This is a genomic window from Enterobacter sp. JMULE2, from assembly GCF_013337145.1.
In the GTDB taxonomy this organism is placed as follows: Bacteria; Pseudomonadota; Gammaproteobacteria; order Enterobacterales; family Enterobacteriaceae; genus Enterobacter; species Enterobacter mori.
The window spans coordinates 973781-1031451 of the sequence record NZ_SGWD01000010.1; the positions used below are offsets into that span (position 1 = coordinate 973781).

The window sequence follows — 57671 nt, forward strand, 5'->3', positions numbered from 1 at the left end:
ATGTACGGGTTTAAAGAGGTCATTGGGTCCTGGAAAATCATCGAAATCTGCTCGGCGCGAAGCTTATTCAGCTCGTGTTCCGGCAGGTTGAGGATTTCACGACCGTTGAATTTCGCAGAACCACCAATCACGCCGTTAGACGCCAGCAGACCCATCAGCGCAAATGCGGTTTGAGATTTACCGGAGCCAGACTCCCCCACGATCCCCAGCGTTTCACCGGCGCGCAGGTTAAAATTAAGGTCGTTTACCGCGGTGACATCACCATCCGGCGTTTTAAAGGTGACACGGAGATCGTTTACATCCAGCAGCATATTGCTCTGCTGTTGCGCCATTGGCGCAGTGGCCGTTTCAATAATCGTCATGACGGCGCTCCTTAACGGTCTTTCGGGTCGAGGGCATCACGCAGGCCATCGCCGATAAAGTTGAAACAAAACAGGGTGACAACCAGGAAGCCCGCCGGATACAGCAGCAACCACGGTGAAACTTCCATCGAGTTTGCACCGTCACTCAACAACGCGCCCCAGCTGCTTAGCGGCTCTTGCGTGCCCAGCCCCAGGAAGCTCAGGAAGGATTCAAACAGGATCATGCTCGGCACCAGCAGTGAGGCATACACCACCACCACGCCAAGAACGTTCGGCACAATGTGGCGAACCACGATATTTCTGGTCGATACCCCACCCACCTGTGCCGCTTCGATAAACTCTTTGCGCTTAAGGCTCAGCGTTTGACCGCGCACGATACGCGCCATATCGAGCCAGGACACCATCCCGATGGCCACGAAAATCAACAGGATGTTCTGACCAAAGAAGGTCACCAGCAGGATCACGAAGAACATGAACGGGAAGGAGTTGAGGATTTCCAGCAGACGCATCATGACGGAGTCCACTTTCCCGCCGAGATAACCGGAAAGCGATCCGTAGAGCGTGCCGAGGATCACCGCCACCAGCGCGGCAGCAATACCGACCATCAACGAAATGCGGCCACCGATGGCCACGCGCACCAGCAGGTCACGACCGGATGAATCGGTACCGAAATAGTGCCCGGACTCCATATCTGGCGCGCTGGACATCATGCCCCAGTCCGTATCGAAATAGGTGAATTGCGACAGCATCGGTGCCAGCGTCACAAACAGGGCAATGATCACCAGTACGACCAGGCTCGCGACGGCAGCACGGTTGTGCATAAAGCGGCGACGCGCATCCTGCCAGAGGCTGCGACCTTCGACTTCCAGTTTTTCACTGAAGTTTTCCAGCGCCTCGCTGTTTTTCTTACTCAACATCATGGCGTGCTCCAGTTAGTAACGGATTTTAGGGTCGATAACGGCATACAGCACATCGACAATGGCGTTAAACAGAATGGTCAGCGCGCCAACCAAAATCGTCAGGCTCAGCACCAGCGAGTAGTCACGGTTAAGGGCACCGTTAACAAACAGCTGACCAATGCCCGGCAGTCCGTAAATGGTTTCGATAACCATTGACCCCGTAATGATGCCGACAAAAGCTGGCCCCAGGTAAGACAGGACGGGTAACAGCGCAGGCTTCAGCGCATGCCGTAAGATAATCCGGCGCATCGGTAAGCCTTTCGCGCGCGCGGTACGGATAAAGTTGGAGTGCAGAACCTCAATCATCGACCCGCGCGTGATACGCGCGATACTGGCGATGTATGCCAACGATAATGCCACCATTGGCAGTATCATGAACTGCAGCGCCCCACCGTTCCACCCGCCGCCCGGCAGCCATTTCAGCGTGATGGCAAATATCATGACCAGCAACGGTGCGACAACGAAGCTTGGGATAACCACCCCGGTCATTGCGACCCCCATGACGGCATAATCCCATTTGGTATTTTGTTTTAAGGCGGCGATAACGCCCGCAGCAACCCCGAGAACGACGGCGAGCAGGAATGCTGCAGCACCCAATTTAGCCGATACCGGGAAGCTTGACGCCACCAGGTCGTTAACGGAGTAGTCTTTATATTTGAATGACGGCCCAAAATCCCCGTGTGCCAGCTGCTTCAGATAGTTGAAGTACTGGGTAGAGATAGGATCGTTCAGATGGTATTTCGCTTCAATGTTGGCCATGACTTCTGGCGGCAGCGTACGTTCACCGGTAAAAGGACTTCCCGGTGCAAGACGCATCATGAAGAAGGAAATCGTGATGAGAATAAATAGCGTTGGAATCGCTTCAAGACAGCGACGTAGGATAAATTTCAACATTGCCCGTACCTTCTGGCGTGTGCCTATATTATGTGACGTTGGTTAGACACCGTGGGGCGAGTACCCTCGCCCCACTCATTGCCATTAATGCTTGATAATATAAAGATTCTTAACGGAGATATTATCCAACGGGTCTTTACCGGTATAACCCCCTACCCACGGTTTCACCAGACGGGCGTTCACGTAGTAGTAAACCGGTACAATTGCAGAGTCTTTATCGAGTTGTTCTTCTGATTTCGCGTACAGCTCTGCGCGTTGCGCATCGTCAGTCACTTTCAGCGTATCACCGATAATCTTATCGAAAGCCGGGCTCTTATAGTGTGCAGTGTTATTCGAACTGTCACTGAGCATCGTGTTCAGGAAGGATGTCGGTTCGTTGTAGTCCGCACACCAGCCAGCACGTGCCACGTCGAACGTCCCCTGATGACGGGTATCGAGGAAGGTTTTCCACTCCTGGTTTTCCAGTTTGACGTTCGCACCCAGGTTTTTCTTCCAGATAGACGCGACGGCAATAGCCAGTTTTTTATGCAGATCTGACGTGTTGTACAGCAGGTTAAACGTCAGAGGCTTATCAGCGGTATATCCTGCTTCAGCCAACAGTTTTTTGGCTTCTTCGTTACGTTTTTCCTGGGACCATTTGAACCACTCAGGTTCAACCAGTTTCATGCCGTCGGTGTAAGGCGGGGTGTAGCTGTAAGCGGGCAGATCGCCCTGGTTTTTCACCTTGTTAACAATGATATCGCGATCCAGCGCCAGCTTCAGTGCGGTACGAACGCGCACGTCGGTGAACGGTGCTTTCTGGTTGTTAATTTCGTAGTAGTACGTGCACAGGTACGGATCGACGTGAACTTCTTTCGGGATCTCTTTTTTCAGTTTCTGGAACAGTTCAATCGGCATGTTGTTATAGGTCATGTCGATCTCGCCGCTGCGGTAGCGGTTAACGTCTGTCACTTCAGAAGAAATTGGCAGGTAAGTCACCTGATTGATCACGGTTTTCGCGTTGTCCCAATACTGCGGGTTACGCTCCAGAACCATACGTTCGTTGACCACCCAGTCTTTCAGCTTATAAGCACCGTTGGTCACGATATTGGCTGGCTGCGTCCATTTTTCACCAAATTTCTCCACGGCGGATTTTGGTACCGGGGAGACGGACGGGTGAACAAGCAGCTTATAGAAGTACGGAACAGGTTCGCTCAACGTCACTTCAAAGGTATTCGCATCAATGGCTTTTACGCCCAGATCGGTAACAGGTTTTTTGCCTGCGATAATGTCATCAATATTGGCGATGTGACCATACTGCAGATAGCTCGCATACGGGGAGGCGGTATTTGGATTCGCCAGGCGCTGCCAGCTATACACGAAATCTTCGGCGGTGACCGGAGTGCCGTCGGACCATTTAGCATCTTTACGCAGATGGAAGGTCCAGACTTTGAAATCTTTGTTTTCCCATTTCTCAGCCACACCCGGAGCCGGGTGGCCGTCTACGTCAGTGACCAGCAGGCCTTCGAACAGATCGCGGTTAACGTTCGACTCAGGAACCCCTTCAATTTTGTGCGGGTCCAGAGACTGAACTTCCGCACCGTTGTTACGCACCAGCGTCTGTTTTTCCGCCAGTTGAACCCCTGCAGGCACATCCGCAGCCATTGCGTTGCCCGCGATTAGCGCAGTTAAAATCCCCGCCGCTACCAGATTTTTTTTGTGATGATGGTCATTGTGTTGGTACTCCACTCATTATAATTACTGGCCTTCGCCAGCTGTGTAATCCCCTGTTGGGGCCTGTACAGCGCAGGAGTTTTTTTATGCTGCTGCCAGGTTCTTTTTTCTACTTCTGCTATCACCGACTTTTTTATTACTGACCGCTCGTATGGGCGTCTTGCGTCGATTCTCAACACGCCGCCCCGTCTGCGACGTGTTATGGATTTCTGAGACGAAAACTATATGAAAATAATTCTCATCTACTTGTTTAATTCTGCAAAATATAAGGCCGGAAAGTATCAAATGGCGCAAACGCCCGCCAATACATTTTGCAAATTTGTTAAGCAATTCTCTTTTACGAAGGATGCTGTTTCTCTGACAATCGTCTCACTGGACAGTATTTATCAAAAAATCAGTGAATATTCAATAAGATGCAAGAAACCTTCTCTGCAAGCACTTCAATGCGTCGCCCCAGGCAGATTTCGCACAAAAATTTAACAACTGGTTATTATTTAGCACATTCCTCTAGGGGAACATTGAAATTACTAATATCATTTCGGATATCACTCAGCAAGCCCCAGACTATCATGTGAGTAAAATAACAGAGCATTCGAAGGATTTATGTGCAGGCAGGTGGGTAAGAAAGAATTAACTTGTTGAAATACAAGAAAAGAGGATTATTAGTAGAATTTATTATGTCATGTTCACATTTCAACTTTATTTATATGATTTGCTGATAATGACGTAAAAAAAACGGAGCCCCTGGCTCCGTCCTTTCATATGAAGTTTTAATGTAATAACCCAGGGAAAATGCTTTTAATGCCGGTAACGATAAACTCAATACCCAGCGCCATCAGCAGCAGCCCCATGATACGGGTAATAACGTTGATGCCTGTTTGCCCTAACAGCCGCACCAGCCAAGGGGCCATGCGGAATACGCCCCAACAGCAGAGCGCGAAAAGCGCAATCGCCACGGAAAAACCGATCAGGTGCATCAGACTGTGATAGCGCGTCCCCCACACTATCGTCGAGCTAATGGCCCCCGGACCCGCCATCAGCGGCAAGGCCAACGGAACGACACCGATACTTTCACGGACTGCTGTTTCTGATTTCTCCTGTTTGTTCTGTTTATCCTCACCCAGCTTACCGCTGATCATCGACATGGCGATGGTGACAACCAGGATCCCGCCCGCAATACGGAAGGAATCAATAGAGATTCCGAATAACTGCAGAATGGCATCGCCCAGGTAAAGCGACGTCAGCAGAATAATCGCTACCGATAAGTTTGCCGTCAGGTTGGTTTTGTTTCTGGCAACGGCTGTCTGGTAGCTGGTCATACTGATGAAGACAGGGATAATCCCCACGGGGTTCACCAGTGCAAACAAACCAATAAAAAACTTAAAATATGTTGGGAAATCAAAGAGCGTTTGAATCACATTTAGCTCCGCTAATGAGCATGTTCAGGGACAAAAAATATGTCATGATAAAACCGCGCTGAAGATACGCTTTTTTGCAGCATTCTTCACCAGAAATCTGTGCCAAATCGTTATCATTTCATGATGTTAAACATTTGTAGAATCAATGATAGCGTCACTTCTAATAGTTACGTAATTATTTAACAGTGGAAAATTCTTGCCGAAATAGGCTGCTGAAAGGTATCAGCTTAGGGAAAAATTGATGCAGATCATGATTTCCGTACTCAGAAGTGAGTAATCTGATTACGCCGCCAGGGAGATCACCTATCAAAAAGGTATGATGCTAAGGTAAGGCTCTTTTAGTAAATTAGTGAGCTGGAACGAGAAGTAACCCCTTGTTTTACTGTGTGTTACGCAAGTGGTATCGGCTCTGACTATACTGTGTGACGTATCGAGCGCTGGTTTACTAAAAGAGTTTAAACATTATCAGGAGAGCATTATGGCTGTTACTAATATCGCTGAACTGAACGCACTCGTCGAGCGCGTTAAAAAAGCCCAGCGTGAATATGCCAATTTCACCCAAGAACAGGTTGATAAAATCTTCCGCGCGGCCGCACTGGCTGCTGCAGATGCTCGAATCCCTCTCGCTAAAATGGCCGTTGCCGAATCCGGTATGGGTATCGTTGAAGATAAAGTGATCAAAAACCACTTTGCTTCAGAGTATATCTACAACGCCTATAAAGATGAGAAAACCTGTGGCGTGCTGTCTGAAGACGACACCTTCGGTACCATCACTATTGCAGAACCTATCGGCATCATTTGCGGTATCGTTCCAACCACTAACCCAACGTCTACTGCTATCTTCAAATCACTGATCAGCCTGAAGACCCGTAACGCAATCATCTTCTCCCCGCACCCACGTGCAAAAGACGCGACCAACAAAGCAGCAGATATCGTTCTGCAGGCTGCAATTGCCGCTGGCGCACCAAAAGATTTGATTGGCTGGATTGATCAGCCGTCTGTTGAACTGTCCAATGCACTGATGCATCACCCGGACATTAACCTGATTTTGGCGACCGGTGGTCCTGGTATGGTTAAAGCTGCATACAGCTCCGGTAAACCAGCCATCGGCGTAGGCGCAGGTAACACCCCTGTTGTTATCGACGAAACGGCGGATATCAAACGTGCCGTAGCGTCTGTACTGATGTCAAAAACCTTCGACAACGGCGTTATTTGTGCGTCCGAGCAGTCTGTTGTGGTTGTTGATTCCGTGTACGATGCCGTTCGTGAACGTTTCGCAAGCCACGGCGGCTACCTGCTGCAGGGTAAAGAGCTGAAAGCCGTTCAGGACATCATCCTGAAAAATGGCGCACTGAATGCTGCTATCGTAGGTCAACCAGCATACAAAATTGCTGAGCTGGCAGGCTTCACCGTTCCGGCAACAACCAAGATCCTGATTGGTGAAGTGAAAGTTGTCGATGAAAGCGAACCGTTCGCTCACGAAAAACTGTCCCCTACTCTGGCAATGTACCGCGCGAAAGATTTCGATGACGCGGTAGAGAAAGCAGAGAAACTGGTTGCCATGGGCGGTATCGGCCACACCTCTTGCCTGTACACCGACCAGGATAACCAGCCAGAACGTGTTGCTCACTTCGGTCAGAAGATGAAAACTGCACGTATCCTGATCAACACCCCTGCTTCTCAGGGTGGTATCGGTGACCTGTACAACTTTAAACTCGCACCTTCCCTGACTCTGGGTTGTGGTTCCTGGGGTGGTAACTCCATCTCTGAAAACGTTGGTCCAAAACACCTGATCAACAAGAAAACCGTTGCTAAGCGAGCTGAAAACATGTTGTGGCACAAACTTCCGAAATCTATCTACTTCCGCCGTGGCTCTCTGCCAATCGCGCTGGATGAAGTGATTACTGATGGCCACAAACGTGCGCTCATCGTGACTGACCGTTTCCTGTTCAACAACGGCTACGCAGATCAGATCACCTCAGTACTGAAAGCTTCTGGCGTTGAAACTGAAGTCTTCTTTGAAGTTGAAGCTGACCCAACACTGAGCGTTGTTCGTAAAGGTGCTGAACTGGCAAACTCCTTCAAACCAGATGTGATTATCGCACTGGGTGGCGGTTCCCCAATGGACGCCGCGAAAATCATGTGGGTCATGTACGAGCATCCGGAAACTCACTTCGAAGAACTGGCGCTGCGCTTTATGGATATCCGTAAACGTATCTACAAGTTCCCGAAAATGGGCGTGAAAGCGAAAATGATCGCTGTCACCACCACTTCCGGTACCGGTTCAGAAGTGACGCCGTTTGCGGTTGTAACTGATGATGCAACAGGTCAGAAATACCCACTGGCTGACTACGCGCTGACCCCAGATATGGCTATCGTTGATGCCAACCTGGTGATGGATATGCCGAAATCGCTGTGTGCCTTCGGTGGTCTGGATGCCGTGACTCACGCCCTGGAAGCCTATGTGTCTGTACTGGCGTCCGAATTCTCTGACGGTCAGGCTCTGCAAGCTCTGAAACTGCTGAAAGAGAACCTGCCAGCGTCTTACAACGAAGGGTCTAAAAACCCGGTAGCGCGTGAGCGTGTACACAGTGCTGCAACCATCGCTGGTATCGCGTTTGCGAACGCCTTCCTGGGTGTTTGTCACTCAATGGCACACAAACTGGGTTCTCAGTTCCACATTCCTCACGGTCTGGCGAACGCCCTGTTGATCAGCAACGTTATCCGTTATAACGCGAACGATAACCCAACCAAGCAGACTGCATTCAGCCAGTACGACCGTCCACAAGCACGTCGTCGTTACGCTGAAATCGCTGACCACCTGGGTCTGAGCGCACCGGGCGACCGCACTGCTGCTAAGATTGAGAAACTGCTGGCATGGCTGGACAGCATTAAAGCTGAGCTGGGTATTCCTAAATCTATCCGTGAAGCAGGCGTTCAGGAAGCTGACTTCCTCGCTCACGTAGATAAGCTGTCTGAAGACGCATTTGATGACCAGTGTACTGGTGCTAACCCGCGCTACCCGCTGATCTCCGAGCTGAAACAGATTCTGCTGGATACCTACTACGGTCGCGAGTTCAAAGAAAATGACACTGTCGCGGCAAAAGTTGAAGCGCCTGTTGTTAAAGCTGACAAAAAAGCGAAGAAAAGCGCTTAATTGACAGCCTAATAAAAAACCCGCCAATGGCGGGTTTTTTTATGCCTGCTGAACGGCAAAGAAATTTGCGCTGCCCTATTTCCGGTTATCGCTCTGGATAGCCGTCAGTGAACCGACAACAAGTGCTTCTTTATAGTGCTTGCGACAGACCGATACATAGCGCTCGTTGCCCCCTATAACGACCTGCTCGCCATCCGCGTAGGGTTTACCCGATTGATCGAGACGAAGCACCATACTGGCTTTACGGCCGCAGAAACAGATAGTCTTCAGCTCAACGAGCTTATCCGACCATGCGAGCAAATACTGGCTGCCAGCAAATAACTCGCCGCGAAAATCGGTGCGTAGACCATAACAGAGTACGGGAATATCCAGTTCGTCAACGACTTCAGAAAGTGCATGAACCTGTTCACGCGTCAGGAACTGGCTTTCATCTACCAGAACACAATGGATAGGCTTAGCGGCGTGTTCAGTGCGGATATCATCCAGTAAATCTGTTTGCGGGTTATACAGCCTTGCTGGCGACGAAAGTCCTATTCTTGAACTTACCTTCCCTGTACCAAAGCGATCGTCGATTTCAGCGGTGTACACAACGGTGCGCATCCCCCGCTCCTGATAATTGTATGAGGATTGCAGTAACGCCGTCGATTTCCCTGCATTCATTGCCGAATAGTAGAAATAAAGTTGTGCCATTGGCCGAAGAACCCTAATCAATGTGTAATATTCCCGATGAATCATTGTACCATATTTTGTCCCGTCATCAGCGATACACCGCACAGACTATGCCGCTGAACCCGCGATTAACCCTCGGTGCTTTTAGAAAATAATGCGTTAAAACATACATTAAACGCTTATCGGACTGCCAATAAGCAACATATGCCGCCAAACATAACACTTCTTTTTATACTGGAATTTACGTTCATTAAAATTCACTATTTATTAACTATTTTTGTCTTACCCGCGCGTCCCTGAAGTAATACAAAAGGCTGATATTTATCCGCCGCAACTATAATTCCTGGGGGAAATGTCACAAAACCAAACATGCATACCGCTGGTTTTTGCCGTTTGACGTGAAATCATCAGACCAGACACACGGTGAAATTTAAGTTAGCGTAATTAATAATAGCGCCGACGATTTCGTATTTTTTGAATTCCTTACATTCCCACCTATTGCACAACTCAATTTATCGCTCTATTATTAGGACAACAAACCACCCCCCATTATAAGTTTGAGATTACTACAATGAGCGAAGCACTTAAAATTCTGAACAACATCCGTACTCTTCGTGCGCAGGCAAGAGAATGTACCCTTGAAACGCTTGAAGAAATGCTGGAAAAATTAGAAGTTGTAGTTAATGAGCGTCGTGAAGAAGAAAGCGCAGCTGCTGCTGAAATCGAAGAACGCACTCGTAAACTGCAGCAATATCGCGAAATGCTGATTGCAGATGGTATCGATCCAAACGAATTGCTGAACAGCATGGCTGCGGCGAAAACCGGTACCAAAGCAAAACGCGCTGCTCGTCCGGCTAAATATAGCTACATTGATGAGAACGGCGAAGAGAAAACCTGGACCGGCCAGGGTCGTACTCCAGCTGTTATCAAGAAAGCAATGGATGAGCAGGGTAAACAACTGGATGACTTCCTGATCAAGGATTAATCCTAATCTAATTACAAAAATCCCGCTTAATGCGGGATTTTTTTTACGCGAAATTCCGCTGAGCAACCCTTTACACTCTGTCATATGTCGCCACAGACTATTTAATGTCTTTTACAATCCCTCTCCAGCAGCCACTGAGCCTCGTTATGGGCATAAAAAAACCGGTGGGCATCGCCACACCGGTCTTGTTCAACTGAGTATCAGACTATTTCTTAATACCCACGTTTTCTTTGAGCCAGGCTTTAAATTCTTCGCCCAGGGTAATGTGGCGAATACCATATTCAACGAATGCCTGCATATAACCGAGTTTATTACCGCAGTCATGGCTCTTACCTTTCATATGGTAAGCTTCTACGGTTTCTTTTTCGATCAGCATATCGATGCCATCGGTCAGCTGGATTTCATCACCCGCTCCCGGAGGCGTTTTCGCCAGCAGTGGCCAAATCTCAGCACTCAGCACGTAACGACCCACAACCGCCAGATTAGATGGCGCGACGTCCGCTTTCGGTTTCTCAACGACACCTACCATAGGAACGCTTTCGCCTGGCTCCAGATTAACGCCCTTGCAGTCCACAACACCATAGGCGGTAACGTCTTCTACAGGCTCAACCATGATCTGGCTGCTGCCTGTTTCGTCGAAGCGCTTGATCATCTCAGCCAGGTTATCCTGAGACAGATCTGATTCAAATTCGTCCAGAATAACGTCCGGCAGAATAACAGCAACCGGCTCATCACCCACAACCGGGTGTGCACACAGCACAGCATGACCCAGACCTTTCGCCAGCCCCTGACGAACCTGCATAATGGTGACGTGTGGAGGACAAATAGACTGAACTTCCTCTAACAGCTGGCGCTTAACGCGTTTTTCCAGCATCGCTTCAAGTTCAAAACTTGTATCAAAATGGTTTTCGATAGAGTTTTTAGATGAATGCGTAACCAGCACAATCTCAGTAATCCCTGCCGCGATACACTCATTTACGACGTACTGGATTAATGGCTTATCAACTAAAGGCAGCATCTCTTTAGGGATTGCCTTTGTTGCTGGTAACATCCTGGTCCCCAATCCCGCTACCGGGATGACGGCCTTTCTGACTTTCGAATTTAGGGCAGCCATTCAAATTCTCCTGAGCTGTTCAAGTTTTGAACTTTTATGCATTAAATAACGCGTTGAGTATATCAGCCTCAGCCTTTAGTACGGGTCTGAAAAGAACGCGTTGCCGATCAATTAGGATAAATACGCATGAATCTGGCAGCGATAGTAGCACCGCCAACTAAACACTGGAAAAGCAATCTCAAGAATAAAACTCAACTGCTTATTCCGTGGACAACATTAAGCGCAACCGCCCGCCAGCGCCCCAAATTTGGCACTGCCAGGAGGAACAGCGATGGCTAATTTGATTGAGGTAAGCCGTCCCCAGTGTTCCCAGCGGTACGCCGTTACTCACCTGAATATGATGCTCCCCCGTATTCAGAGAAGCGTTTAAACCCGCAGAAACAAGAATCAGATTTTTCAGTCCGCTGTGATAATAACCGACGAGAAGCGGAAACTGCCCAGGCAAATTAGCCTGGCGGAAAAGCTGATTTACTTGTTTAAGCAAACTGCCTAATTCAGGAAGCCGCTGTCCCTGATGGGATAACTGCTCTTGCAATAATCCATTAAATAGCGCACGAAGTAACAATGCTGCTAAAACGCCATTGTCTCCTGCCCGGGTCACGTCCAGACAATAAAAAGCGAGATCGGAATCGGATAACGGCGCAATATCGAGCACCAGACCATGCTGGTCTGCCGCCACGAGTTGTCGATAATTTATCCGGCAATGGGAAAGCGTTTGTTGTACCGGCGGCTGAAGCTCTTGTAACAATTTGGCTGCGGCAAGCGGATTACTGACCAACGCATCCCAGTCCTGGAACAGACGTTCTTCTTCCTCAACACGGGAATTGAACATGTTGGGATAAAGGCAAGCGAGCACCGTCTCACGCAGACGGTTCAAATCCTTGACGGGCTTGAGCAGAATATCCTGTACCCCCAGCCGTAGCGCTTTCGCGATATCCGCCATATTCTCCGTCGCAGAGATCACCAGCACAGGCATCTGGTTTCCTTCGTTGCGAAGATGCTCAACCAGCTTCAGGCCATTCATTCGCGGCATCGCGATGTCGCAGATCATTAAGTCCGGGGCAATAGACGTCATTTTCTCCAGCGCGTCGATGCCGTCCTCGGCAAGAGAAGTATCCGCACCCAGTGAGGATAACCACGAATCCAGCAAAGAGCGGAAAACGGGCTCGTCTTCAACGATTAAAATGTGTTTTCCGACCAATGGCTGCGTCATGGTTCCTCCCCTGGCTGACAGTTACTCAATAGTGGCATGCTATTGGGACTATCGCCTGTCAGATTTTGCTGAAGTAATCAAATAAAGGATGCTTAAAGTGCTGTTCGCACAAATGGCAACAATTCATCTATTTTCTTTTCGACGGCTAAGGAACCCGCTGAAATCGCGGCCTCAGCTCTATGGAAATCAAGGGTAGAGATTTGAGGACAATAAGGTTGAATCAGAATATCGGGAGGATCGCCAGCCATACGGTTTCGCTTCAGGCGATTCTCAAGTACCTGAATTGACGTGGTCATGATTTCCAGGGCGGTGGGTGCCGTTACTGCTCGGCGAGTTGCCAGGCGTCCAATTCTTCCGCGCAAACGCGCATGCCAGGCGAGCTTCTCACCTTCGGCATCATCACTTTGCAGATTAACGGGCATGAGGTCTTGCTGCATCAGGTGGGCATCATGTTGCAGGTCCACGGCAATCACAATATCCGCGCCCATGGCACGCGTCAGGGAAACGGGGACCGGGTTTACTACTCCGCCATCGACCAGCCAGTAGCCGTTATGTGGCACAGGGGCCATTAATCCCGGCATGCTGCAGGACGCACGGACAGCAAGATGCAGATCGCCTTCGGTGAGCCACAGCTCACGTCCTGTACTGAGGTTCGTGGCCACCGCGCCAAACGGCAACTGACAGTGGGTAAAGTCATCAAGGGGCATAATCTGACGGAACTGATTAAACACGCGCTCGCCGCGCAGCAGGCCGCCACGCTGCCAGGAGAGATCCATCAGGCGCAGCACATCCCAGTAGCTGAAGGAACGTACCCATTTCTCAAGCTCCGGTAGCTTACCGCAGGCATATGCTGACCCGACCAGCGAACCAATCGAACAGCCTGCAACGATATCAACGTCAATACCCATCTGTTTCAAGGCGTTGATAACGCCAATATGCGACCAGCCTCGGGCTGCACCTGAGCCTAACGCCAGTCCAATTTTTACTTTTCTCATTAGCCCTGTTTTACTTCCCCTGGATCCCCAACATAGCGTCAACGCAACAGCTCAGTTAACATAGTGCTACCCTAAGCGTTAAACGCCCTTATTTTTTGTTCCAGGAAGAGAATCGTGTCTCAACTCTGCCCCTGTGGTAGCGCTCTGGAGTATAGCCTATGTTGCCAGCGATATCTTACTGGCGAGCAGGTTGCTCCAGACCCGTCACACCTGATGCGTTCGCGGTATACTGCTTTTGTGATCAAAGACGCAGATTATTTAGTCAAGACCTGGCACCCCACTTGCCATGCAGCTGATTTTCAGCAAGACATTGAAGCGGGCTTTGCCAATACCCACTGGCTCGGTCTCACGGTCTTTGATTCAGCCCCCGGTCGTGATGAAAACGAGGGTTACGTGAGTTTTGTTGCCCGTTTTACCGAACAGCACAAACCCGGCGCCATTATTGAACGTTCCCGTTTCTTAAAGGAAAGCGGGCAATGGTATTATATTGACGGAACGCGCCCTCAATTCGGTCGTAACGATCCCTGCCCTTGCGGCTCAGGTAAAAAATTTAAAAAGTGTTGCGGGCAGTAATGCCTGACAACCCAGACTTCGCAAATACACAAACAGGATTTCCCGGCGATGCAATCACTACAACGTAAAGTTCTGCGCACCATCTGTCCCGATCAAAAAGGACTGATCGCACGAATTACCAACATTTGTTACAAACATGAACTGAATATCGTGCAGAACAACGAGTTCGTTGACCACCGTACCGGTCGCTTCTTTATGCGTACCGAGCTCGAAGGTATTTTCAACGACACCACCCTGCTTGCCGATCTGGATAGCGCCCTGCCGGAAGGTTCCGTGCGTGAACTGACGCCTGCTGGCCGTCGTCGCATTGTGATCCTGGTGACCAAAGAGGCACACTGCCTGGGCGACCTGCTGATGAAAGCCAACTACGGCGGTCTTGATGTCGAAATTGCCGCTGTTATCGGCAACCACGAGACGCTGCGTACGCTGGTCGAGCGTTTTGATATTCCATTCGAACTGGTCAGCCACGAAGGACATACCCGTGAAGAGCACGACGATCTGATGGCGCAGGCGATTGAAGCGCATAATCCAGATTACGTGGTGCTGGCGAAATATATGCGCGTATTAACGCCCTCCTTCGTATCGCGTTTCCCGAATAAGATCATCAACATTCATCACTCGTTCCTTCCCGCCTTTATCGGCGCGCGCCCGTACCACCAGGCGTACGAGCGCGGCGTGAAGATCATCGGTGCGACGGCCCCACTACGTGAATGACAATCTGGATGAAGGTCCCATCATCATGCAGGACGTGATTCATGTGGATCACACCTATACCGCAGAAGACATGATGCGCGCTGGGCGCGACGTTGAGAAAAACGTCTTAAGCCGTGCGTTGTATCAGGTGCTTGCCCAACGCGTCTTCGTTTACGGCAACAGAACCATCATTCTTTAATCTTTCGGAAAATGAATTGATTAGCTTTGCACCTTTGCGGATAAAAAGCAGGCAAACAACTTCATTTCCCTAAAGGAATGCTTTACAGGGGCGTCTCATTTGATATGATGCGCCCCGCTTCCAACAGGAAGCAGGCCAGTAAAAAGCATTACCCCGTGGTGGGGTTCCCGAGCGGCCAAAGGGAGCAGACTGTAAATCTGCCGTCATCGACTTCGAAGGTTCGAATCCTTCCCCCACCACCATCTCTCAGCATTACCTCAAAATTTGAATTACCCCTGGTGGGGTTCCCGAGCGGCCAAAGGGAGCAGACTGTAAATCTGCCGTCATCGACTTCGAAGGTTCGAATCCTTCCCCCACCACCATCATTTCCAAATAACGCTTAACTTTCTGTTCGCACCGGGCATCATGCTTTTCCGTAACGGGGAAGGACGAGAAGCTTCGACTAAGGTTCGATTCGAGCGTAGCGAGAAAGCGTTGCCGCAGGCAACGACCCGAAGGGCGAGGCGCAACGCGCCGAGTAATCCTTCCCCCACCACCATCACTTTCAAATGACTCCAAATCTTCTGTTCGCACCAGGCATCATGCATTTCCGTGACGGGGAAGGATGAGAAGCTTCGACTAAGGTTCGATTCGAGCCTTCGTAGGCCGGGTAAGGCGCAGCCGCCACCCGGCAACAGAAACCTACATCGGCGGCAACCGTCGCTTCACCGGCGAGCTCTTCACAATCGACGTATTACACTGGGCATGCTCTGCCAGGCCGTCCAGCAACACATCCAGCTGTTCTATCGACCGTACCACCAGCCTGATCACAAAACAGTCCTCACCCGTGACTTTGTCACTCTCAATGCACTCCGGCATGGCCTGAATGTATTTATCCACCTTATGCAATAACCCCGGCAATGGGCGCACGCGCACCAGCGCCTGCAAGGTGTATCCCAGCGCCGCCAGGTTCACCCGCGCACCATAACCCTGAATCACACCGCGCTCTTCCAGCCTCTTCAAACGTTCTGCCGTGCTGGGTGACGTCAATCCCACACGACCACTCAGCACCTTCAGCGACGCGCGCGCGTCCTCTACCAGACAAGCCAATATTTGCCGATCGATATCATCAAGCAGGTATTCCATCACTTTCACCTAATTTTAAAAAGTCATTAGCCTGTTTCACCTTATAGCAGCCCTGTAAAACCCGACAGCGATTTTCGACAATAGGGTCATTAATCAGGAGGTGGATGATGCGTGATTTACAAAAAGGCGTCGGGCAGATGAGCCTGGCGATGTTAATTTCCGGCTCTATCGGCGCGTTTGTTTTACTCTCCGGTCTGCCGGTAACGGAAGTGGTGTTCTGGCGCTGCGTTATCGGCGCGGTGACGCTTTATATGTTCATCCGGTTAAGTCGAAAGCCCTTCAGTCCCCTCACCCGCACCACGCTGCTGCTGGCCATTTTTGGCGGCGTAGCGCTCGTGGTGAACTGGCTGCTGCTGTTTGCAGCCTATGAGCGGATCTCGATTGGCCTGTCTACCGTGGTCTATAACACCCAGCCGTTTATGCTGGTGATGATGGGGATGCTTTTAGGTGAACGCGTCAGTCTGGTGAAGTGGGGCTGGTTGATCCTCGCCTTCGGCGGCGTGGTGATATTGCTTTCCAGCGAGCTGAGCGGCACGCATGGCAGTGAATGGCTCACAGGTATCGGGCTGGCGCTGGGTGCAGCATTCTTTTACGCGCTGACTGCCATTATCGCCCGCAAACTGAAATCCATCGCACCGCAGCATATCGCCTTTATTCAGGTCCTGACAGGGGTGGTGATGCTTCTTCCGCTGGCGCATATGCCTTCCCTTTCGGGCGATTTCCCCTGGACGATACTGCTGACGCTGGGCATTGTCCATACCGGCATTATGTACCAGTTGCTGTATAGCGCCATTCAGAAACTCCCTACTCCAGTCACCGGCTCGCTGTCGTTTATCTATCCGGTGGTCGCCATTGTTGTTGATAACCTGGTGTTCGGACACTCGCTGAACCTCACGCAGCTTGCGGGCGGCGCGCTGATTTTGTTTGCCGCTGCGGGCAACAACCTGGGCTGGGGCGAAAAAAAACCCCGCGAGTGCGGGGTGGGTATCAAAACGGCAAATTAGCGACGGGCGCGCACAATCTGGTATTTGCGCGTCAGGTACTCAACCGGCGCGCTCCAGATGTGCACCAGGCGAGAGAACGGGAACAGCACAAACAGCGTCATCCCCAGCACCAGGTGCACGCGGAAGATAAAGGCCACGCCGTCCAGATGCTCAGATGCGCCGCCATGGAAGGTCACCACGGACTGCGCCCAGCCGACCAGCTTCATCATTTCGCTGCCGTCCATATGCTGCGCAGAGAACGGAATTGTCAGCAGACCCAGCGCACACTGCACCATCAACAGGGAGAGGATCAGGATGTCCGCAGCGGTCGTGGTGGCACGCACGCGCGGGCTGAACAGACGACGCTTCAGCAGCAGCAGACCGCCGACCAGACACATCACGCCGCTGGCACCGCCCGCAAACATCGCCATTTTCTGCTTCACTTCAATCGGCAGCCAGGCTTCGTACATCCAGTGCGGTGTCAGCATGCCCAGGAAGTGACCGGCAAAAATCCCCAGGATCCCGATATGGAACAGGTTAGAGGCGAGGTTCATACCCTTGCGGTCCAGCATCTGGCTGGAGGCCGCCCGCCAGGTATACTGGCCATAGTCATAACGCAGCCAGCTTCCCACCAGGAATACGGTGCCCGCGATGTACGGGTAAATGTCAAAGAAGAACATATTCAGGAAGTGCATTATTGCCGTCCTCCGTTAGAGATATTCAAATATTGCGGAGCAACGGCCCCGGCAAAACGACGCTGGTGAGCGGAGATTTCAGACTCGCCGCAGTTCTGGTCAGCAAAGAACTTCACCTGCTCTTCTTCCCAGACCGCATCAAGCGCCTGCGGAGTGTCGTCGCGCGCTTCATCCGCGATTTTTTCCGCTACTTTTTCGCTATCAACGGCGGCATTTGCCAGCTTCACCAGCAGGTCAAAGAGCACCGCATAAGCACTTTCGCGCTGCTGAAGACGCGCGCCAAGCAGTGCCAGGATCGGTGCGATGTCCTGTAAACCGCCCAGCGCCTCTTCTTTTGGCAGCTGCGCCAGATATTCCAGGTACAGCGGCAGGTGGTCTGGCAGTTCGCGGCTGTCGAGCTGCAGGCCGTGCTGCTCGTACTGGGACATCAGGTCGACCATCGCCTGACCACGATCGCGGGATTCACCGTGGACGTGTTCAAACAGCAGCAGAGACGTCGCGCGCCCGCGGTCAAACAGCTGGCTGTAGTCCGCCTGCGCGTCCAGGAGATCGCGCGCTAACAGATCGCGGAGGAAAACGCCCAGCTTCTGGGCATCCGCTTTATCCAGGTTTTCAGATGACGCGAGTGCATCAAAGAGTTCCTGCTGATGCTGCGCAAGCGCAGCATCCGGGTACTCGAGCAGACGCGAAACAATGACGAGTTCAATCATTGGTGCGGCTCCGTTTTGCTGGTCACATCCATGGCGTCGATGCGGCGGCTGTTGAACAGGTTGAATTTGGTGTCTGAGCCGTGGCAACCGTCACCGAAGCTAAAGCCACATCCGTTTTTCTCCGGGAAGGCGTCGCGCGCCTGCTCGCGGTGGCTGCTCGGTACGACGAAACGGTCTTCGTAGTTCGCAATCGCCAGATAGCGGTACATCTCCTGAGCCTGTGCTTCGGTCAGACCAACTTCTTCCAGCGCACGGGTATCGGTAACGCCGTCAACGGTCTCAGCACGCTTGAAGTGACGCATCGCTAGCATGCGCTTCAGCGCCAGCAGGACCGGCTGGGTATCCCCTGCGGTCAGCAGGTTCGCCAGGTACTGTACCGGAATACGCAGGCTTTCCACGTCCGGCAGAATACCGTTGCCGCCCAGTTCACCCGCGTCGGCAGCAGACTGAATCGGCGACAGCGGCGGCACGTACCAGACCATCGGCAGCGTGCGGTATTCCGGATGCAGCGGCAGCGCCAGCTTCCAGTCCATCGCCATTTTGTACACCGGAGACTGCTGCGCGGCGTCGATCACGCTCTGCGGCACGCCGTCCTTCAGCGCCTGCTCGATCACCTTCGGATCGTTCGGATCGAGGAACACGTCCAGCTGACGCTGGTACAGATCTTTCTCGTTCTCGGTGCTTGCTGCCGTTTCAATCGCGTCCGCGTCATACAGCAGCACGCCGAGGTAGCGAATACGGCCTACGCAGCTTTCTGAACAGACGGTAGGCATACCGGCTTCAATGCGCGGATAGCAGAAGATGCACTTCTCTGACTTGCCGCTCTTCCAGTTGAAGTAGATTTTTTTATACGGACAGCCGGTGATGCACATACGCCAGCCGCGGCACTTGTCCTGGTCGATGAGTACGATGCCGTCTTCTTCACGCTTGTAGATGGCGCCGCTCGGGCAGGTCGCCACGCACGCTGGGTTAAGGCAGTGCTCGCACAGACGCGGCAGGTACATCATGAAGGTGTTTTCGAACTGGCCGTACATCGCCTTCTGCATGTTCTCGAAGTTTTTGTCTTTCGACAGCTTCTCGAACTCACCGCCCAGATCGTCTTCCCAGTTCGGGCCTTTCTCGATCTTGTTCATACGCTGACCGGTGATCAGCGAGCGAGGACGAGCAATCGGCTGATGTTTACCTTCCGCTGCGTTATGCAGGTTCTGATAGTCATAATCAAACGGCTCGTAGTAATCATCAATGCCCGGCAGATGCGGGTTAGCGAAGATTTTTCCCAGCAGCATCGCGCGGTTGCCCATGCGCGGCTGGATTTTGCCGTTGATTTTGCGGATCCAGCCGCCCTTGTATTTCTCCTGATCTTCCCAGTTGGTCGGGAAGCCGGTGCCCGGCTTGGTTTCCACGTTGTTGAACCAGGCGTATTCGGTCCCTTCGCGGCTGGTCCAGACGTTTTTACAGGTGACTGAGCAGGTATGACAGCCGATGCATTTATCCAGATTCAGCACCATGCCGACTTGTGAACGAATTTTCATTTTACGCTCTCCTGTACCTGGTCATTACCTTCGCCGTCTAACCAGTTAATATTCTTCATCTTACGTACCACCACGAACTCATCGCGGTTCGATCCTACGGTGCCGTAGTAGTTAAAGCCGTAGGCCAGCTGCGCATAGCCACCGATCATATGGGTCGGCTTCGGCGTAATACGGGTGACCGAGTTATGAATACCGCCGCGCTGCTCGGTGATTTCTGAGCCAGGAATGTTCACGATACGTTCCTGCGCGTGGTACATCATGGTCATCCCTGCTGGAACACGCTGGCTAACCACTGCACGAGCGGTCAATGAACCGTTGCTGTTGAAGACTTCGATCCAGTCGTTATCCACAATGCCCAGATCTTTGGCATCCGCTTCGCTCATCCAGACAATCGGACCGCCGCGTCCCAGCGTCAGCATCAGCAGGTTGTCGCTGTAGGTGGAGTGGATCCCCCACTTCTGGTGCGGCGTCAGGAAGTTCAGCGCTTTCTCCGGATTACCGTTGGACTTCTCGCCCATTACCGCTTTCACCGAACGGGTGTCGATTGGCGGACGGTAAACCAGCAGGCTTTCGCCGAAGTCACGCATCCACTGATGATCCTGATACAGAGACTGACGACCGGTCAGGGTACGCCACGGGATCAGCTCGTGAACGTTGGTGTAACCCGCGTTATAAGAAACGTGCTCATCTTCCAGACCAGACCAGGTCGGGCTGGAGATAATTTTGCGCGGCTGGGCCTGAATATCGCGGAAGCGGATTTTCTCGTCTTCTTTGTTCAGGGCCAGATGCTTGTGGTCGCGACCGGTGATTTTACTCAGTGCTTCCCAGGCTTTTACTGCGACCTGGCCGTTGGTTTCCGGTGCCAGGGTCAGGATCATCTCTGCGGCATCAATCGCCGTGTTCAGCATTGGCTGGCCTTTGGCCGGGCCGTCTGATTTGGTGTAATTGAGCTTACGCAGCAGGTCCATTTCGCTCTGGGTGTTCCAGGCGATCCCTTTCCCGCCGTTGCCGATTGTCTCCATCAGCGGGCCGATAGAGGTAAAGCGTTCGTAGGTTGCCGGGTAGTCACGTTCAACTGGAATGATGTGCGGCGCCGTCACGCCAGGGATCAGATCGCACTCGCCTTTTTTCCAGTCCTTCACGTCCAGCGGCTGCGCCAGTTCGGCAGCCGAGTCGTGCTGAATGGGCAGCGTCACCACGTCGGTTTCTTTGCCCAGGTGCCCCACGCAGACTTCAGAGAATTTCTCGGCGATGCCTTTGTAGATTTCCCAGTCGCTTTTGGATTCCCACGCCGGGTCAACGGCAGCAGACAGCGGATGAATAAACGGATGCATATCCGAGGTATTCATGTCGTCTTTTTCATACCAGGTTGCAGTAGGCAGAACGATATCGGAGTACAGGCAGGTGCTCGACAGACGGAAATCCAGCGTCACTACCAGATCCAGCTTGCCGTCCAGGCCGTTGTCTTTCCATTCCACTTCTTCAGGCTTCACGCCGCCCTGCTTGCCGAGATCTTTGCCCTGAATACCGTGTTCCGTACCCAGCAGATACTTCAGCATGAACTCGTGACCTTTACCGGAAGAACCCAGCAGGTTTGAGCGCCAGATGAACAGGTTGCGCGGATGGTTTTTACCGTTTTCCGGCTGTTCCGCCGCAAAGCGAATCGAACCTTCCTTCAGCGACTTAACGGTGTAGTCCACCGGGGTCATGCCCGCTTTCTTCGCCGCTTCCGCGATGCGCAGCGGGTTGGTACCAAGCTGAGGAGCCGACGGCAGCCAGCCCATACGTTCCGCACGCACGTTGAAGTCAATCAGGTGACCGCTGTAGCGGGATTTATCCGCCATTGGCGACAGCAGTTCCTCTGCGGTAACCGTCTCGTAGCGCCACTGGCTGGAGTGGTTATAGAAGTAGGAAGTGCTGTTCATGTGGCGAGCCGGACGCTGCCAGTCAAGGGCAAACGCCAGCGGCTGCCAGCCGGTCTGCGGACGCAGTTTTTCCTGGCCGACGTAGTGCGCCCAGCCGCCGCCGCTCTGACCGACGCAGCCGCAGAAGATCAGCATGTTAATCAGGCCGCGATAGTTCATATCGAGGTGATACCAGTGGTTCAGACCGGCACCGACGATGATCATGGAGCGACCGTGGGTCTTGTCGGCGTTTTCCGCGAACTCACGCGCTATACGGGTGATCTGCGCGCGCGGCACGCCGGTGATCTGCTCCGCCCATGCCGGGGTGTACGCTTTCACGTCATCGTAATTGCTTGCACAGTTTTCGTCGTTCAGACCACGCTCCAGGCCGTAGTTCGCCATGGTGAGATCGTAAACGGTGGTGACCAGCGCCGTTGAACCATCGGCGAGCTGAAGACGCTTCACCGGCAGTTTGTGCATCAGAACGTTATTCAGTTCAACCTTGTTGAAATGCTCGGTGCCTTCGCCACCGAAGTACGGGAAGCCGACGTCAGCAATCTCATCCTGGCTGCCCAGCATGCTCAGGCGCAGTTCAGTCTCTTCGCCTGTGGTGCCGTTACGCTGCTCCAGGTTCCATTTGCCCTTTTCGCCCCAGCGGAAACCGATAGAGCCGTTTGGCGCAATCAGTTCGCCATTGCTGTTACAGGCAACGGTTTTCCACTGCGGGTTATTTTCCTGACCAAGTGAATCCACCAGGTCAGCGGCGCGCAGCATACGACCGGCAGCGTAGTAGCCGTCGCGCTCTTCCAGCATTACCAGCATCGGCATGTCGGTGTAGCGACGCACGTAGTCGGTGAAGTACTGGCTAGGCTTGTCCAGGTGGAACTCGCGCAGCATGACGTGGCCCATCGCCAGCGCCATCGCCGCATCGGTGCCCTGCTTAGGTGCCAGCCACAGGTCGCACAGCTTGGCGATTTCCGCATAGTCAGGGGTAATCGCAACGGTTTTGGTGCCTTTATAACGCACTTCGGTAAAGAAGTGGGCATCCGGGGTACGGGTCTGAGGAACGTTAGAGCCCCAGGCCAGAATGTAGCTGGAGTTATACCAGTCGGCGGATTCCGGCACGTCGGTCTGCTCGCCCCAGGTCTGCGGAGACGCAGGCGGCAGGTCGCAGTACCAGTCATAGAAGCTCAGACAGGTCCCGCCAATCAGGGAGAGATAGCGCGCGCCAGACGCGTAAGAGACCATCGACATCGCCGGAATTGGCGAGAAGCCCGCCACGCGGTCCGGGCCGTAGGTTTTGACGGTGTAGACGTTAGACGCTGCAATCAGTTCGTTCACTTCTTTCCAGGAGGAACGGACAAAGCCACCGCGACCGCGAGCCTGCTTGAAGCTCTTCGCTTTGTCGGTGTCTTCAATGATGGATGCCCATGCATCAACCGGATCGCTGTGCTGGACTTTCGCTTCACGCCACATTTTCATCAGACGCTTACGCATCAGAGGGTATTTCAGGCGGTTAGCGCTGTAGAGATACCAGGAGTAGCTTGCGCCACGCGGACAGCCGCGCGGTTCATGATTCGGCAGATCGGGACGGGTACGCGGGTAGTCGGTTTGCTGGACTTCCCAGGTCACCAGACCATTCTTGACGAAAATCTTCCAGCTGCACGAACCCGTGCAGTTGACGCCGTGGGTTGAACGGACCACTTTGTCATGCTGCCAGCGCTGGCGATAGCCGTCTTCCCAGTCGCGGTTGGTCTCCAGAAGCTGACCGTGCCCATCGGCAAACGTCTCGCCCTTCTGCTTGAAGTAGCGAAACCGGTCTAAAAATTTGCTCATCGGGTATCTCCTGTGTGGAGCCTGTGGCTCTCTAAATCGACATTGCTGATTTGCTGCGAAGGTAACGCTCTGAAAGCGGGGGAGAATTGATAACGATCAAGGCGGACGGGGTCTCTGGAGGCGGGTGTTACATCAAATACCACCAAAGCGGTATAAATGTAAAATTCGTATCATGATGATTAATATTGATATTTTATATTTATCGTACAAAAAGCAGGGCTAAATTTAACATCTCAGGTATTAAGGGGTAGACCCCACTGGAAAGCGATGGCGATCACAGTGTTACCCGCAGGCTGCTGCTGTAAAGGCAATCAGTATGTTGTAACTATTTCCAACACAAAAAAAACGCGGCCCGAAGGCCGCGCAAACGGATAATCACACTTACTTATTTTTCTTGGTATTACGGCCATATACCAGCCACGTAATCACAACGCAGGCGATATAGAAGACGAGGAATACTTTCATGGCCCCTGCCGGAGAGCCGGTCAGGTCCAGTGAGATACCGAACGCTTTCGGGATGAAGAAGCCACCAATTGCGCCAATCGCAGAGATAAAGCCCAGCGCCGCAGCGGTGTCGGTCGCCGCTTCACGCATGGCCTGCTCTTCGGTGCCTCCCTGCGCTTTAACGCGATCCATGGTCAGCTTACGGAAGATGACGGAGATCATCTGGAACGTAGATGCACTTCCCAGCCCGGCCGTCAGGAACAGCACCATAAATACGCCGAAGAAGGCAATAAAGTTGCCGCCCTGCCCGTTGGCTGGCAGCGTCAGGAACAGCAGCGCGCAGAAGATCGCCATCACCATGAAGTTCACCAGCGTCACGCGCGTCCCGCCCAGACGGTCGGAGATCATCCCGCCAAGAGAACGTGCCAGCGCGCCGACAAATGGACCAAAGAAGGCAAATTGCAGGATCTGCACGTCCGGGAACTGGGTTTTCGACAGCATGGCGAAGCCCGCAGAGAACCCGATAAACGAGCCGAACGTTGCCAGATACAATAGCGCCATGACCCAAAGGTGACCGCGTTTCAGGACCGGTAACTGTTCGCTCAGGGACGCCTTCGACGCGGACAAATCGTTCATAAAGAACCAGGCCGCCAGCGTGAAGACCACCAGGAACGGTACCCAAATCCAGGCCGCGTTCTGCAGGAACAGAGAAGAACCATCCGGCTGGGTCACACCGCCGCCGCCAAAGGCCGCAAAGATGGAAACCGAAATCGCCAGCGGGGCAATCAGCTGCATCACGCTCACGCCCATGTTCCCCAGACCGCCGTTAATGCCCAGCGCACCACCCTGCTTCGCTTTCGGGAAGAAGAAGCTGATGTTCGCCATGCTGGAGGCAAAGTTCGCGCCCGCAAAACCGCACAGCAGAGAGATGATCACAAACACGCTAAACGGCGTGGAGGTATCCTGCACCGCAAAACCGAGCCACACGCACGGCACGATCATGATGCCGGTACTGAAAGCCGTCCAGCGGCGTCCGCCAAACACCGGCACCATAAACGCGTAAGGCACGCGCAGCAACGCACCGGACAGGGACGGCAGCGCGGTCAACATAAACAGCTGATCGGTCGTGAACGTAAAGCCGACTTTTGGCAGGTTTACCGCAACCGCACTGAACAACATCCATACGCAAAACGCTAACAGCAGGCACGGAACGGAAATCCACAGATTACGACTTGCTACACGATGGCCGCGCTGTTGCCAGAACGCCGGATCCTCTGGTCGCCATTCTGTAATAACGGGACCATTTTCCCTGTCGGGAGCGGATGAGTGACTCATAGACACCTCTGATTCTCGAATGATGCTGCAAACATTAGGGTTTTAGGGCGGCGGTAAGTTGATATAAATCAAAGGAAAAGTGCGGGGTTTTGTGGCGAAAAAAAAGGCATTACTCTTAGTGAGTAGGAGTAAGGGGTAAAAAAGATGTGGTTTTTCACGGTGCTGAGCCATCCTGGCTACTCCCTCCCTCTAACCGTTACCCCTCCGGCAATTTAGAGGTAATCCTTTATTGGTATGGGTATACTCCAGGGTATGCACCAGAATAGCGCCATTCCTGCAGTCAGGTCACGTCAGGAGCCCGGCAACACCATGTTAAAAAGATGTCTATCCCCGCTGACGCTGGTTAACCAACTGGCGCTTATTGTCTTGCTGTCCACCGCGATCGGTGTCACCGGCATGGCGATTTCCGGCTGGCTGGTCCAGGGCGTACAGGGTAATGCACATGCCATCAACGAGGCAGGCTCGCTACGCATGCAGAGTTATCGTCTGCTGGCCTCGGTGCCCTTAACGCAGGACGACCAGAAGCTGATCGACGATATGGAGCATACGGCTTTCAGCCCCGAGCTGGAAAGTGCCGCCATTCGCGCTGGTCAGAAATCCCAGCTCAAGGCCCTTCAGGGCTACTGGCACACGCAGCTGGAGCCAGGCTTAAAGCAGGCGAACAGGCCCGACGCCGTCGCGCGCGACGTTGCCGGTTTCGTCTCACGCATTGATACGCTGGTCTCTTCTTTCGATCAAACCACCGAATTACGCATTGACCGGGTGGTGATGATCCACCGGGTGATGGCGCTGTTTATGGGCCTGCTGCTGATTTTCACCATCGTCTGGCTGCGCGCAAGGCTGCTGAATCCCTGGAAACAGCTGCTGGCAATGGCACGCGCCGTAACGAACCGCGATTTTACCCAGCGCACGCATATCAGCGGGCGTAACGAGATGGCGATGCTCGGCCAGGCGCTCAACACCATGTCGGAAGAGCTGTCTGAAAGCTACGCGGTACTGGAACAGCGGGTTCAGGAAAAAACCGCCGGACTCGAACAGAAAAACGAAATTCTCTCTTTCCTGTGGCAGGCAAACCGCCGTTTGCACATGCAGGTACCGCTGTGCGAGCGCCTCTCGCCGGTGCTGAACGGCCTGCAAAACCTGACGCTGCTGCACGATTTGGAGCTGCGGGTCTACGACGTTGAAGACGAAGAAAATCATCAGGAATTTACCTGTCAATCTGACATGTCCTGTGATGATAAAGGTTGTCACCTTTGTCCGCGGGGTGTACCACCGCTAACGACGACGGGCACCACGCTGAAGTGGCGTCTGACGGACAGCCACACCCAGTACGGCATTCTGCTGGCTACCCTGCCCGCCGGAAGGCATCTGAGCCACGACCAGCAGCAGCTGGTGGATACCCTGGTGGAACAGCTCACGGCCACGCTGGCGCTGGACAGGCATCAGGAAAAACAGCAGCAGCTGATTGTCATGGAAGAGCGCGCCACCATCGCGCGGGAGCTGCATGACTCCATCGCCCAATCGCTCTCCTGCATGAAGATGCAGGTCAGCTGCCTGCAGATGCAGGACGCGGAGATGCCGGAAAGCAACAAACAGCTCCTGAGCCAGATCCGCAACGAGCTGAACACGTCGTGGGTTCAGCTTCGTGAGCTGTTAACCACTTTCCGACTGCAGCTGACCGAGCCGGGCCTTCGCCCCGCGCTGGAGTCCAGCTGTCACGAATTTAGCGCCCGGCTGGGGTTCCCGGTGAAGCTCGACTACCAGCTTCCGCCGCGTTTTGTCCCCTCCCATCAGGCGATTCATTTACTGCAGATCGCCCGCGAAGCCCTGAGCAACGTGCTCAAACACGCCAGCGCGACGGCGGTAACGGTAACCGTCAGCCAGCACAATAATCAGGTGAAGCTGACGATTCAGGACGACGGCTGCGGCGTGCCGGAAAATGCCGAGAGAACCAACCACTATGGTTTAATTATCATGCGAGACCGCGCGCAAAGCCTGCGCGGTGATTGCCAGGTTCGCCGGAGAGACACGGGTGGCACGGAAGTGGTCGTCACCTTTATTCCCGAAAAACCGCTTACAACTGTCCAAGGAGAACACCATGACTAATCAGGAACCGGCATCCATCCTGTTGATCGACGACCATCCCATGCTGCGCACCGGGGTGAAACAGCTGGTCAGCATGGCGCCCGATATTACCGTCGTTGGCGAAGCCAGCAACGGCGAACAGGGTATTGAGCTTGCCGAAGCGCTCGATCCTGATTTGATCCTGCTCGATCTCAACATGCCGGGCATGAACGGTCTGGAGACGCTGGACAAACTGCGCGAAAAATCCCTGTCTGGCCGCGTGGTGGTGTTTAGCGTGTCAAATCATGAAGAAGACGTAGTGACGGCGCTGAAGCGCGGCGCGGACGGCTACCTGCTGAAAGATATGGAGCCGGAAGATCTGCTCAAGGCGCTGCAGCAGGCCGCTGCCGGAGAGATGGTGCTGAGCGAAGCCTTAACGCCGGTACTGGCCGCCAGCCTGCGGGCCAACCGCGCAACCTCAGACCGTGACGTGAGCCAGCTTACCCCGCGCGAACGCGATATTCTGAAGCTGATTGCCCAGGGCCTGCCGAACAAAATGATCGCCCGCCGTCTGGACATCACCGAAAGCACGGTAAAAGTGCACGTGAAGCACATGCTGAAAAAGATGAAGTTAAAGTCCCGCGTCGAAGCCGCCGTGTGGGTCCATCAGGAACGGATTTTTTAACTTACTCATCCGGCAGCAGCTTCCACCGTGGATCGTCGTTGGGCAATGCGACCAGCGGTTGAACCACCGTTAGCGCGATCTCATTGGAAGAGACGCGCTGCCCGTCTTTATCTTCCGCGATCACCGACAACCGCCACTGGTTAGTAGCACCCTCAGCGTTATCCCATGCGGGCATAATGACGCTCCAGCCGTCGCTGCTGGTACTGTCAGCCGGTGCGGTCAGGCTCAGCGCCTGCGTATCCCCCTGCCAGTGCAGCTGGCGAATACCATGCTTGCTGCGTATTTGCAGCTTCAGCATGACGGTTTCGCCCCCTTTCAGATCCCACGGCGGCGTTGCCAGATAGACCGACAGCGTTTTGCGCTGGCGGAACTCCATGACCGGCAGGTTCTCCCGCTCTGGCGAATCGTAGCGACTGCCGCGCAGCGAACGCGTCACAGCCACTTCGCTGGCGGACAGCTGTTTGACCAAGGGTACGCCAAACCGATAGTTGAGCTTAAGCCCGAGGTTATTCTGGCTGACGCCGCTCTCTCCCTGCTTATGGGCAGCCGTCAGGGTCACCAGCGGAACGGGGGTATAGTTAAGTCCGAGATTGACCGCCATCGGGTTGTGGTAGCCGGTTCCACTGCTAAACAGATCGACGTTATCGCCAAAATACTGTTCAAAACTAACACTGGTATTCAGATGATGGAACCACGGCAGCCAGGCTTTAGCAGTGATGTCATACCCGCGCGCCATGCGCTGCTCCTGCAGATCCGCGCTGTCGCGCCAGCTGGCGAACGGCTGATAGTAGTTCGCCGACAGGCGTAGATTTCGCCCCCACGCTTCTGCCCCCAGCCCGGCGCGCTGCAGGTTTTCCTCAAGCAGGTTATCGTAAAAGGTGTTATAGCCCAGCAGCCAGTCTCCAGCGACCCATCGCTGGCCAATCCCGGCGTTGCTCACCAGACCGTCCGTCTGTTGCGTCAGGCCCAGCTGGCTCCAGCTCAGGTAACGATTGTTATCGTTCCAGGGAATAAACCAGCTTCCGCTGCTGCCATTGAAATTGCCCTCATCATCTACCAGCAGATTTACGCTGGCGTTACCCCAGGGGGAAAGCCAGGATTCAATCTGCTCGTTCACTTCCCCGCTCACCACATCCCGTACCTGACCCAGTGCAAACTGCTTTGCCTGCTCGCCTGTCGTCAGGCCATTGTCGGTCATACTGGCTTCGCCAAAGGCCTTGGCCATTTCGGCCAGGTGCTTCTCCCCTTCACCCGTTGGCGCCGCCATGCCGAGGTCGGGCAAACTATCCCCGTTATTATCAAACGGATTTTGCGCTTGCTGCATAAAGGAATTCGGCGCACCGTGAACGGCTCCGGCCGTAAGAAGGGAGAGTAAAAACAGCAAATGAATGCGGGACGATACAGCCATCAACGTCGTAAATAAGGACCTGTGTTCATAAGGCAATTCTTTTTATGTTAACGCGATAAGCAGTGAAATGCAGGCTTAACGGAAATTCCAGGATTATCCTGAACATTATTGTCGAGTGGCGGCTGCGCCTTACCCGACCTACGGGGCGGCACGAATTTGTAGGTCGGGTAAGGCGCAGCCGCCACCCGACGCCCTTACACCGCTATCCAAACAACGCTTTCAGCTCGGGCACGCACGAACCGCAGTTCGTTCCGCAGCGCAAACGTGCCCCCAGCGCCGAAATGGAATCGCACCCTCCGGCAATCGCCTCGCGTATCGCGTTTTCCCCGACGCTGAAACAACTACAGATAATGCGCCCCGGATCCACCACCTCCCCCACGCCCTGCCCGTTGAGGAGCGCATGACGTGCAGCAGGCGTTAAGGGGGGCGACTGAAAAGCCGCTTCAATCACCGGGTGTGCCAGCTCCGGTCGCGCGGTTCCTTCCCAGAAGGCGAGCATCAGCTCGCCGTTATGCCAGGCCAGCACGCTGCTACGCTCGCCGGTCTGCGCAACCTGCAGCTGCCAGCCCCTGCCGCTGGCGTAATCCATGACCCATGGCAGGAACGGTTTATCACCCGCCAGCGTCAGGCGAGTCGCTTTGCGCCACCAGAACACGAAGGACGGCAGTTCCGGTAAGTCACGCGCGTAGAGCTCCCCCTGCCAGCCCGGCTGCCAGGGCAGGATCCTGACCGCGGTTTGTTTACTCTCTGGCTGGCCTGAAACCAGGTCAACGCGGCCTTCCACAAGGGCATTGACCTTCCCTTGACGGGAAAATTGCGCATTCCAGTGCATCGGGATAAACAGCTCTCCCGCCTTCTGAGCGTCGTTAATATGGATCCGGGCAACCATCACCCCGCGCGGGGAAGCGATTCGCGCCAGCTGCCCCTCGCACACTCCATATCGCGCGGCGTCTGAACGGCAGATGTCAACCAACGGCTCGGCGATATGATGCATTAATCGTGCGACATATCCCGTACGGGTCATGGTATGCCACTGGTCGCGAATACGGCCGGTGTTGAGCATCAGGGGGTACAGGTTATTGATCCCCGCGGCGGGCAACGATGGGATAACCGGGACAATCCGTCTGTGGGGAAAATGACCAGCGCACCATTGATAAGGCTCCAGCGCATCCCATTCCTCGCGGCTTAACGTCGCCAGTTCCCCCAGATTGAGCGCGCGCCCGCCGTTATTTTCAAACGCCGTTAGCGCCGCATGTTCACAAAAAATATCCCGCGGATGTTCCCAGGCAAAGGCTTCGCCATAGCCCAGCCTTTTAGCGACCTGAGCAATAATCCACCAGTCCGGCTTTGCCTCGCCCGGTGCAGGCAGAAACGCGCGCTGGCGCGAAATGCGCCGCTCTGAGTTGGTTACCGTACCGTTTTTCTCGCCCCAGCCCAGCGCCGGAAGACGAATATGGGCAAACCGGCTGGTGTCCGTCTCCTGCATCACTTCAGAAACGATCACCAGCGGACAAGCCGCCAGCGCCTGGCACACCGCGTGGCTGTCCGGCAGCGATACGGCGGGGTTGGTCCCCATAATCCACACCGCCTTCACCTCGCCGCGGGCGATGGCGTCAAACAGCTCCACCGCCATCAGGCCTGGCGTCTGCGCCAGCCGCTCGGTTCCCCAGAAACGCGCCACCCGCGAGAGATCGTCCGGCTCGAAGCTCATGTGCGCCGCCAGCTGGTTCGCCAGCCCGCCCACTTCGCGCCCGCCCATCGCGTTAGGCTGTCCGGTCAGCGAAAACGGACCGCAGCCCTGACGATTGAATTTACCGCTGGCAAGATGGACGTTGATGATAGCGTTGCACTTGTCGCTGCCGCGGGTGGACTGGTTGATCCCCATGGTGTAGAGCGTGATAGCACGAGGTGCCGTCATAAACCAGTCGTAAAAGGTGCCAATATCCTGCGGCGAAAGACCGCAAAATGCCGCCACGCGCTCAACGGGCCACTCATCCGCTCCCTGAATCAGGTTCAGCAGGCCGACAAATAATCCGGCATCGCTCCCCGGCGCAAGCGCCAGGTGCAGGTCGGCGATATCGCAGGTGGCGGTGCTGCGCGGGTCAATCACCACCACCTTCATCTGCGGATTGCTGTGCTTTGCCTGCACCAGCCGCTGATACAGCACCGGATGGGTCCATGCAGCGTTGGATCCCACCAGCACGACCAGATCGCTGTTCTCCACATCCTCATAGCTGCACGGCACCACGTCTTCGCCGAAGGCGCGCTTGTAGCCGACCACCGCCGAAGACATGCAGAGCCGGGAGTTGGTATCAATGTTTGCCGCGCCGATAAATCCTTTCATCAGCTTGTTGGCAACATAATAGTCCTCGGTTAATAGCTGGCCAGAGGCGTAAAACGCCACGGCCTGCGGCCCCCATTTGTCGATGATCGCCTGGAGTCGCTCGCCTGCCGCCCCCAGCGCCTGCGACCAGCCCACCTCAACACCGTCAACAACGGGGCGCAGCAATCGCCCCTGTAACCCCGTGGTCTCCCCCAGGGCCGATCCCTTCACGCACAGGCGACCAAAGTTTGCAGGATGGGTTTCGTCCCCCCGAACGCTTACCGCTCCGCTTTCCACGCTGGCGACCACGCCGCAGCCCACCCCGCAGTAGGGGCACGTTGTCCGGGTTTCCGTCATGAGGCCTCCGCACGCATCACTATCGCGTCGTTCCCGACCCACACCTTGCCGTTTTCAATCTTCACCGGCCAGGCGCGTACCGCAGGTTCACCGCTATCCACCTGGCACCCGTCGCGCAGGCGAATACGCTGCTTGTAGAGCGGTGAAATCACCACCGGCTCGCCCGCCGCATCGCCGAGAATGCCGCGTGAAAGCACGTTCGCGCTGCTGCCCGGCTCCAGGTCGTCGAGGGCGTAAACTCGCTGTCCGAAACGGAACAGCGCGATCGGTTTGCGGCCAAGACGCGCGCCAATGCCCGCCTGCTCGGGAATATCGTCGATGCCGCAGATTTCCTGCCAGCGCTTGCTTTCATCCGACGGCGCGGCGTTCACCGCGGTGCGGAACAGCGCCAGACGATTGGGATCGCTGAGCGTGGTTTGCCATTCGCACTGATACGTCTCTACCACACGCGCCATCTCCTGCTCCAGCTCGTGGGCGATACCCAGGCTGTCGTTGACGATCACATCGCGCAGATAGTCGAGGCCGCCTTCCAGGTTGTCCATCCAGGTACTGGTGCGCTGCAGGCGATCCGCCGTGCGGATGTAGAACATCAGGAAACGGTCAACGGTGCGGATCAGCGTTTCATCGTCCAGATCGCTGGCAAAAAGGTCCGCATGGCGCGGCTTCATCCCGCCGTTGCCGCACAGATAGAGGTTCCAGCCCTTATCGGTGGCAATCACCCCCACGTCTTTGCTCTGCGCCTCCGCGCATTCGCGGGTGCAGCCTGAGACCGCCATTTTGATTTTGTGCGGCGCGCGCAGCCCCTTGTAGCGGTGCTCCAGCCGGACCGCGAGGCCGGTGGAGTCCTGCACGCCGTAGCGGCACCAGGTCGAGCCGACGCAGGATTTCACTGTGCGCAGGGATTTCCCGTAAGCATGTCCGGTCTCAAACCCAGCCTCCACCAGCGCCTGCCAGATTTCCGGCAGCTGTTCCAGGGTAGCGCCAAACAGGTCGATACGCTGCCCGCCGGTGATTTTGCTGTAGAGGTCATAGCGTTTCGCAATCTGGCCGATGGCGATCAGCCCGTCTGCCGTCACTTCCCCGGCGGGCATGCGCGGCACGATGGAATATGTCCCGTCCTTCTGGATATTGGCGAAGTAGCGGTCGTTGGTATCCTGCAGCGGCAGATGTGCCGGTTTCAGCAGATACTCGTTCCAGCAGGAGGCAAGCACCGACCCCACCAGCGGCTTGCAGATCTCACATCCGTGCCCCTGCCCGTAGCGGCTAATCAGCTGGTCAAAGGTGCGAATATGGTTAACGCGCACCAGGTGGTAAATCTCCTGGCGCGAGTACGGGAAGTGTTCGCAGATATCCTTTTTCACCTCCACGCCCTGCTCCGCCAGCTGGAACTCCATCACCTGCTTCACCAGCGCGCTGCAGCCCCCGCAGCCGGTCGCCGCTTTGGTGCACTGCTTGATGGCGCCGATATCCGTTGCCCCCGCGCTCACCGCCTGGCAGATATCGCCTTTGCTGACGTTATGGCACGAACAGATCTGCGCGCTTTCCGGCAGCGCCGCCACGCCGAGCGCTTTTGGCGCGCTGCCCGTCGACGCGGGTAATATCAGCGTTTCCGGCTCTTTTGGCAGGGCTATCCCGTTGAGCATCATCTGCACCAGCGTGGCGTATTCGCTGGCGTCACCCACCAGCACGCCGCCGAGCAGCGTTTTGCCGTCATGGCTGACCACGATTTTCTTGTAGATTTGCTGCGGACCGTGCGTCCACTGGTAGCTCAGCGCCCCCGGCGTGCGCCCGTGAGCGTCGCCGAACGAGGCCACGTCCACGCCGAGCAGCTTGAGCTTGGTGCTCATATCCGCGCCGGTAAAGGTTTTATCATCACCCGCCAGCGCGGCGGCGGCCACCCGCGCCATCTGATAACCGGGCGCGACCAGACCGAAGATTTTCCCCTCCCACAGAGCGCATTCGCCGATGGCCAGCACGTCCGGATCGGAGGTCCGGCAGCCGTCGTCAATGCCGATCCCGCCGCGCTCGCCAATAGCCAGCCCGCTACTGCGCGCCAGCGCGTCCTGCGGACGAATACCGGCAGAAAAGACCACCATGTCCGTTTCCAGCTGTTCACCATCGGCAAAGCGCAGCACCAGTCCGCCGTCCGCGGTGGCAATCTCCGTCGTCGCTCTACTGGTGTGAACGCCAACGCCCAGCGCCTCGATTTTCCTGCGCAGCATCGCCGCGCCGTCGTTGTCGAGCTGCACCGCCATCAGATTGGGTGCAAACTCAACCACGTGGGTTTCCAGCCCGAGTTGCTTCAGGGCGTTCGCCGCCTCCAGCCCCAGCAGGCCGCCGCCAATCACCACGCCGCGACGCGACCCCTTTGCATGTGCGGCAATATTATCGAGATCGTCGAGGGTGCGATAAACAAAGCAGCCCGGCAGATCGTTGCCCGGAACCGGCGGGACGAACGGATAAGAGCCTGTCGCCAGCACCAGCTTGTCCCAGTGGGTTTCATGCCCGCTGGCGGTACGCACCACGCGCGCGTCGCGGTCGATGGCGACAATCTGCTGCGACAGGCGTAGCTCAATGCCGCTGTCGGCAAAGAAATCTCCTTCCACCAGCGAGAGCGACTTTGCGCTGCGCCCGCCAAAATATTCCGACAGATGCACGCGGTCGTAGGCGGCATAGCGCTCCTCGCCAAAGACAACGATCTGATACTGCTGATGCAAATTGCGGTTAACGCAGTCTTCGAGGAAATGATGGCCGACCATACCGTGCCCAACCACCACCAGAGTAGGTTTTGTCATAGCGTTCTGTCCTGCAACCTGCGGTTGCGTAGTGAAACGATCGAACAGCCAGTCCGCGTGGGCGGGCGCAGCCGTTGCCAGTAAATCGGTAAATGTTGCCGCACTGCGGCAGTCGCCCATCAGCAGCACGCCTGCCAGCGCCCCCTGATGGATCAGTAAACGTCGGTAGTGACGGGTCAGCGGATCCCATGCGCTCCAGACCACATCGTCTTCCTGCTCTGCCGCGCGACCGAGGCTAAACAACTCCACGCCGGTCACCTTGAGGCGCACACCGTTGTCGGTGAGGGTAAACGGCACAGTAACGTCCCCGGCCAGCCGGGCGGCGAGGATATCCGACTGCGCCATGCAGGGGGCGACCAGGCCAAACGTCTGGCCGTCAATTTCGCAGCACTCGCCAATGGCGTAGACGTTCGGTGCGGAGGTCTGCATCTGGTGATCCACCACGATGCCGCGCGCGCAGCGAATGCCGCTGGCGTGCGCCAGCGCAACGTTCGGCTGCACGCCGGTCGCCAACACCACGCGCGTGGCGGCGATGCTGTGCCCATTAAGCAGCGTCACGCTATTGCCGTTAATGGCCGCGATGCCTGAGGAAAGCTCGCAGCGCACGCCCCGCGCCGCCAGCGCCTCTTCCAGCAGCATGCCCGCCTGCTGATCCAGCTGTTGCTCCATTAGCCACGGACCGCGATGTACAAGCGTGACGCTGTCACCTGAGCGCGCCAGCGCTGCCGCCGTCTCAACGCCCAGCACGCCGCCCCCCAGCACCACCGCAGGACCGGCGATTGCCTGAATGGCCCGGGTATCCTCCAGGGTACGGAACGTGAATACGTGCTGCGCATCGCCGCCGGGGATGGGTGGAATAAAGGGCGTTGACCCGGTGGCGAACACCAGCGCATCCCAGCCCAGCGTGCGGGCGGCGGTTTGCACTTCCCGCGTATCCACGTTCACGGCAATCGCCTTTTCGCCCCGCAGCACCGTCACGCCGCGCGCCTGGTACCACTCATCATCCTGAAGGCATATATCCGCCGCCGCTTTTTCACCGCCCAGCACCGGCGAAAGCTGGATGCGGTTATAGGCATGCTCCGGCTCGTCACCGATGACGGTGATTGCGAAACGACCTGAAGCACGCCCGGTGAGCGAGGCAATCAGCCGCGTGGCCGCCATGCCATTTCCGATAATGACCAGTCGCATCAACGCCCCCTCGCTACGCCGCTTTCGGCTGCTTTTCATAGAGGAAATGCAGGATCTGCTGGCGCATGTGGTGATAGCGGCTGTCGTCCGCCAGCTGCACCCGGTTGCGCGGGCGCGGCAGGTCAACGCGCAGGATTTCTCCCACGGTGGCCGCCGGGCCGTTGGTCATCATCAGCACACGATCGGAGAGCAGCACCGCCTCGTCCACGTCGTGGGTAATGAGCACGATGGTGGTGTTGAGCGCCTGCTGGATCTGCATCACCGAGTCCTGCAGATGGGCGCGCGTCAGCGCATCGAGCGCCCCGAAGGGTTCATCCATCAGCAGCACTTTCGGCTTCATCGCCAGCGCGCGGGCAATCCCGACGCGCTGCTTCATGCCGCCGGATATCTCCCCCGGGCGCTTGTGCAGCGCGTGCCCCATCTGCACGCGGTCGAGGTTGTGCTCAATCCACTCTTTGCGCTCGGCCTTGCTCATGGTGCGACGGAAGACCTGATCCACCGCCAGCGCCACGTTGTCGAAGCAGGTCAGCCACGGCAGCAGGGAGTGGTTCTGAAAGACCACGGCACGTTCCGGACCCGGCCCGGCGATTTCGCGGTTGTCGCAAATCAGCCCCCCTTCCGTTGGCAGCGTGATCCCTGCGATAAGGTTCAGCAGCGTCGATTTGCCGCAGCCGGAATGGCCGATCAGACTGACGGTTTCGCCCTCGTGGATATCAAAAGAGACGTTTTGCAGTGCCAGAAACTCGCCGCTGGCGGTGGAAAAACGCTGGCTCACGGCCTGGACCTGAATTAATGGTTTCATGTTCGCTCCTTATTTTTCCTGCCAGCTAAAGCGACGGGCGATCAGCATCAGCCCCTGCTCCAGCAGCAGCCCGACCACGCCAATGATGACGATGGCGATGAGAATGTTTTCGACGTTGAGGTTGTTCCACTCGTTCCAGATCCAGAAGCCAATGCCCAGCCCGCCGGTCAGCATCTCGGCGGCGACGATCACCAGCCAGGCGATGCCGATCGAGAGGCGCACCCCGGTCAGTACCGCAGGCAGCACGGCCGGGAAGAGGATTCGGCGCATGATGGTCCACTCGGAGAGCTGCAGCACGCGGGCCACGTTGAGGTAATCCTGCGGAATGCGGCGCACGCCCTCGGCGGTGTTGATCACCATCGGCCAGATGGAGCAGATAAAAATGGTCCAGCTCGACGCGGGCTCTGCTTTCTGGAACAGCAATAAACCGATAGGCAACCAGGCCAGCGGGCTAACCGGACGCAGAAGCGCAATCAGCGGGTTGAACATGCGCGAGAAAAAGGTGAAACGGCCAATCAAAAAGCCCAGCGGAATACCCGCCAGCGCTGCCAGCCCAAAGCCGATGGCGACGCGCTGCAATGAGGCCAGCACGTTCCAGCCGATGCCCATATCGTTTGGCCCGTCGCGGTAGAACGGGTCGGCAAACAGGGTGATGGCCGAATCCAGGGTGCTCAGCGGCGTCGGGAAGCCTTTGCTGTTGATGGCCGCCAGCTGCCACAGCAGCACCAGCAGTCCCAGACCCAGCATTGCCGGAATGACGCGCTGGAGAAGGTCGTTAATCCGACGCGCAAATGCCGGGGTGCGACGGCGTACCTGCACGGGTGGCAGGGGGATGACTTCCCCACTCACGGGTGTCTCTTGTGATGTCGTCTTTTGCAGATGCTGCATAATCAGGCCCCTTTACGATGAATGGCGAAGCGGTTGGCGTATCCTTCCGGGTCGGTACCGTTCCAGACGGTGCCGTCCATCAATGTGCTGTTGCGTAGTGGTGATGCCGGTGCGGTAATGCCCCCCACCGCGGTGGCAGCATCCTGCCAGGTTGCGGTCTGGTTAATCCGCTGCGCGATGCCCGCATAGTCCGGTGCAGATTTAAGCAAACCCCAGCGGCGGAACTGGGTCAGGAACCACATGCCGTCAGAGAGATACGGGTAGCTGACGGCCCCCTCGTTAAAGAAGCGGATCGGGTGCGCGTCCTGCCAGCGCTGGCCCAGGCCGTTGTCGTACTCGCCCAGCATCCGTCCGGTGAGGTACTGCTCTTTGCAGTTGAGCCAGGCGCGGCGGGAGAGGATCCGCGCGGTCTCGCGTTTGTTTTCCGGGGAGGCGTCGATCCAGCGCGCGGCCTCCATCACGGCGCTCACCAGCGCCCGGGCGGTATGCGGGTTCCTCTCCACCCAGTCGCGGCGAGTGCCGAGGATTTTTTCAGGATGGTCGGCCCAGATGGACTGCGACGTGGCGGCGGTGAAGCCGATGCGGTCATTAATCGCCCGCGCGTTCCACGGCTCGCCGACGCAAAAGCCCACCATGTTGCCAATGCGCATGTTCATCACCATCTGCGGCGGCGGCACCACCACGGTCCGGATATCGTCGAAGGGGTTAATGCCCGCACTGGCCAGCCAGTAGTAGAGCCACATGGCGTGTGTACCCGTCGGGAAGGTGTGCGCGAAGGTGTAGGTACCAGGCGCCTGCTGCCCAATCAGCTTTTTCAGCCCGTCGAGATCGTGAACGCCCTTCTCCGCCAGATCGCTGGAGAGCGTGATAGCCTGACCGTTCTGGTTAAGGGTCATCAGGTTCGCCATCTGCTGTGGCTTGCCGGCGATGCCCAGTTCCAGCCCATACAGCAGGCCGTAGAGAATGTGCGCGGCATCCAGCTCGCCCGCCACCAGCTTGTCGCATACCGCCTCCCAGCTCGCCTCTTTGGTGGGCACGATGGTAATGCCGTATTTTTTATCAAACCCTTTCAGCGCCGCGATAACCACCGGGGCACAGTCGGTCAGCGGGATAAACCCGATGCGCACCGTTTCCTGCTCCGGTTTATCCGAGCCTGCCGCCCACGCGGCCTGCATGACACCCGGTAACAGCATTGCGCCACTCGCCAGCATGCTGGCCTGCAAAAACCGCCGTCTCGACAAATCCGCCATGACCACTCCTGAAAAAAAGCCAAAAAAAAGCGCCCGCCGTGCCGGAGCACCGCTGGACGCCTTTATCCCGAAGACGCATGCACCGCCGTTGGCGCATCGTCGAAAATGGTTAAACAGATAATGCAAAGGGAATGCCAGGTTTTAAGACCCTGCTTTCGGGGCGTTAACCTGATAGCTGTCGCGTTAGCGCACCTCAATCAGGCATTAAATGCCCACTGATTGTGCAACCACTCCTTTGGTGTTAGCTGCCACAAATTCTTCACTGTGAGCAGTGCGCGCGCGATATCGACCATGCGCTGGTTCTTGTCCATCGCCATTTTGCGCAGTGCCGTCCACGCCTGTTCCTCACTCATGCTGTGATGCGTCATCAGCACGCTTTTGGCTTTATCAATGGTCTTACGCTCCTCCAGCGTATCGCGGAGTGATGCCAGTTGACGTGAGAGCTGGTCTATCTCTCGCGCCTGCTGGCGAACCAGCAGCAGCAAGGGTTTATCCGGGTAAAGCGCAAGAGGATCGTCATGCTCTACGCCACTCATCGTGGCTTCACCGGATGCATGAATCGCGTCATCCACCGCCACCATCAGATCGGCAGTCACCATTTCTTCAAGCGTGCGCAGATGTTCAAGACGCGAGGTTTGCAGGGCAAACCAGTTCAGCGCGGTATTGCCATTGTCAGCGGCGGGCTGACGGGTGCAGGCGACGCGCCGGAGTTGCTCTGTTTCTCGATCGGGCTGGCAGTTGTGGGCAAAGGTGTTTTGCACCTCAGCGTGGCTGTGGGATAAAAAGATCTCAAAACAGGCCTGCTGCCCGTCAATCCTGTCTACCAGTCGCTGGCGGGTTTCATCAGTGAAAAAGCCCTGCGTGAAGCCTATCGCCCCGAGTGCCCGCTCTTGCCCCACCAGCTCTTTGCCCTGCATCAGGCTATAAAGGGCGACAAAACGGCCCGCGATTTGCGGATCGTCAATGCTGTCATTGAGTTGCGGTACGATACTGAGCAGATGGCGAAGCATCCGGCAGTAATGATCCATTGCCTGAGGTGCCGTTATGCTTTGGCTGTCTATCCCGTCACGCAGCAAAGGCAGTGTTTCCAGGCTGAGTAACGCACAGGCGATGCGCTCACAAACGCCGCTCCCCGTGACCGGGAATTGTGCTTTCAGCATGGCCTGCAGCGCGGTGAGGTTTTCATCCACCAGCCCGCGACTGGCTTTGCATTCGGGGGCATACAGCTTACCCTGAGAGCAGAGCCAGACGTTGGATGCCCCGCGCTCGCACTGGAGCATATGCACAAGGCGGCTGATGCCGTTAACCAGCACGCCCAACGCAGCCAGCCTGCCGAGCTGCTCCCGGCGAAGTAATGTCGCGCGCTGGAACCACTCGGTTGCCGCGGGTGAACTGCCCGCCATTAATGTCATGCTTACTCTCCCGGGTAGCGAATCTCCCGGAGAGTTAAGCAATATTCGTGCCTTTCAAACAACAGGAGTTAACATGCAGAAGATTGTGATCGTCGCCAACGGTGCGGCCTACGGCAGCGAATCCCTTTTCAACAGCCTGCGACTGGCGATAGCGCTGTGCGAGAAAGAGAGCGCACTTGAGCTGCGCCTTTTTTTGATGTCGGACGCCGTCACCGCAGGACTCAAGGGACAAAAACCCGCCGAGGGCTACAACATCCAGCAGATGCTGGAGATCCTGACCGCGCAAAATGTGCCGGTCAAACTGTGTAAGACCTGCACCGACGGGCGCGGTATCACCGGGCTACCGCTGATTGATGGCGTCGAGATTGGGACGCTGGTTGAGCTGGCCGACTGGACCCTGACCGCCGATAAAGTATTAACTTTTTAATAATAAACTCGTAAAAATATTATTTTCTTATGGACGCGGTTTCAGCATCAAGTTTACCTGCGCGGCTGCCGATAGGCATGGAAACAACACAGCAGGTATTTCACTTATGTTCAGATCCATTCGTGCCCGTATTATTGCCGCGACGACAGGTTGCCTGATCGTCGCCCTTCTTCTCAATACCGTCATTAATTTCCAGGTTACGCGCCAGGATAACCAGCAGTCGCAGCGCGATATTCTGACCAGCACCAGCGCCAGCCATAACATGGCGATTGCAGACTGGGTTAAAAGCAAAATGACGGTGATAGCCTCCGCGCAGACCGTTGCGCTGAATGACGATCCGGTTCCGGTATTCAAACAGCTTGCGCAGGCGGGTGGCTTCACCAACGTCTATGTCGGCTACGCCAGCAAAACGGCGAAGTTCTCCGACCCGGCGGGCGTCCCGGCAGATTATGACCCCACGATCCGTCCCTGGTATCAGCAGGTGGTGAGTACTGACGGCCCGGTCGTGACCGCCCCGTACGTGGACGCGGGCACCGGGAAACTGGTGGTGACCTTTGCGGTGCCGGTGAAGGAGAACGGTGCGCTGAAAGCGGTTGTGGCAGGCGACGTGGCGATGGACAGCGTGGTGGCTAACGTACGCGGTATTCACCCTACGCCTGCCAGCAGCGGGTTACTCCTTGATAGCGATGGCACGGTGATTGCCGCCAGCGATCCGGCGCTCACGCTCAAGCCATTCGCTGAAACCATCAAAGGGACCGATTTTGCGGCACTGAAAAGCGGTAGCCTGGTTGAGGGGACGTTCAACGGCAGCGAAAAAACCTTCGTGGCAACCGCCGTGCCGGGCACGCACTGGATGCTGGCGGTGGCGCTCGATAACAACGATGCCACCTCCGGCATGCGCTCGCTGCTGAAAGCCTCTGCGCTGTCGCTGGTGATCCTCGCCTTGCTGAGCGGCGCGATTGTTCATTTCCTGATAGCCCGCCTGTTGAAGCGTTTGTCCGATATTCGCGACGCCATGCATAACATCGCTAACGGCACCAATGACCTGTCGCAGCGCCTGCCGGACAGCGGTGATGACGAAGTGGCGCAAATTGCCCAGGCGTTCAACGCGTTTAGCGATAAGCTCTCGGTCGTGATGGTCCAGCTGCGCGACGCCAGCGCCTCGGTGAAAAATGCGGCGCAGGAAATCGCAGCCGGTAACCAGGATCTCTCCGGGCGCACTGAGCAAGCGGCGTCAAGCCTTCGCGAAACCGCCAGCGCCGTCGAAGAGATCACCGCCTCCGTCACCCAGTCAAATGAATCTGCGGCAGAAGCGAACGAGCAGGCAAGCAAAGCCTCTGCTGCAGCGTCGCGCGGGGGTGAGGTGGTTTCTCAGGCTATCACTACCATGCAGTCGATTGAGGTGGCCTCGGCGAAGATTGGCGATATCACCAGCGTCATCGACGGCATTGCCTTCCAGACCAACATTCTGGCGCTGAACGCCTCGGTCGAAGCGGCGCGCGCGGGCGAACAAGGCCGCGGCTTCGCGGTGGTGGCTGGAGAAGTGCGAAACCTCGCCAGCCGCAGCGCTCAGGCGGCGAAAGAGATCAAATCCCTTATCGATTCCACAACCGACAGCGTGGCAACGGGTTCGCGCTACGTGCATCTGGCCGGAGAAAGCATGGATGAGATCCGCTCCAGCATCGGTAGCGTCTCGGGGATAATGCGTGAAATCTCGATTGCCACCAGCGAGCAGATGAAAGGCATTCACGAGATCAACCACGCGGTAACGCATCTGGACAGAATGGTGCAGCAGAACGCCGAACTGGTGGTGCAGTCTGCCGCAGCGGCCAGCGCGCTGCAGAGTCAGGCGGGCGACCTTGCTGAAACCGCCGGTCATTTCCGCATTTAATTTTCTTCTGGCGCGGGTTAACCGGGTAAAACACGCGCCAGCTGAATGCTTTCAGGCATTTTGTCATTTTTGTTTAAACGTTATGCCATTTTTTGATCAAAATCATCATCCTTCCCCCTCCCCTTTGGTGTTATGCAATGAGTAAATTGTGAACAATATCACGCTCGGGATGGGCAAAATCGACGGGGTAAAAAATGGCACTGGTGAAGACAAGTTTGAAACTGTTTGGCGGGGATACGGTCGTGGTGCGTTGCTCAGAGCGCTGCCGCATTCATCTCATGAGTTCAAAAGCACAGAAGCAATCGCAGGCGGATATTCTGACGGTGCAGGATGACAAGGCGTGGCTGACCGTGCCTTATACCGGCACCTGGGATGTCCTGATTGACAGCCATAGTCAGTCACTGGAGCATTCGGTCAGCTACGTTGCCGCATAAAACGAACGCCCGGTTTAGCCGGGCGTTTTTTCAGGCAAAACCCGGACGTAGCGGGTTATTAAGCAGGTTCCCTTCCAGCAGCGCTTTCACCTTCATGACCAGCTCATTCAAACATTCGTCCTGCATGCCCAGACGCGTCAGTTCCTGATCGAGTGAAAACAGATATTGCGCGTTGGTACCCAGCGGCCCGCTGGCCGCGGCAATCAAGGGCGCGATCACCTGCGTACGGGTATCCGCTTCATACAGCGGGTGGCGCGGATCCATAATAAACACCAGCGCATTGACGGTACGTCCGTCATCCAGTTCCAGCTTGCACCAGCTCGGCATATAGCAGCCGGTGATCATCTCGCGCTTCCAGAGCAGCGTCAGCTCCTCTTCCAGCGTGGCATCCGGCAGGCGGTAAGCGACACCCGTGGTGCGCCCGCCCTCTTTCAGTGCAAGCATACGCCCTGGCTGGCACGCGCTGCCGCGTCCGGCCGTCAGGCGCAGACAAAATGCGCGATGCCAGCCAGGCAAGGTTCCCGTTGCCGATTCGACAAATTCGAGAGCCGGGTTCCACATCAGGGAACCGTAGCCAAAAATCCATACCGGGCCATCATCCGGGCGGCAGGCAAGCGTGGCAGCGAGCGACGCCGCACGTTGTTCAGCTGACCAGAGAAGCGATTCCTCAATAGCACCAAATGCCGTCTTACAATCTGCCTTCATTAAGAAATCACGCGTTAACACATTACACCTCCGCCACTGCATGCTTCCTTGCGACATCTGTAATTCGCCTTCCCGGCACTCTATGCTGGTCATTTTGCCAGCAGTTAAATAACGATAAGCAATTAGCGGACCAGTTGCAATACAACGGAAGATGAACCGCCTGAAAAGTCAAAATGCAGGCAGCTTATTATTTTGCGGCTATTTCTTTTTGTGCCATTTATCATCGTCGCCTTTCTCGTATTCATGTTTTACGGCGGCCCAGGCGACCTTGTGCGCCGTCTCTTCACGGCTGGCATCATCCCGGCGATCGTCCTTATCTTTGTATTGATCCCAGGCGCTGTTAAAGGCTTCTTTGTAGATATCCTGCGCGTGGGCAGGGAGGACGTGCTGCACGCTATCGGGTAACTCGCGTTTCGTTTTGTATGGCATCGAAAACCTCTCTTTTTGCTAAAGAGATAAGTGTGGTTGACGATGCCCGCGCCTGCCAGGTTGATTTCATTTATGCTTAATCAACAAAGCTAATTAACTGTAATACAGCGCTATTTTATTGATAATTACTCTTTATGGGAGTAATAATAAATATTAACGTCAAACCGTAAAATTAAGTAAAACTTCAACGGTATTTATCAGATATCTGTTAGTTTAATGCCCTCAAAAATCTATCTATAATTACAAGCACCTGCATTGATGGAGAAGCACATGACAACAACACACGAGGCGGTTAAGACCCGCCACAAGGAGACGTCGCTCATTTTCCCGGTTCTGGCACTGGCTGTGCTGCTCTTCTGGGGAAGCAGTCAGTCACTGCCAGTGGTGGTTGGTATCAATATTCTTGCGCTGGTCGGCATCTTAACCAGCGCCTTTAGCGTAGTTCGTCACGCGGACGTATTAGCCCACCGTCTGGGTGAGCCGTACGGCTCGTTAATTCTCAGCCTTTCCGTTGTTATTCTCGAAGTCAGCCTGATTTCCGCGCTAATGGCCACCGGCGATGCCGCGCCGACGCTGATGCGCGACACGCTCTACTCGATAATTATGATTGTGACGGGCGGCCTGGTGGGCTTCTCTCTGCTGCTGGGCGGCCGCAAGTTCGCGACCCAGTATATGAACCTGTTCGGCATTAAACAGTATCTGATTGCCCTCTTCCCGCTGGCTATTATCGTGCTGGTGTTCCCAATGGCGCTACCGGGTGCAAACTTCTCTACCGGTCAGGCGCTGCTGGTTGCGCTCATTTCCGCCGCCATGTACGGCGTGTTCCTGTTGATCCAGACCAAAACGCACCAGAGCCTGTTTGTGTATGAGCATGAAGACGACGGCGACGACGATGACCCGCACCACGGTAAGCCGTCGGCCCACAGCAGCGCGTGGCATACGGTTTGGCTGATCGTGCATCTGATTGCGGTGATTGCCGTCACCAAGATGAACGCCAACCCGCTGGAGACGCTGTTAACCGAGCTGAACGCGCCGGTGGCGTTTACCGGCTTCCTGGTGGCGCTGCTGATCCTGTCCCCTGAAGGGCTGGGCGCGCTGAAAGCGGTGTTGAATAATCAGGTGCAGCGCGCGATGAACCTGTTCTTCGGGTCCGTACTGGCGACGATTTCACTTACCGTTCCGGTGGTGACGCTGATTGCCTTTATGACGGGCAACGAGCTGCAGTTTGCGCTGGGTGCGCCGGAGATGATTGTGATGGTGGCCTCGTTGCTGCTGTGCCAGATTTCATTCTCCACCGGACGCACCAACGTGCTGAACGGCGCGGCGCATATGGCGTTATTTATTGCGTATTTGATGACGATTTTTGCATAGCCTTTTTGCCCAGCGGCGCTTCGCTTGCAGGGCCTACGGGTTTTGTAGGTCGGGTAAGCGAAGCGCCACCCGGCAATATGCCCCATAAAAAAACCCGCCGAAGCGGGTTTTTTTATTAGTTGCTGGTATCCAGCTCGTCGAAGCTCTTCACCAGATCGTCAATCGCTTTAATCTGTTTCAGGAACGGCTCCAGCTTATCCAGCGGCAGTGCGGAAGGACCATCGCATTTTGCGTTCGCCGGATCCGGGTGCGCTTCAATGAACAGGCCTGCCAGTCCGGTCGCCATACCGGCACGCGCCAGCTCGGTAACCTGGGCACGACGGCCGCCAGAGGCTGCGCCGAACGGGTCGCGGCACTGCAGAGCATGCGTCACGTCGAAAATCACCGGAGACTGGCCGGAGACATTTTTCATCACGCTGAAGCCCAGCATATCGACAACCAGGTTGTCGTAACCGAAGTTTGCGCCACGGTCACACAGGATCACCTTGTCGTTGCCACCTTCAATGAACTTGTCGACGATATTACCCATCTGCCCAGGGCTCACGAACTGCGGTTTCTTCACGTTGATGACCGCACCGGTTTTCGCCATCGCCGCAACCAGGTCGGTCTGACGCGCCAGGAATGCCGGAAGCTGAATCACGTCTACCACGTCAGCCACAGGCTGCGCCTGAGAGGCTTCATGCACGTCGGTGATCACTTTCACGCCAAAGGTCTGCTTCAGCTCCTGGAAAATCTTCATCCCTTCTTCCAGGCCCGGGCCACGGTAAGAGTTGATGGAGGAGCGGTTGGCTTTATCAAAAGAGGCCTTAAACACGTACGGGATGCCCAGTTTCTGGGTCACAGTCACGTAGTGCTCGCAGATACGCATGGCGAGATCGCGGGATTCCAGCACGTTCATGCCGCCAAACAGCACGAACGGCAGGTCGTTTGCTACCTTGATATCACCAATGCTAACCACTTTTTGTTTCATAGGATCGCCTTATTCAGGTGTGAATCGGAATTAAGATTAATGCAGTGTAATTTGTTTGTGCGAGATCGCGTTGATCTGCGCACGAATCATTTCGCTAATCGGGTCTTCCGGACATTGCTCGACGAAATAATTCAAATCACTTAGCGCCACATGCTCGCAATCGAGCTGCGCATAAATCAGGCCGCGGTCGCGAATTTCGTACGGATCTTCCGGGTTGAACTGCAGCAGCACTTCGCTGGCACGCAGCGCAAGCTCCATTTGACGCTCTTCCATTAGCGCAGACTTCAGCGTATCCAGCAGCTTGCGGATCACTTCGGCGTTATCCGCCTCGTCGAGATCTTCGTTGAAGAGCTCTGCCACCGGGCTGATATTGCCTTTCAGCCACACGTCCAGCGTGTGCTCATCCAGCGTGTCACCGTTGAAGGGATTAATGAGCCACATCTCGCCGTCCAGCCACTCCGCACGCAGTATCATCTGCGTCGGGAAAATGACCGGCACCAGCGGAATATCCAGACGATGGGCGACCCACAGCAAAATGGATCCCAGCGCGACGGCGCTGCCCTGACGATTCTTTAAGACCTGGTCCAGCCATAATGCGTCTGACAGGCGATACACGCCACGCGTGTCGCAGAAACCCCATTCGCCGTAGAAAAGCTCTAGCAGCTTCTCTAATTGCCAGTCCTGCGGACGCGCCTGACTGATCTCCTCCCGTGCCAGGCTGACCAGATTCTCCAGTTCCGCGTGGACGTACTGCGACGTAAAATCATCGCGAATCATTTCAGAAATCAGGATCATGCCTTCACACAGCGGCACTTTGTTAAATTCGAAATCGGCTAAGGACCTCATGACTTACCCCAGTAACGACTGCGCGTACAATGACGTCCAGACGCGATAAAACTCAAAACGATGTAGATGATAACGCCAAACCACTTTTCAGTCAGCCATGCGCCTTTATCAGTTAATGGCAGATAGCGGTGATTCATACCCACTGTCCCAGCGTCAGACGTTCATTGCCGCCGTAATCGCGGCAGGTTGCCACTGCGCGATAACCCGCATTGGAGAACAGCGCGCGCACCGCGTTCCCTTGCGTCCAGCCATGTTCCACCAGCAGCCAGCCACCGGGAAGCAAATGTTGTCGTGACGTTGTCACAATGTGATCAAGATCGGCTAAGCCTTCATTGGCCGCGACCAGCGCAGTCAGTGGTTCGAAACGAACATCGCCCTGCGCAAGGTGTGGGTCATGTTCGTCGATGTAAGGCGGGTTGCTGACAATCAGCGCAAATAAGCGATTCTCCAGCGCGGTAAACCAGCTACTTTGCAGTACCATCACGTTACCGAGGCCAAGACGTTCCACGTTACGCTGCGCCAGCGTCACCGCGTCTGGCATCACATCCACCGCCGTTACTGTGCAATCGGGCCGCTCAGTGGCGAGCGCGAGCGCAATAGCGCCTGTGCCAGTACCGAGATCGAGAATGCTACAGGCCGCTGTGGGTAAACGCGCCAGCGCTTGCTCCACCAGACACTCGGTGTCAGGACGTGGAATCAGCGTTGCCGCCGAGACGTACAGCGGTAACGACCAGAACTCGCGTTCGCCGACAAGGTGCGCCACCGGCTCGCCCGTCTTACGGCGGGCAAGCAGCGCGGCGAGCTGCGCTTCCTGCTCGGCAGTCAGCAGCGTCTCACCAAAAGCCAGCAGGTACGTGCGGGATTTCCCCGTCACATGCTCAAGCAATATTTCGGCGTCGCGTTTCGGGCTTTCGCTTTCTGAAAGCTCACTGACCGCCTCACGTAACCAGCGCTGAAAATCCATTATTCCTGCTCGGACAGTGCCGCCAGCTGGTCGGCCTGGTATTCCTGCACGATAGGCTCAATCAGCATATCGAGCTTACCTTCCATTGCTTCATCCAGACGGTACAGCGTCAGGTTGATGCGGTGGTCGGTCACGCGGCCCTGCGGGAAGTTATAGGTACGGTTACGATCGCTGCGATCGCCGCTGCCCAGCAGGTTACGACGCGTAGACGCTTCCGCCTGCTGACGTTTCGCCACTTCGGCGGCGCGGATACGTGCACCCAGTACAGACAACGCTTTGGCTTTGTTTTTGTGCTGGGAACGTTCGTCCTGACACTCCACCACAATACCGGTTGGCAGGTGGGTAATACGGATCGCGGAGTCGGTGGTGTTAACGTGCTGACCGCCCGCCCCGGAGGAGCGGAACGTATCAATTCGCAGATCCGCCGGATTGATGTCCGGCAGTTCGGCTTCCGGCAGTTCAGGCATCACCGCAACCGTACAGGCTGAGGTGTGAATACGTCCCTGAGATTCTGTCGCAGGCACGCGTTGCACGCGGTGACCGCCGGATTCAAACTTAAGACGACCGTACACGCCGTCGCCGCTGATCTTGGCGATAACTTCTTTAAAGCCACCATGTTCGCCTTCGTTGGCACTCATGATCTCTACGCGCCAGCGACGCGCTTCGGCGTAGCGGCTGTACATACGGAACAAGTCACCAGCAAACAGCGCGGCTTCGTCACCGCCGGTACCGGCGCGCACTTCCACAAACGCGTTACGCTCATCGTCCGGATCTTTCGGCAGCAGAAGCACCTGGAGCTGTTGTTCCATCTCTTCAGAACGCGCTTTTGCGTCCTGCAGCTCTTCCTGCGCCATCTCGCGCATCTCAGGATCGTCGAGCATCATCTGCGCGGTTTCAATATCTTCCTGAACCTGTCGCCAGTCGGTAAAGCATTTAGACACATCACTCAACTGCGCATATTCACGCGACAGTGCGCGAAAACGTTCCTGGTCTGCGATGGTCCCGGCATCGCCGAGCAGCGCCTGTACTTCCTCATGGCGCTCATGCAGAGCTTCCAGTTTAGCGACGATAGAAGGCTTCATAGGCGTAAGTGCACCTTGTAATAGAAAATGGGTGTAGGGCGCTATTCCAGCCCGAGGCTGTTGCGCAGAATAGTCAGGCGTTCATCATCCCCGTCACGGGCAGCCTGCTGAAGAGATTTGGTTGGTGCATGGATCAGGCGGTTGGTCAGTTTCCACGCCAGATCCTGCATGATTGCATTTGCGTCACCGCCCTGTTCCAGGGCCGCTAACGCTTTGGCTGTCAGGTCATCACGCACCTGTTCAGCCTGCCCGCGGTACTCGCGGATGGTCTCGCTGACGCTTTGCGCGCGCAGCCAGGCCATAAACTCGCTGGTTTCCTGCTCAACGATGGTTTCCGCCTGCACCGCTGCCGCTTTACGCTGGGCAAGGTTGTGCGAAATGATGCTTTGCAGGTCATCCACGCTGTAGAGATAGGCGTTCGCCAGTTTGCCCACTTCGGGTTCAACATCACGCGGGACGGCAATATCGACCAGCAGCATCGGCTGATTACGGCGGGATTTCAGCGCACGCTCCACCATCCCTTTACCGATAATCGGCAGCGGGCTGGCGGTAGAACTGATTATGATATCCGCCTCTTTCAGGCGTTCATCGATGTCGCTCAGCGCAACGACCTCTGCGCCCACTTCGTCCGCGAGCACCTGCGCACGCTCGCGGGTGCGGTTGGCGATAATCATCTTTTTCACTTTATGCTCGCGCAGATGGCGCGCCACAAGTTCGATGGTTTCGCCCGCGCCCACCAGCAGTACGGTGACGGTCGACAGAGATTCAAAGATTTGACGAGCGAGGGTACAGGCCGCGAAAGCAACAGAAACCGCACTGGCACCAATGTCGGTTTCGGTTCGCACTCGCTTTGCCACGGAGAACGACTTCTGGAACATACGCTCCAGCTCGCTGGCCTTCAGATGCCCTTTTTGCGAATCCGCAAACGCCTTTTTCACCTGCCCAAGAATTTGCGGTTCGCCCAGCACCAGCGAATCCAGCCCACTGGCCACGCGCATGAGATGACTGACCGCATCGTTGTCCTGATGCCAGTACAGGCTATTGCGCAGTTCTTCTTCGTTGAGGTTGTGGTAGTCGCATAACCAGCGGATCAGCGCCTCGTGCAGGTTATCCTGCTCTTCCACGCTGAGATATAGCTCGGTACGGTTGCACGTCGAGAGCACCACGCCACCCTGCACCATCGGTTGTGCAAGCAGGCTATCCAGCGCCAGGTCGAGCGTATCCGGCGAAAACGTCACGCGTTCTCGCAGTGAAACCGGGGCTGTTTTGTGGTTGATGCCGAGTGCTAATAGGGTCATGTTGAGCGGGAGTAGTACCAGCGTTAATAAGGTTAGCAGAACGCATCATACAGGATGCGCGAGATCAATAAAAGAGACTGCCCCCTTTCGGAGTAATAGGTTACACAACGCTTTGAGATAATTTGAACGTAGACGGTAGCACTGTGGGACGCTAGCATTAACAGTTATAACTGCAACGTATCTCAAGGATTTGTCCTCATTATGACCCGACTGATTCGCCTGCTGCCGCTGGCGGCACTGGTTCTGACCGCATGTACCGTCACCCAACCAAAAGGCCCGGGCAAAAGCCCTGATTCACCGCAGTGGCGTCAGCACCAGCAGGACGTCCGTAATTTGAGCCAGTACCAGACCCGCGGCGCTTTCGCTTATCTCTCAGACGAGCAAAAGGTTTATGCACGATTCTTCTGGCAGCAAACGGGTCAGGACAACTATCGCCTGCTGCTGTTAAATCCGCTGGGCAGCACCGAACTGGAGCTTATCGCCAAACCGGGCGAAGCGCAGATCACCGATAACAAAGGCCAGCACTACACCGCGACAGATGCCGAAGAGATGATTGGCAAGCTGACCGGGATGCCTATCCCGCTCAACAGCCTGCGCCAGTGGATCCTTGGCCTGCCGGGTGAGGCAACCGACTACCAGCTTGACGATCAATACCGTCTCAGCCAGGTGAACTACACTCAGAATGGCAAGACGTGGAAAGTGGTGTACAGCGCCTATGACAGCAAGAGTAAACCGTCGTTGCCGTCGAATATGGAGCTGACGCAAGGCAGCCAGCGCATTAAGCTGAAAATGGACAACTGGATCGTTAAATGATGACCCACTGGCCCTCTCCGGCAAAACTGAACCTGTTTTTATACATCACCGGCCAGCGTGCTGACGGTTACCACACCCTGCAGACGCTGTTTCAGTTTATTGATTATGGCGACACGATCGCCATTGAGCTGCGCCAGGATGGGCAGATTTGCCTGCTAACGCCGGTCGAAGGGGTCGCGCATGAAGACAATCTGATCGTGCGCGCCGCGCGCCTTCTGATGAAAGCCGCAGCGGAATCTGGCCGTCTGCCCGAGGGAAGCGGGGCAGATATCCGTATCGAGAAGCGTCTGCCGATGGGCGGCGGGTTGGGCGGTGGCTCATCTAACGCCGCGACCGTACTGGTTGCGCTGAATCATCTCTGGGGCTGCGGGCTGTCACAGGACGAACTGGCAGCCTTAGGCTTGACGCTGGGGGCTGATGTCCCGGTGTTTGTTCGCGGTCATGCGGCTTTTGCCGAGGGCGTAGGCGAGATCCTCACGCCGGTCGACCCGCCGGAAAAATGGTATCTGGTTGCCCATCCGGGCGTGAGCATTCCAACGCCGGTCATCTTTAAAGATCCTGACCTGAAAAGAAATACCCCGGAACGGTCAATAGAAACGTTATTAAATTGTGAATTCAGCAACGATTGCGAGGATATCGCAAGAAAACGTTTTCGCGAGGTTGATGCGGTGCTTTCCTGGCTGTTAGAATACGCGCCGTCGCGCCTTACGGGTACAGGGGCCTGTGTCTTTGCTGAATTTGACACCGAATCCGCCGCTCGTCAGGTGCTTGAGCAAGCGCCGGTTTGGCTGCATGGTTTTGTAGCACGCGGGATGAACACCTCCCCCCTACAGCAGGCCATTCTGGCGCAGACTGAGTTTCGGTGACAACGTCACCCTGTTCCAGACGTTGCATCGCGCTCTTTAATACACCGCCTGGATAGCCTTCGCCTGGCCCGCACAGTTTGCGGCGAACGCTATCCACCACTGGACGCATGCCTGAGGTTCTTCTCGTGCCTGATATGAAGCTTTTTGCTGGTAACGCCACCCCGGAACTAGCACAACGTATTGCCAACCGCCTGTACACTTCCCTCGGCGACGCCGCCGTAGGTCGCTTTAGCGACGGCGAAGTCAGCGTACAAATTAACGAAAATGTACGCGGTGGTGATATTTTCATCATCCAGTCCACCTGTGCTCCAACGAACGACAACCTGATGGAATTGGTTGTTATGGTCGACGCCCTGCGTCGCGCTTCAGCAGGCCGTATCACTGCTGTAATCCCTTACTTCGGCTATGCCCGTCAGGACCGTCGCGTCCGTTCCGCACGTGTGCCAATCACCGCTAAAGTTGTCGCTGACTTCCTGTCCAGCGTCGGTGTTGACCGCGTACTGACCGTTGACCTGCACGCAGAGCAGATCCAGGGCTTCTTCGACGTCCCGGTTGATAACGTATTCGGCAGCCCAATCCTGCTGGAAGACATGCTGCAGCTGAACCTGGACAACCCAATCGTGGTTTCTCCGGACATCGGCGGCGTGGTACGTGCCCGTGCTATCGCTAAGCTGCTGAACGATACCGACATGGCAATCATCGACAAACGCCGTCCGCGCGCTAACGTTTCTCAGGTGATGCACATCATCGGTGACGTTGCTGGCCGCGACTGCGTGCTGGTTGACGACATGATCGATACCGGCGGTACACTGTGTAAAGCCGCTGAAGCGCTGAAAGAGCGTGGTGCCAAGCGCGTGTTCGCTTACGCGACCCACCCGATCTTCTCCGGTAATGCGGTAAACAACCTGCGCAACTCCGTCATTGACGAAGTGGTGGTATGCGATACCATCCCACTGAGCGACGAGATCAAAGCACTGCCAAACGTGCGTACGTTGACCCTGTCCGGGATGCTGGCCGAAGCGATTCGTCGTATCAGCAACGAAGAATCCATCTCAGCAATGTTCGAACACTAATCGAACACGGCCGAAAAACCCGCTGCGGCGGGTTTTTTTGTCTCTGGGTTTTATTTGTATGATTAATGCCTCCTTCACCTGCCATTCACATGACAGATGATGCGCATACGGATGATAGATAATTGTGAAAAACGTAACCTCCTCACATGTTCTGCCCTTTCGCGCCCTCATCGACGCCTGCTGGAAAGAGAAGTACACCTCATCACGCTTTGTACGTGACCTGATTGCCGGGATCACCGTCGGCATTATCGCCATCCCGCTGGCGATGGCGCTGGCGATTGGCAGCGGCGTTGCACCGCAGTATGGTCTGTACACCTCGGCCGTTGCCGGGATCGTCATCGCCCTTACGGGCGGCTCGCGCTTCAGCGTCTCCGGCCCGACTGCCGCTTTTGTGGTGATCCTCTACCCGGTTTCTCAGCAGTTTGGTCTGGCAGGCCTGCTGGTCGCCACCCTGATGTCCGGCGTCTTTTTGATTCTGTTTGGCCTGGCCCGCTTTGGTCGGCTGATCGAGTACATCCCCCTTTCCGTGACGCTGGGATTCACCTCGGGGATTGGTATCACCATCGGAACCATGCAGATCAAGGATTTCCTCGGTCTGCAGATGACTCATGTTCCTGAGCACTATTTACAGAAAGTGGGGGCGCTGTTTATGGCGCTGCCGACCGCCAACCTGGGCGACGCTGCCATTGGGATTGTGACGCTGGGTACGCTGATCGTCTGGCCTCGTCTGGGGATCCGTCTGCCGGGGCATCTGCCCGCACTGCTGCTGGGCTGCGCGGTGATGGCTATCGTCAATATGTTCGGTGGTCATGTCGCGACCATCGGCTCGCAGTTCCACTATGTTCTGGCGGACGGTTCACAGGGTAGCGGCATTCCGCAGCTGTTGCCGCAGCTGGTGCTGCCGTGGGACATGCCCGGCTCCAGCTTTACCCTAAGCTGGGATTCCCTGCGAGCTTTGCTTCCCGCCGCGTTCTCTATGGCGATGCTGGGGGCGATTGAGTCCCTACTCTGCGCCGTCGTACTGGACGGTATGACCGGCACCAAACACAAAGCCAACAGCGAGCTGGTCGGTCAGGGATTAGGTAATATTATCGCGCCCTTCTTCGGCGGTATTACGGCTACGGCTGCGATTGCCCGTTCTGCCGCGAACGTCCGCGCAGGGGCGACGTCACCGGTCTCTGCGGTCATTCACTCCCTGCTTGTGATTCTGGCGCTGCTGGTCCTCGCCCCGCTGCTCTCCTGGCTGCCGCTTTCCGCCATGGCTGCCCTGCTGCTGATGGTGGCGTGGAACATGAGTGAGGCGCACAAGGTGGTGAACCTGCTGCGTCGCGCGCCGAAGGACGACATCATCGTGATGCTAATCTGCATGTCGCTGACCGTGCTGTTCGATATGGTTATCGCCATCAGCGTCGGGATCGTGCTGGCTTCCCTGCTGTTTATGCGCCGCATTGCGCAGATGACGCGCCTCTCCCCGGTTAACGTGGAGGTGCCTGACGATGTGCTGGTGCTGCGCGTGATTGGCCCGCTGTTCTTCGCTGCGGCGGAAGGCCTGTTCAGCGATCTGGAGTCCCGCATCGTGGGGAAACGGGTTGTCGTGCTGAAGTGGGATGCCGTACCGGTACTGGATGCAGGCGGCCTGGATGCCTTCCAGCGCTTTGTGGCACGTCTGCCGGAAGGCTGTGAGCTGCGGGTGAGTAACCTGGAGTTTCAGCCGCTGCGCACCATGGCGCGCGCGGGCGTGCAGCCTATCCCTGGCCGCCTTGCCTTCTATCCTAACCGCGAAGCTGCGTTAGCGGATCTGTGAGTCACCTGATGCAGAGAAACGTCTCTGCATCATCACCCCGATCGCCTGCTGTAGCCATGCAATCACGGCAGGCGTCATCCATGTTCCCTTCATCAGATGCGGCTCCTGCTGCATGGCAGTGCGAAACTTTTGCTGGGTCGCCGGGTTCGTGCCCGCGTACGACTGGAATAGCGACAGCCAGTTTTCGGCGAGCTTTTGCGCCTCCTCCGTGGCGGGAGCGATATTATCCCGCTGCGCCTGATGCAGTTTCGCCACCAGCGGCGGCCACTCCATCATGCGGTCAAAGTAGTGTGCCCGGGTAAAGGCCATCTCTTCGGCAGTGAGATACTTCTCCCATATGCAGAGCTTAGACTCAGCAAACGCGCGCGTGATGTAATCCGTCATCTCCGGCGTGATGCCGGTTTGCGCCTGCATCTGCGGTTCAACGCTGTGCATCTCGTTCAGCCGGGTGAGAAACTCCGGCTTGCCCGCCGTGTCCTGCTCCAGGCGTTCCATCCAGCGTGTCGCCAGATCCATGGCTCGCGCGTCCGTAATGGGTATATCTTGCTCCAGAAGCGTTTTGGCTTGTGCAACCAGTCCTGACCAGATAGCCGCCAGCGCATCCTTCTGCACTGCAAACGGCAGCTGCTGTAACTCTTCTTTGCTAAACCAGCGATCGTACATATTCATTAACTCCAGAGTCTGTAGCCAGGATTCCAGATCCGGCGTCGCATCGTCGATAAGTCCGGTCCGCAACTCCACCAGCCGGTCGCGCAGCGTATGTATGCTGCGCAGTTGTTTATCCAGCAGCGTGATTTGCGCATCGAGTAACTCGGTTAACGACAGCGACTCCTGTTCCAGGAAATCCCTGATTTCAGCAAGTTCCAGCCCCGCTTTTGCCAACGCCTGGATCATGTGCAGACGCTGGACATCCGCCAGGTTATAAAGCCGGTAACCTGCCGCGCTTCTGGCAGAAGGCAGCAACAACCCTGTTTGCTCATAGTGGTGCAATGTCCGCACGGTGATCCCGGCACGTTTCGCCAGCTCACCCACCTGAATCAACATAACTGCTCCTTTTCTTTGCCAGTGGCGCCACTCTGGAGCCTTACGTTACGTGAGGGTCAACCCATGATGCAAAAAAAACGGCTCCCCAGGGAACCGTTTCGGTGTTCTTCATCGTAGCACTAGCTGTGCTTATGCTGGTCGCGACGACAGCGTTTGTCGTAGTGGCGCACCCACCAGTACTTGTCACACACTTCCTCATGGCCGCTCACGCGAGCCCCCGCCAGCCATAATACCGCACCGATGAAGATGCTCAATATCGCGCCATGCGCGAAGTATTGCGGGAGATCAAACTGTGGTAACTGGTTTAAAATTGAATAACCCACCCCGGCTACCATCACGAACAGCCCCAACCCCATTAGCACGTTACCGAGTATCGAAGCGTTTTTGCGTTTCATGTGTCACCTCCGGAACTTTGGGTTGTCAGGGGAAAAGCCCCTAATCCTTGTGTGTAAAGTATAGACAACGCCCCTTTTATGAGTTGCGTGAATGATCACAATTACAGATAACGCCCAAACAAAAGTTTACAAATAAGGCTTTGAACAGCTTGAAATTCTAATTGTTCAAACCTGAAATTATTCGCATTTCGTTATGATGGTCGCAGAATTTTGTCAAGCGGCGCGCCAGACAGTAAACTACGCGCCAGATCTGGAACCCATTAGGAATTGAATCGTGACGATTAAACTGATTGTCGGCCTCGCCAACCCGGGCGCAGAATATGCGGCCACTCGCCACAACGCTGGGGCATGGTACGTCGATCTGCTGGCCGAGCGGTTACGTGCTCCCCTGCGTGAAGAACCTAAATTCTTCGGATATACCTCACGTATCAACCTTGCTGGCGCGGATGTTCGCTTACTGGTGCCCACCACCTTTATGAACCTGAGCGGTAAAGCCGTTGCGGCGATGGCAACCTTTTATCGCATCAATCCGGATGAAATTCTGGTGGCTCACGATGAGCTGGATCTCCCACCCGGCGT

The 57671-nt window shown here is 55.7% G+C and carries 46 protein-coding genes, 2 tRNA genes, 1 other RNA gene and 2 pseudogenes (2 of these 51 running past the window's edge); 19 read left to right on the top strand and 32 right to left on the bottom strand.

Translation table 11 applies throughout. From position 1 onward, the window contains the following. The 5 genes from EXW94_RS05500 to EXW94_RS05520 all read right to left on the bottom strand — a co-directional run. A protein-coding gene (locus EXW94_RS05500; RefSeq protein WP_174339689.1) for an ABC transporter ATP-binding protein crosses the window boundary here: on the bottom strand, nt 1-362 show its beginning. Its footprint begins 652 nt before the window's first position; the window shows 362 of its 1014 coding nt (coding positions 1-362); its start codon is at nt 360-362; its stop codon lies off the left edge, out of view. Nucleotides 363-373: 11 nt separating this feature from the next. After that, entirely contained in the window at nt 374-1282 is a 909-nt protein-coding gene (gene oppC / locus EXW94_RS05505) for an oligopeptide ABC transporter permease OppC (RefSeq protein ID WP_014884161.1), read from the bottom strand. Nucleotides 1283-1294: 12 nt separating this feature from the next. Then, nucleotides 1295-2215 (bottom strand): oligopeptide ABC transporter permease OppB, encoded by a 921-nt coding sequence (gene oppB, locus EXW94_RS05510; protein ID WP_089599049.1) that lies wholly within the window; start codon nt 2213-2215, stop codon nt 1295-1297. 84 nt (nt 2216-2299) lie between these two features. Beyond that, nucleotides 2300-3943, bottom strand: coding sequence for an oligopeptide ABC transporter substrate-binding protein OppA (gene oppA / locus EXW94_RS05515; protein WP_174339690.1), 1644 nt, complete (start codon nt 3941-3943; stop codon nt 2300-2302). A 755-nt stretch (nt 3944-4698) separates the two neighbouring features. Continuing rightward, nucleotides 4699-5346, bottom strand: coding sequence for a YchE family NAAT transporter (locus EXW94_RS05520; RefSeq protein ID WP_010433000.1), 648 nt, complete (start codon nt 5344-5346; stop codon nt 4699-4701). Nucleotides 5347-5824: 478 nt separating this feature from the next. On the opposite strand from EXW94_RS05520, the gene adhE reads away from it, so the two are divergent. Then, the gene (gene adhE, locus EXW94_RS05525) at nt 5825-8503 is read left to right on the top strand and encodes a bifunctional acetaldehyde-CoA/alcohol dehydrogenase (RefSeq protein ID WP_108417803.1); all 2679 of its coding nucleotides are present in this window, start codon (nt 5825-5827) and stop codon (nt 8501-8503) included. 75 nt (nt 8504-8578) lie between these two features. On the opposite strand, the gene tdk is transcribed toward adhE, so the two are convergent. Next, nucleotides 8579-9193, bottom strand: a complete 615-nt coding sequence (gene tdk, locus EXW94_RS05530) for a thymidine kinase (protein ID WP_174339691.1) — start codon at nt 9191-9193, stop codon at nt 8579-8581. Between the two features lie 550 nt (nt 9194-9743). Between tdk and hns the strand changes: the two genes are divergently transcribed. Continuing rightward, entirely contained in the window at nt 9744-10157 is a 414-nt protein-coding gene (hns, locus tag EXW94_RS05535; RefSeq protein WP_003856724.1) for a histone-like nucleoid-structuring protein H-NS, read from the top strand. 205 nt (nt 10158-10362) lie between these two features. On the opposite strand, the gene galU is transcribed toward hns, so the two are convergent. The 3 genes from galU to rssA form a co-directional block, all read right to left on the bottom strand. Further along, the gene (galU, locus tag EXW94_RS05540; protein ID WP_174339692.1) at nt 10363-11271 is read right to left on the bottom strand and encodes a UTP--glucose-1-phosphate uridylyltransferase GalU; all 909 of its coding nucleotides are present in this window, start codon (nt 11269-11271) and stop codon (nt 10363-10365) included. A gap of 199 nt (nt 11272-11470) precedes the next feature. After that, nucleotides 11471-12484 carry a two-component system response regulator RssB gene (gene rssB / locus EXW94_RS05545; RefSeq protein WP_042716774.1) on the bottom strand — a complete coding sequence of 338 codons (1014 nt, stop codon included), beginning with the start codon at nt 12482-12484 and terminating at the stop codon, nt 11471-11473. Nucleotides 12485-12576: 92 nt separating this feature from the next. After that, a complete protein-coding gene (rssA, locus tag EXW94_RS05550) occupies nt 12577-13479 on the bottom strand; it encodes a patatin-like phospholipase RssA (protein WP_174339693.1) in 903 nt (300 codons plus the stop codon). A 114-nt stretch (nt 13480-13593) separates the two neighbouring features. Between rssA and EXW94_RS05555 the strand changes: the two genes are divergently transcribed. The 5 genes and pseudogenes from EXW94_RS05555 (at nt 13594) to EXW94_RS05575 (ending at nt 15482) form a co-directional block, all read left to right on the top strand. Next, entirely contained in the window at nt 13594-14052 is a 459-nt protein-coding gene (locus EXW94_RS05555) for a YchJ family protein (protein WP_071985429.1), read from the top strand. 48 nt (nt 14053-14100) lie between these two features. Then, nucleotides 14101-14944, top strand: a pseudogene (gene purU / locus EXW94_RS05560) (formyltetrahydrofolate deformylase). Nucleotides 14945-15101: 157 nt separating this feature from the next. Next, nucleotides 15102-15186, top strand: a tRNA-Tyr gene (locus EXW94_RS05565). 35 nt (nt 15187-15221) lie between these two features. Beyond that, nucleotides 15222-15306, top strand: a tRNA-Tyr gene (locus EXW94_RS05570). A gap of 45 nt (nt 15307-15351) precedes the next feature. Then, nucleotides 15352-15482: non-coding RNA, RtT sRNA (locus EXW94_RS05575), on the top strand. 143 nt (nt 15483-15625) lie between these two features. Here EXW94_RS05575 and EXW94_RS05580 read toward each other — a convergent pair. After that, nucleotides 15626-16069 carry an Lrp/AsnC family transcriptional regulator gene (locus EXW94_RS05580; RefSeq protein WP_010432979.1) on the bottom strand — a complete coding sequence of 148 codons (444 nt, stop codon included), beginning with the start codon at nt 16067-16069 and terminating at the stop codon, nt 15626-15628. Nucleotides 16070-16176: 107 nt separating this feature from the next. Between EXW94_RS05580 and EXW94_RS05585 the strand changes: the two genes are divergently transcribed. After that, nucleotides 16177-17073, top strand: coding sequence for a DMT family transporter (locus tag EXW94_RS05585; RefSeq protein ID WP_174339694.1), 897 nt, complete (start codon nt 16177-16179; stop codon nt 17071-17073). Here EXW94_RS05585 and narI read toward each other — a convergent pair. The 5 genes from narI to EXW94_RS05610 form a co-directional block, all read right to left on the bottom strand. Beyond that, a complete protein-coding gene (narI, locus tag EXW94_RS05590; protein WP_010432973.1) occupies nt 17070-17747 on the bottom strand; it encodes a respiratory nitrate reductase subunit gamma in 678 nt (225 codons plus the stop codon). The two genes, EXW94_RS05585 and narI, sit on opposite strands and share 4 nt — an antisense overlap. Continuing rightward, on the bottom strand, nt 17747-18457 hold the full coding sequence (narJ, locus tag EXW94_RS05595; protein WP_100166107.1) for a nitrate reductase molybdenum cofactor assembly chaperone: 711 nt from the start codon (nt 18455-18457) through the stop codon (nt 17747-17749). The genes narI and narJ overlap by 1 nt, the downstream gene beginning before the upstream one ends. Then, nucleotides 18454-19989: a nitrate reductase subunit beta gene (gene narH, locus EXW94_RS05600; protein WP_174339695.1), complete on the bottom strand. Its 1536-nt coding sequence runs from the start codon at nt 19987-19989 to the stop codon at nt 18454-18456. Before narH ends, narJ begins: the two co-directional genes overlap by 4 nt. Continuing rightward, nucleotides 19986-23729 carry a nitrate reductase subunit alpha gene (locus EXW94_RS05605; RefSeq protein WP_174339696.1) on the bottom strand — a complete coding sequence of 1248 codons (3744 nt, stop codon included), beginning with the start codon at nt 23727-23729 and terminating at the stop codon, nt 19986-19988. The genes narH and EXW94_RS05605 overlap by 4 nt, the downstream gene beginning before the upstream one ends. Nucleotides 23730-24110: 381 nt before the next feature. Further along, the gene (locus tag EXW94_RS05610; RefSeq protein ID WP_108417810.1) at nt 24111-25508 is read right to left on the bottom strand and encodes a NarK family nitrate/nitrite MFS transporter; all 1398 of its coding nucleotides are present in this window, start codon (nt 25506-25508) and stop codon (nt 24111-24113) included. A gap of 309 nt (nt 25509-25817) precedes the next feature. On the opposite strand from EXW94_RS05610, the gene narX reads away from it, so the two are divergent. Both narX and narL read left to right on the top strand, forming a co-directional pair. After that, nucleotides 25818-27614, top strand: a complete 1797-nt coding sequence (gene narX / locus EXW94_RS05615) for a nitrate/nitrite two-component system sensor histidine kinase NarX (protein WP_108417811.1) — start codon at nt 25818-25820, stop codon at nt 27612-27614. Then, nucleotides 27607-28257, top strand: a complete 651-nt coding sequence (narL, locus tag EXW94_RS05620) for a two-component system response regulator NarL (RefSeq protein ID WP_028018756.1) — start codon at nt 27607-27609, stop codon at nt 28255-28257. Before narX ends, narL begins: the two co-directional genes overlap by 8 nt. Nucleotide 28258: 1 nt before the next feature. Here narL and EXW94_RS05625 read toward each other — a convergent pair whose 3' ends face one another. The 7 genes from EXW94_RS05625 to nasR all read right to left on the bottom strand — a co-directional run bounded on the left by EXW94_RS05625 (nt 28259) and on the right by nasR (nt 40680). After that, on the bottom strand, nt 28259-29665 hold the full coding sequence (locus EXW94_RS05625) for a YchO/YchP family invasin (RefSeq protein WP_174339697.1): 1407 nt from the start codon (nt 29663-29665) through the stop codon (nt 28259-28261). A gap of 202 nt (nt 29666-29867) precedes the next feature. Continuing rightward, on the bottom strand, nt 29868-32345 hold the full coding sequence (locus tag EXW94_RS05630) for a nitrate reductase (RefSeq protein WP_174339698.1): 2478 nt from the start codon (nt 32343-32345) through the stop codon (nt 29868-29870). Next, nucleotides 32342-36328, bottom strand: a complete 3987-nt coding sequence (nirB, locus tag EXW94_RS05635) for a nitrite reductase large subunit NirB (RefSeq protein ID WP_174339699.1) — start codon at nt 36326-36328, stop codon at nt 32342-32344. Before nirB ends, EXW94_RS05630 begins: the two co-directional genes overlap by 4 nt. Nucleotides 36329-36341: 13 nt before the next feature. Next, the gene (locus EXW94_RS05640; protein ID WP_042715167.1) at nt 36342-37130 is read right to left on the bottom strand and encodes an ABC transporter ATP-binding protein; all 789 of its coding nucleotides are present in this window, start codon (nt 37128-37130) and stop codon (nt 36342-36344) included. 9 nt (nt 37131-37139) lie between these two features. Then, nucleotides 37140-38018, bottom strand: coding sequence for a nitrate ABC transporter permease (ntrB, locus tag EXW94_RS05645; RefSeq protein ID WP_108417815.1), 879 nt, complete (start codon nt 38016-38018; stop codon nt 37140-37142). Between the two features lie 2 nt (nt 38019-38020). Further along, nucleotides 38021-39268, bottom strand: a complete 1248-nt coding sequence (locus tag EXW94_RS05650) for a CmpA/NrtA family ABC transporter substrate-binding protein (protein WP_174339700.1) — start codon at nt 39266-39268, stop codon at nt 38021-38023. Nucleotides 39269-39465: 197 nt separating this feature from the next. After that, a complete protein-coding gene (gene nasR, locus EXW94_RS05655) occupies nt 39466-40680 on the bottom strand; it encodes a nitrate regulatory protein NasR (protein ID WP_174339701.1) in 1215 nt (404 codons plus the stop codon). A gap of 73 nt (nt 40681-40753) precedes the next feature. On the opposite strand from nasR, the gene EXW94_RS05660 reads away from it, so the two are divergent. From EXW94_RS05660 to EXW94_RS05670, 3 genes are all read left to right on the top strand, one after another. Beyond that, nucleotides 40754-41107, top strand: coding sequence for a DsrE/DsrF/TusD sulfur relay family protein (locus EXW94_RS05660; RefSeq protein WP_174339702.1), 354 nt, complete (start codon nt 40754-40756; stop codon nt 41105-41107). Nucleotides 41108-41213: 106 nt separating this feature from the next. Continuing rightward, nucleotides 41214-42998 (top strand): methyl-accepting chemotaxis protein, encoded by a 1785-nt coding sequence (locus EXW94_RS05665; protein WP_108417818.1) that lies wholly within the window; start codon nt 41214-41216, stop codon nt 42996-42998. Between the two features lie 194 nt (nt 42999-43192). Then, on the top strand, nt 43193-43432 hold the full coding sequence (locus EXW94_RS05670) for a DUF1883 domain-containing protein (protein WP_010432930.1): 240 nt from the start codon (nt 43193-43195) through the stop codon (nt 43430-43432). Nucleotides 43433-43462: 30 nt separating this feature from the next. On the opposite strand, the gene EXW94_RS05675 is transcribed toward EXW94_RS05670, so the two are convergent. Both EXW94_RS05675 and chaB read right to left on the bottom strand, forming a co-directional pair. Continuing rightward, on the bottom strand, nt 43463-44158 hold the full coding sequence (locus EXW94_RS05675; protein WP_089601438.1) for a gamma-glutamylcyclotransferase: 696 nt from the start codon (nt 44156-44158) through the stop codon (nt 43463-43465). Nucleotides 44159-44335: 177 nt separating this feature from the next. Continuing rightward, a complete protein-coding gene (chaB, locus tag EXW94_RS05680; RefSeq protein ID WP_042715159.1) occupies nt 44336-44566 on the bottom strand; it encodes a putative cation transport regulator ChaB in 231 nt (76 codons plus the stop codon). Between the two features lie 270 nt (nt 44567-44836). Here chaB and chaA point away from each other — a divergent pair, with 270 nt between their 5' ends. Continuing rightward, nucleotides 44837-45937, top strand: coding sequence for a sodium-potassium/proton antiporter ChaA (gene chaA, locus EXW94_RS05685; RefSeq protein WP_010432924.1), 1101 nt, complete (start codon nt 44837-44839; stop codon nt 45935-45937). 115 nt (nt 45938-46052) lie between these two features. Here the strand turns inward: chaA and kdsA are convergent, their stop codons facing one another. The 6 genes and pseudogenes from kdsA to hemA form a co-directional block, all read right to left on the bottom strand. Then, nucleotides 46053-46907 carry a 3-deoxy-8-phosphooctulonate synthase gene (kdsA, locus tag EXW94_RS05690; protein WP_029741601.1) on the bottom strand — a complete coding sequence of 285 codons (855 nt, stop codon included), beginning with the start codon at nt 46905-46907 and terminating at the stop codon, nt 46053-46055. 36 nt (nt 46908-46943) lie between these two features. Beyond that, on the bottom strand, nt 46944-47753 hold the full coding sequence (gene sirB1, locus EXW94_RS05695) for an invasion regulator SirB1 (RefSeq protein ID WP_089599489.1): 810 nt from the start codon (nt 47751-47753) through the stop codon (nt 46944-46946). A gap of 14 nt (nt 47754-47767) precedes the next feature. Then, a pseudogene (locus tag EXW94_RS28180) lies at nt 47768-47911 on the bottom strand (siroheme synthase); the annotation flags it as partial. Next, entirely contained in the window at nt 47887-48717 is an 831-nt protein-coding gene (gene prmC / locus EXW94_RS05700; protein WP_174339703.1) for a peptide chain release factor N(5)-glutamine methyltransferase, read from the bottom strand. The pseudogene EXW94_RS28180 and the gene prmC, both read right to left, overlap by 25 nt. Then, on the bottom strand, nt 48717-49799 hold the full coding sequence (gene prfA, locus EXW94_RS05705; RefSeq protein ID WP_100166092.1) for a peptide chain release factor 1: 1083 nt from the start codon (nt 49797-49799) through the stop codon (nt 48717-48719). The genes prmC and prfA overlap by 1 nt, the downstream gene beginning before the upstream one ends. Nucleotides 49800-49840: 41 nt before the next feature. Continuing rightward, nucleotides 49841-51097 carry a glutamyl-tRNA reductase gene (gene hemA / locus EXW94_RS05710; RefSeq protein ID WP_010432912.1) on the bottom strand — a complete coding sequence of 419 codons (1257 nt, stop codon included), beginning with the start codon at nt 51095-51097 and terminating at the stop codon, nt 49841-49843. A 201-nt stretch (nt 51098-51298) separates the two neighbouring features. Between hemA and lolB the strand changes: the two genes are divergently transcribed. From lolB to dauA, 4 genes are all read left to right on the top strand, one after another. Beyond that, entirely contained in the window at nt 51299-51910 is a 612-nt protein-coding gene (lolB, locus tag EXW94_RS05715; protein ID WP_010432909.1) for a lipoprotein insertase outer membrane protein LolB, read from the top strand. Further along, on the top strand, nt 51907-52776 hold the full coding sequence (ispE, locus tag EXW94_RS05720; protein ID WP_108417821.1) for a 4-(cytidine 5'-diphospho)-2-C-methyl-D-erythritol kinase: 870 nt from the start codon (nt 51907-51909) through the stop codon (nt 52774-52776). The genes lolB and ispE overlap by 4 nt, the downstream gene beginning before the upstream one ends. Before the next feature lie 125 nt (nt 52777-52901). Continuing rightward, nucleotides 52902-53849 (top strand): ribose-phosphate diphosphokinase, encoded by a 948-nt coding sequence (prs, locus tag EXW94_RS05725; protein WP_003856663.1) that lies wholly within the window; start codon nt 52902-52904, stop codon nt 53847-53849. Between the two features lie 124 nt (nt 53850-53973). Further along, on the top strand, nt 53974-55653 hold the full coding sequence (gene dauA / locus EXW94_RS05730; RefSeq protein WP_174339704.1) for a C4-dicarboxylic acid transporter DauA: 1680 nt from the start codon (nt 53974-53976) through the stop codon (nt 55651-55653). Here the strand turns inward: dauA and EXW94_RS05735 are convergent. Beyond that, complete coding sequence (locus tag EXW94_RS05735; RefSeq protein WP_108417823.1) at nt 55639-56697, bottom strand: MerR family transcriptional regulator; 1059 nt, start codon at nt 56695-56697, stop codon at nt 55639-55641. The two genes, dauA and EXW94_RS05735, sit on opposite strands and share 15 nt — an antisense overlap. A gap of 119 nt (nt 56698-56816) precedes the next feature. Continuing rightward, nucleotides 56817-57092, bottom strand: a complete 276-nt coding sequence (ychH, locus tag EXW94_RS05740; protein WP_042713911.1) for a stress-induced protein YchH — start codon at nt 57090-57092, stop codon at nt 56817-56819. Nucleotides 57093-57366: 274 nt separating this feature from the next. On the opposite strand from ychH, the gene pth reads away from it, so the two are divergent. Further along, nucleotides 57367-57671 carry the 5' portion of an aminoacyl-tRNA hydrolase gene (pth, locus tag EXW94_RS05745; RefSeq protein WP_023336005.1) on the top strand. The gene runs 280 nt beyond the window's last position, so the window shows 305 of its 585 coding nt (coding positions 1-305); the start codon lies at nt 57367-57369; its stop codon lies beyond the right edge, outside the window.

Coding starts and splice junctions, on each gene's coding strand:
- oppC (WP_014884161.1), bottom strand. CDS start 1,282: ATGATGTTGAGTAAGAAAAACAGCGAGGCGCTGGAAAACTTCAGTGAA.
- oppB (WP_089599049.1), bottom strand. CDS start 2,215: ATGTTGAAATTTATCCTACGTCGCTGTCTTGAAGCGATTCCAACGCTA.
- adhE (WP_108417803.1), top strand. CDS start 5,825: ATGGCTGTTACTAATATCGCTGAACTGAACGCACTCGTCGAGCGCGTT.
- tdk (WP_174339691.1), bottom strand. CDS start 9,193: ATGGCACAACTTTATTTCTACTATTCGGCAATGAATGCAGGGAAATCG.
- hns (WP_003856724.1), top strand. CDS start 9,744: ATGAGCGAAGCACTTAAAATTCTGAACAACATCCGTACTCTTCGTGCG.
- galU (WP_174339692.1), bottom strand. CDS start 11,271: ATGGCTGCCCTAAATTCGAAAGTCAGAAAGGCCGTCATCCCGGTAGCG.
- rssB (WP_042716774.1), bottom strand. CDS start 12,484: ATGACGCAGCCATTGGTCGGAAAACACATTTTAATCGTTGAAGACGAG.
- rssA (WP_174339693.1), bottom strand. CDS start 13,479: ATGAGAAAAGTAAAAATTGGACTGGCGTTAGGCTCAGGTGCAGCCCGA.
- EXW94_RS05580 (WP_010432979.1), bottom strand. CDS start 16,069: ATGGAATACCTGCTTGATGATATCGATCGGCAAATATTGGCTTGTCTG.
- EXW94_RS05585 (WP_174339694.1), top strand. CDS start 16,177: ATGCGTGATTTACAAAAAGGCGTCGGGCAGATGAGCCTGGCGATGTTA.
- narI (WP_010432973.1), bottom strand. CDS start 17,747: ATGCACTTCCTGAATATGTTCTTCTTTGACATTTACCCGTACATCGCG.
- narJ (WP_100166107.1), bottom strand. CDS start 18,457: ATGATTGAACTCGTCATTGTTTCGCGTCTGCTCGAGTACCCGGATGCT.
- narH (WP_174339695.1), bottom strand. CDS start 19,989: ATGAAAATTCGTTCACAAGTCGGCATGGTGCTGAATCTGGATAAATGC.
- EXW94_RS05605 (WP_174339696.1), bottom strand. CDS start 23,729: ATGAGCAAATTTTTAGACCGGTTTCGCTACTTCAAGCAGAAGGGCGAG.
- EXW94_RS05610 (WP_108417810.1), bottom strand. CDS start 25,508: ATGAGTCACTCATCCGCTCCCGACAGGGAAAATGGTCCCGTTATTACA.
- narX (WP_108417811.1), top strand. CDS start 25,818: ATGTTAAAAAGATGTCTATCCCCGCTGACGCTGGTTAACCAACTGGCG.
- narL (WP_028018756.1), top strand. CDS start 27,607: ATGACTAATCAGGAACCGGCATCCATCCTGTTGATCGACGACCATCCC.
- EXW94_RS05625 (WP_174339697.1), bottom strand. CDS start 29,665: ATGGCTGTATCGTCCCGCATTCATTTGCTGTTTTTACTCTCCCTTCTT.
- EXW94_RS05630 (WP_174339698.1), bottom strand. CDS start 32,345: ATGACGGAAACCCGGACAACGTGCCCCTACTGCGGGGTGGGCTGCGGC.
- nirB (WP_174339699.1), bottom strand. CDS start 36,328: ATGCGACTGGTCATTATCGGAAATGGCATGGCGGCCACGCGGCTGATT.
- EXW94_RS05640 (WP_042715167.1), bottom strand. CDS start 37,130: ATGAAACCATTAATTCAGGTCCAGGCCGTGAGCCAGCGTTTTTCCACC.
- ntrB (WP_108417815.1), bottom strand. CDS start 38,018: ATGCAGCATCTGCAAAAGACGACATCACAAGAGACACCCGTGAGTGGG.
- EXW94_RS05650 (WP_174339700.1), bottom strand. CDS start 39,268: ATGGCGGATTTGTCGAGACGGCGGTTTTTGCAGGCCAGCATGCTGGCG.
- nasR (WP_174339701.1), bottom strand. CDS start 40,680: ATGACATTAATGGCGGGCAGTTCACCCGCGGCAACCGAGTGGTTCCAG.
- EXW94_RS05660 (WP_174339702.1), top strand. CDS start 40,754: ATGCAGAAGATTGTGATCGTCGCCAACGGTGCGGCCTACGGCAGCGAA.
- EXW94_RS05665 (WP_108417818.1), top strand. CDS start 41,214: ATGTTCAGATCCATTCGTGCCCGTATTATTGCCGCGACGACAGGTTGC.
- EXW94_RS05670 (WP_010432930.1), top strand. CDS start 43,193: ATGGCACTGGTGAAGACAAGTTTGAAACTGTTTGGCGGGGATACGGTC.
- chaB (WP_042715159.1), bottom strand. CDS start 44,566: ATGCCATACAAAACGAAACGCGAGTTACCCGATAGCGTGCAGCACGTC.
- chaA (WP_010432924.1), top strand. CDS start 44,837: ATGACAACAACACACGAGGCGGTTAAGACCCGCCACAAGGAGACGTCG.
- kdsA (WP_029741601.1), bottom strand. CDS start 46,907: ATGAAACAAAAAGTGGTTAGCATTGGTGATATCAAGGTAGCAAACGAC.
- sirB1 (WP_089599489.1), bottom strand. CDS start 47,753: ATGAGGTCCTTAGCCGATTTCGAATTTAACAAAGTGCCGCTGTGTGAA.
- prmC (WP_174339703.1), bottom strand. CDS start 48,717: ATGGATTTTCAGCGCTGGTTACGTGAGGCGGTCAGTGAGCTTTCAGAA.
- prfA (WP_100166092.1), bottom strand. CDS start 49,799: ATGAAGCCTTCTATCGTCGCTAAACTGGAAGCTCTGCATGAGCGCCAT.
- hemA (WP_010432912.1), bottom strand. CDS start 51,097: ATGACCCTATTAGCACTCGGCATCAACCACAAAACAGCCCCGGTTTCA.
- lolB (WP_010432909.1), top strand. CDS start 51,299: ATGACCCGACTGATTCGCCTGCTGCCGCTGGCGGCACTGGTTCTGACC.
- ispE (WP_108417821.1), top strand. CDS start 51,907: ATGATGACCCACTGGCCCTCTCCGGCAAAACTGAACCTGTTTTTATAC.
- EXW94_RS05735 (WP_108417823.1), bottom strand. CDS start 56,697: ATGTTGATTCAGGTGGGTGAGCTGGCGAAACGTGCCGGGATCACCGTG.
- ychH (WP_042713911.1), bottom strand. CDS start 57,092: ATGAAACGCAAAAACGCTTCGATACTCGGTAACGTGCTAATGGGGTTG.